We start from the raw sequence: 55,945 nt of genomic DNA, 5'->3' as shown, positions 1-55,945 counted from the left end.
TTCCTCGATGAGCGCGCTCGCCTCCTGCTCCCAGAGTCCAAAGACCTCGCCATCGCGCAGCGGTGGCAGGTTCTCCATTGCCGCGCGCACCGCGTCTGCGGCCTTGAGCGCTTCCGGTTGCGGGGTTAGTGCAGGGAAGGAGGCCTCCGTAACAGAACGCTCTTCGTCTTCCACGGGGTTCTCGGGGACCTCCCAGTGGACGACGAGCTCTGGGTGCTTATCCGCCAGCAGTTGCAGGTAGGAATACGGGCCCTTCTTGCTCTTGCCCTTCGCCTTATTGGTTCCGGAGCCAGTCACCGTCAGGGTGGACTCGGTGCGGGTCATTGCCACGTAGAACAGGCGGGCTGCTTCCTCTGCTTGGAACTCGCGGTTTTGTTCCTTGAAAGCCTCACACGCCTTGTCGAAGTCGGAGCGTGTCACCGCGTCCTCGGGGACATCGATGACATCCTCATCACCCGGTGCTTTTTCGATCTTGGTCAGGAAAGTCTCCGCCTGCGCCTTATAGCTTGTGGAATCCGCGTGTGCCACGCAGAGGTGTTCCCATTCCAAGCCCTTAGCCTTGTGCACCGTCATGATGTGGACGCGGTTGCGCACGAGCGGGACCTCTCCCAACTCAAGGCCGTCTTCCTTCTCCTTAGCCAGCTCAAGATAGTCCAGGAGCCCGGCTAGGCCCTCCCCGTGGAAACCAGCGACGACGTCGGCGAAGGCGTCGAGGTGTGTTGCCCCGCCTGGCTTCCCGGAGGCTAAGACCTCGGTACGCAGACCAAAGAGCAACTCAATATCGGCGACAATGTCGTTGAGCGACTTTCCCAGGGAATAGGTGCGGAGGTAGCGCAGCTTGGAGGAAACCTCTTCCATGCGCTCTAGGCCTTCGGCACTGTAGCGCTCGCGTTCGCCGAGGTCTGCGAGGGCGTCGGCAAGCCCCAGCACCTGGTCAGGCCCCTCTGCGGTGATGTCCTCGATTTGGGTAGCCAGGTGCTCCAGGGGATCACCGCCCTCCCAGCGTGTGCGCCCCTCCGCAGCACCGGCAAGGTTGCGCTGACGCGAATGCAGCGCCTGGATGTCGGCGATACCTAGGCCGCACATCGGCCCGGTCAGCACGCGCAGCGCCGCCGCGGTGTCCTGCGGACGCACCAGCAAGGTGGCCACCGCTACGAGGTCTTGGATCTCCGGCTGCCAGAGCAGCCCGCCGAGACCAAAGATTTCGTTGGGGACCCCGGCCTTGTCCAGGGCCGCGGCGATCAACGGCGACTGTTTATTGGTGCGCACGAGTACTGCGGCGCTGAAGTCCTCACCCTCCGGCGTGGACTCATAGAGCTGACGCAGGTGCTCTGCGATGAAGTCTCGTTCCTCATCTTCGGAGGCGAAATAGCCCAGCTCCACCGTGCCTGCCGGCGCGGTGGGCTTCGGCGATAGCTCATCCACCGGCCGCTCACCCGGGCTTTCGGAGAAGAGCTTCGAGGCCACGTCATTGGCCATTCCCAGCACCGTCGAGGGGTTGCGCCAGGAGGTGGTCAGCTGGTCTTTGGGCGCCGGGGTGCCGTCAGCCTGCGGGAAGTCCGTGACGAAGGCCTCGAGGTTTTCCGCCGTCGCCCCGCGCCAGCCATAGATGGACTGCATGGGGTCACCGACCGCGGTAACCGAGAGCCCCTCGCGCTTACCACCGAAGAGGGAACGCAGCAGGATGCGCTGCGCGTGGGAAGTGTCCTGGTACTCATCCAGCATGACCACGCGATACCGCGCGCTTTGTTGCTCGCCCAAGAGGGGGAAGTTTTTGGCCAGGGTGGCAGCGATGGACATCTGCTCGCCGAAGGTGATGACGCCCCGCTCCGCCTGTTCCTTCTTCAGTGCTTCCACCAAGGGCAGGTACTCCAGGCGCAGGCGTTGGGTATCCAGGTATCCCTGCAGCTTTTGGCTGTACTCACTGCTGGTCCTCTTGCTCTTCTCTAGGTCCTCAGCGGTCTTGCGGAAGATGTCCTCGTGCTCATACAGATCATGGGGATCCTTGAGCTCCCCGTCCATGGTCTCTGCCAGTTTGAGCAAGGTGGCGGTGACCGTGGCCACGGCATTATCAGTGCTCAGCGAGCCCGTGTAGTTGCTGACGACCTCGTGGGCGATGGCATAGCGCTCCGCCTCAGTGATAATGCGGGCATTCGGCTCCACCGGCATGAGCAAGCCATACTCGCGGACCAGATCACCCGCGTAGGAGTCATAGGTGGAGACGTTAGGCGCGATATTCTCCACTGCCTCTGCCGCTGGGCTGCCCGGAGCAAGGATTCCTGAGGAACGCAGGGTCAGCAACTGGCGGCGGATGCGCTGCTCCAGCTGCTGGGCTGCCTTGCGGGTAAAGGTCAGGCCCAGGACTTGCTCGGGCCGCACCAACCCGTTTGCGACCAGCGACACCACGCGCGAGGCCATCGTCTCCGTCTTACCAGCGCCCGCGCCGGCCACGACCAGTTTCGGCCCGAGTGGACCGTCGATGACTGCGGCTTGCTCTGCGGTGGGAGGAAAAGGCTTCCCCAGCGCGCTGGCCAGCTCTTCAGGACCGAAGTGTTGGGTGGGGTTCTTAGGCATCGGTCACCAGAGCTCCTTCATTCATCACAGGGCAAATAGGGCGGATCGGGCACCGATCACAATCGGCGTTTTCACGCGCGGTCAGCCCCGGTCCGCGCAGCTCGGCCACGAGTGCAGGTAGCGCCTGCGCAAATTCCTCGAGTTCCTCCGGGGGCTTGGTCGCTTGTTCCCGGGTGGACACGGAGGCAGCGCTGGATCGCGGGTACACCAGCACGCCGCCGCCACGCGGCAGGCCGGCACCGGTCCGGATGGATACAGACTGAGGCTCGCCGTCAGAGTCCGCTGGTGCCGTGACGAGTTCACCGTGTGCCAGGGCCAGCTGATACGTCATGAGCTGGGTATTGTCCTGGGCGCTGGCCTTCGAGGGAACCGTTGTTCCGGTCTTGAGATCCACTACCACATAGTCCTCACCGGCCTTCGCCAGCCGGTCGATGAACCCACGAATGGTGACATCGAGGCCGATGTCCACGGTGACGGGAACCTCAACGCCGACGGGTTCGAGTGACGTCGAGCTCGAGAGCACCCAGCTGTGGGTGCGGTCGATAAGGCGCTCAAAGTCCGCGCGCTCAGCCTCGCGGCGCCACGCGGGGCCATCAAGCAGCGCGGCGAAGGCATCAACCACGAGCTGCTTCGCAGGCTCAGCGGCAGCTCCCCGGCCCAGCGCCTCCAGGAAAGCATGCGCCAAATTTCCCCGCAGAAGGTTGATATCCGCTGAGTCATCCTCGACGAGCTGCCCGAGCACCGCATTGAGCGGACACGTGAGCAGGGCATCGACCCGGGACGGCGACACGGTACTGGAACCATGCAGAGGCAGCTCCGAGGCGATGCCGCGGGCGGCCCACCACTGATCCGGGTGCGCCCCCGGAACCCCAGCCTCGGCCAGACGGGCCAACTGCCGCACCGCTTGGGAGCGCTCGGCCTCACCCGTCTCCGGATCGGTAGCGCAACGCCGCAGCTGCGCCACGAAGGCGGGAACCGAGAGCACGGAGACGTCAAGGGGATCGAGCTCTTCCTCCCCACTAGCCGCACTGGGCAACGTCACTGGATTCGGTTCCGGAACCTCGAGGCCCAGCTCGCGTGGCCAGGCCTGGCGCGCCAGCCACTTACCCGCTTCCCGGCGCGCTTGTGCTCCTGGGACATCGACACCGCGGGCGGACAGGAACTCATCGATGAAGCGCGACGGCTCCTCAGCCACATCGCTCTCCGGCGAATCCACCGCGAGGACGAGCAGGCGGCATCGGTGACGCGTGGTGGCCACGTGGAAGAGCCGGCGCTCCTCCGCCAAGCGCCCCGACACGTGGCTGACTGGGGTGCCGGGTGTGATGCCGCGATCTAGGAGATCGATGAGGTCCTCTTGCCCGAAGAGAGAGCCGGTCTCCCCTACCGACGGCCACGTTCCTTCCTGAACGCCCGCCACGATGACGGTGTCCCACTCGCGGCCCACCGCGCCGTGCGCGGTGAGGATCTCTACCGCATCAGGAAACGCCGAGCGACGATCCCGCACGCCGGTGGGCAATTCTTGCTCCGTGATGTGCAGGATGAAGGACTCTAGGGAGGCCGCCGGGCGGCGCTCGGCATAGTCACCGGCGGCATCGAACAGCGCCATCATGGCATCCAGGTCTCGGTCCGCCTGCGAACCCGCGGCACCGCCGCGCAAGGCTGCCGCCTGCAGGCGCGTGTCCAAACCGGTGGCCTGCCACACCTCCCAGAGAACCTCCTCGACTGCGGCGCCTGCGTGCAGGGCCGCGCGCCCGGCGGATAGCACCCTGCGAATACGGGCCAGGATCGCTTCTTCGCGCTCTGTCAGGAGGTTGTTGAAGTCCGGCAACTCACCATCCAGCAGCTCTCGCAGCGTGTCCATACCGCGCTGCTCCGGCTTCCAACGGCGCAGACCGCGAATGAGCCTCCGCAGCGTCACCGGATCAGCACCGCCGACGGGACCAGTAATCAGGTCCTCGAGCTCCACGGGCTCAAGCTCATTCTCCAAGGAACGCAGAGCCAGAAGCACCGCCTTGACCAAGCGCTGTTCCGCCAGCACCACGTCCGTGGGGTTGATGTGCACTGGCACGCCAGCAGACAGCAGCGTGCGCCGGGTGGGGCCGATATCCCCGGTGGAGCGCACGATGACAGCGATATCACGCCAGTCCACACCATCCTCGAGGTGCCGGCGGCGAACCGTGTTGGCCAGGACATCGCGCAAGGTGCCGCGGGACTCCACGACGCTCACGCAGGCCGGGGAGGGAGTGCGGTGCGTCGAGTCTAAGCGCAGCTCGTTCTCCGCCTCCCACGTGGTGAGGAATTCCGAATTAGCACCACGGAAAGCAAAGACCGCTTGGTCGGGGTCACCACCAATCACGGTGAGGCGGGCGGTCTTCGCCAACTCCGCGATCAGCTGGCCGGAGGTCGGGTCGAGCAACTGGGCGTCATCGACCACGATGGTGTGCCACGGGTGCTCGCGCAGCAGCTCTGGGCGCAAAAGCACCTGGCTGACCAGTTCTGCCGCGGAATAGGAATGCGAACCCGCCAGCGCCTGAGTCCGCTCATATTCGCGCAGGAACTCGCCGGCAGCAGTCCACATGGGCCGAGCATGGCGCTCCCCGAGCTCCTCGAGCTCTGTCGGGCCCAGCCCCCGTTCGATGGCACGCAACAACAAGTCACGCAACTGGCGCGCAAAACCCACGTACTCCAGGGCCGGCCGCATCTCCTCCGGCCACGCACCCCTGCCATCCGCAGCATGGCCTTGGAGCAGCTCGCGGATGACCGCATCCTGCTCTGCGCCGGTAATCAGGCGCAGCTCCTCCTCGCTGCTCTGGCGCAGCAGGGCAAAGGCCAAAGAGTGCACCGAGCGCACCATCGATGTTTGCGCCGCATAATCATCGAGGTTTTCTGCTAATTCCCGGCGCAGCAGCGAACCGGATTCCTTGGACGGGGCGACGACGAGGATGCCGGAGGCATCGGCCCCGGCGTTGAGCTGGCCCAAGACCACGTCGATCAGCAGGCTCGATACTCCGGCCCCGGCCGCGCCGAGCACCCGCCACGTGCCCTCCGTGGGCACCGGTACATCCCAGGTGCGCGACGTGGCCCGGCGGTTCCGGGGAACAAGGCGGACATCCGGCGAGGGAGGAAGCGTGACGCCGGAACGTGTGGGGGATTCGCTGCTGTACTTCACGCCCTACAGTCTGTCAGATGCCGCGGACACGAGGGCCTCTTCCACCCTTTCTATGTTCGAACGCACGGTCGCCTTGGAGCGCGGGTGCAGGATATTGACGTAACGGCGATACGCCACCGCACGCAGCAAGAGCTGCTGTATTCCGGGCACCGACGCAAAGCGGGTGCAAATATCACCATCCACCGCCCCCGCGATCAGACCATCCACCATGACTATCGCTGCAGTCCAGCCCGCGGGACGCGGAGCGGCAGAAGGCACGATGTCAATCAGCGCCGGCGGATTGGCCCCGGAAAAAATGGTGGTTCCCAGAAGATCCATGTGAGCGGTGACCAACGGGAGGTGCGCAAGCTCAGCATCAGAATAGGCCTCGCCGCTCTCCTCCCACGCGGCCCGCTCCGCCCGCGCAAACACGTCCTCGCGCCGGTCCATGGTGGGCAGCGGGGCCACATCGAGGGCGTCATCAAGGCGAAGCGCCAACTGCACGGTTTCATCGATGCGCCCTCGCAACTGACCGTCCACGAATTGCGTGGCCTTCCACCCAGCGGCTGTGTAGCGCCCATCGGCGGTCAGAACCGGGCGGGCGATACGCGCTCCCGGCACGCTGAGTTTCTCGCGTACCTTAGCGGACCAACCAGTCCACGGCCGCGCCTCGGCAAAGACGATATCCCCGACGCGAATCCCGTTATCCCAGGCAGACCCCACGAGCTCTCCCTGCGTTCGGCGCGGGTGAAACTCGGCGTTGAAGGCGGCAAGAACGGGCTCAGGTGGCAGTGGCATGGGGGAAATAGTCCTTAAATTTCGAGCGGCTTACTCGGGCTTGGCGTGATCAGAATTAGCCGGATTCGGGTAGGGCCACGGGTTCGGCTCGCAGGTGACGTCCTCGTCCGGATACACCTCGTTTGGTTCCTTCTCAAAGAGCTTCCCGTTGTTGAGGCTCAGCGTCTGCTGCATCATGACGGGCGCGAGCTTACCCTCGCCACCACAGGGCTGGTGGGCCGCGTAACCAATGGCGTGGCCGAACTCATGGTTGATCAGGTACTGGCGGTAGTTGCCCAAATCCCCCTCAAACGGTGCAGCGCCCCGCACCCAGCGAGACTCGTTGAGGTTGACCGCGGATTCACCGGTAATCGTCGTGTGACACGAGGTTTCCGATTCCAGCTGTGCACCGCACAGCTTTGCGGTGGTCCCCAGCGAGGTCAGACGGATGTGCGTATCTGGGTTGTCATCGGCCTTGACGTGGATGAATTCGAAGTCTCCGTTGGCGGTCCACCCGCGGGGGTCGGACAGGGTGGCGTCGACCAGAGCGACCACCGCAGCATCCCCACCGTAGGCGGAGGTGTCCACGCCATTTTCGATCTCCACGGAAAAACGGATGGTCTGTTTTCCACCCTTGCCCGCGTGCATGGTGGAAGGGCCGGCATCGCGGTAGGTTTCATCACCTTGCTCCGTGAAGGCACCGCCGGCGGGCAAGCCATCCTTGGCAGCAGCGACCGCACTGGCGTTGGCAGGATCGGGCCCCTTGGGCAGGGACGGGGTTGCGGTAGCGCTGCTTGTCGACGTCTCCCCTGCCGCCGTCACGTCCGCCTCCTGAGCTGGGGAGCGGAAAACGTCAACGAGCACCCACACGGTGATGACGACCATGACGGGGATCGCCACCACGCGCCACCAGCCATACTCGCGAGCGAAACGCTCCACCGCTGAAAGGCGCTGTGGGTGCTGTCCAAGATCCGCGGGATTCTCCATGGCCATTTAGGCTACCCGCTGAGACGGCGCGCGCGTACTTAGCCCGCGAAACCGACGGTGTGGGCGCGTGCAGTGCCGATTTCTACGTAGACGACTCGCTCGGTGCGCACAATGTAGGAGCGGCCCTTGGTGTCCTTCAATTCGAGGGTGGAGTTCTCCGCCAAGGCATTGTTAATGGTCTGGGTCAGTTCTTCGCGCTCGCCTTCGGCATGAATAACCAGTTCGCGGGCGGTATCGGCAAAACCAAACTTGATGTCCATGTGGTGTGTCTCCCTTAGATCGTTGTCATTAATCGGTGCCGTGAGGCCTGCGCCCCCGGCGCTCTAATGGCCCCACTATAGCCACGTCCTCTACTATCAAGGTGTGCTTGCCCCGAAATCTTCCCGCGAATCCCGCGAATCCCCTACCTTTGCCGAGCTCGGCGTCGCCGTAGAGATCTGCGATGCCCTCGCTGACAACGGGATTACGCACACCTTCGCCATCCAGGAGCTCACGCTCCCCATCGCGCTCAATGGCCAGGACCTCATTGGTCAAGCTCGCACCGGCATGGGAAAGACCTACGGCTTCGGTGTACCGCTTCTCGATCGCGTCTTCGATGACGCCGACATCCCAGAGCTTGACGGAACCCCCCGCGCGCTGGTCATTGCGCCAACGCGCGAGCTAGCCATCCAGGTCAGCGGGGACTTGCAGGTCGCTGCCGCGAATTTGCCGCTCAGCGTCATCACCTTGTGCGGCGGCCGCCCCTATGAGGAGCAGATCAAACAGATCAACGCAGGCGCGGACGTCGTCGTGGGCACCCCGGGCCGCCTCCTCGATCTCTGCCAGAAGAAGCACTTATCCTTCGATCAGGTCAGCGTTCTTGTATTGGATGAGGCCGACGAGATGCTGGACTTGGGCTTCCTTCCGGACATCGAGAAGATTCTCTCCCTGCTGCACGGCAACCCGCACCAGACCATGCTCTTTTCCGCCACTATGCCTGGCCCCATCGTGACGCTGGCTCGCACATTCCTGGACCAGCCGGTGCATATCCGTGCCGAATCTGCCGACGCCCAGCAGACCCATGCCTCCACCCGCAAGGTCACCTTCCAAGCGCACCGCATGGACAAGATTGCGGTACTGGGAAAGGTCCTGCAGGCCCACGGCCGCGGGCGCACCATCATTTTCACGCGCACGAAGCGCTCGGCGGCCGCCGTCGCGGAGGAGCTGGCGCAGCGCGGGTTCGCGGTGGGCGCGGTTCATGGCGACATGGATCAAAAAGCACGCGAGCGCTCGCTCGATGCCTTCCGCGACGGCACCGTGGAGATTCTAGTGGCCACGGATGTCGCTGCCCGCGGCATCGACATCGATGATGTCACCCACGTCATCAACTATCAGGTTCCGGACGATCCAATGACGTTTGTTCACCGCATCGGCCGTACCGGCCGCGCCGGCCATACGGGCACGGCGGTGACCCTCGTCGGTTACGACGAGCTGGGCAAGTGGCAGGTCATCAACGATGAGCTCGACTTGGGCCAGGCGGAGCCACCGCAGTGGTTCAGCACTTCTCCGGAGCTTATGGAAGCACTTGATGTTCCGGAAGGGGTTGCCGATACGGTCGGCCCACCCACCAAGGTGTTGGGTGGACCCCGGCGCTCGGGCTCCCCGCGTGGAAGCTCCCCGCGTGGCGAATCCACGCGCTCAGCCCGCGCTTCGCGCCGCACTCGTTCCCGTAAACGCAATCCCCGCCAAGGAGGACGCCGATGAGCACCGAGCACGCCCAAGAATCCCCGGTCGACAACGCCGCTGCGAAGAAGGCACCCATTTTGCGTTCCACGAAGGCGGACTGGATTGCCGTGGGCGCGATCAGCGCGGTATGCGCCATCGCCATCGGCGGTGCGGTCATCACCGCACCGATCCACAAAGCTGAGCTCACCCCGGCAGTCGATGCTGCTGCCAACGCCGAGCCAGCGCTTTTCACCGCCGTCCCGAACTCCCTCACCGAATCCTTCAGCCTGCCCAACGCCTTAGTCCCGGGCCAAGCCCGGGCTGTGTCGTCGAAGGGTCTGCTGGTGACCCATGACGGCGACACCCTGAGCGCCACGAATGCTGCCGGCGATGAGGTGTGGACCTATGAGCGCCGCGATGCCGACCTGTGTTCGCTCGGCACGGCGTGGAACAAGATTGTCGCTTCCTATGATTCGGGCAACGGCTGCGGTGATGTGGTGGCGATCGATGCTGCCTCCGGCCAGTATTCCGATACCCGCAGCGCCCGCAATTCCGACGAGGTGGTCCCCATCGTCTCGAACGACCGCGTGGGAACGGTCTCCGCCGAGCGGGTAGAGCTGTGGCGCTCCGACCTCGTGCGCACGGTGGAGTACGGCGATGTCGATGCCAAGCAGGAACCCAACATGCAGCCCCACGAGGACTGCGCCATCACATCAGCGCTGACCCGTACCGAGACGATGGCAGTGACCGAATCCTGCCCGGATTCCCCGGATGCCACGTGGTTGCGTATCCAGACCGCCACACCGGAGGATTCCCGCTCCCCGGAGATTTCCAAAGACATCAAGATCGAGGATCCGGGCGCGCGCCTCGTCGCCTACGGTCAGGAGGCGGCCGCAGTCTTCTTGCCGGGCGATACGCCTCGCATTGTGTCCTATAACTTTGAGGGTGAAGCGCTGTCGTCCACGGACGTGGAACCTTCGACGTCCATCACCAACTCCGCCTCCCCCTTTGCTCCTGCCGTAGCCGATCTGCCCCACCACATGACGTGGTTTGATGGCGAGCGCCTCTACCTCTTTACGCCAACTCAGCTCAAGGTTGACCACGTTTTAGAGCAAGCGCTGGGCACCGGCGTAGCCGTTGACGAACGCGTTCTCGTGCCCACTGAAGAAGGGATCGACGTGGTGGATTGGTCGACCGGTAAGACGGAGCGCACCATCCCCGTCGACCGTGATGGCTATTCAGGCCCGATTTCGCTGACCTTGTCTGGCACGGTCATCGTTGAACAGCGCGGGGACACGGCCGTGGCGCTCAAGGCATCCTAGAAGTGGCTTTCAGCCCATTGCGCTGCCTCGGGTCGCACCATGAGCAGGTACAGCACCAACCCGGCGCTCGCTAGGGTTAGCGCACCGAGCAGGGCCGAGCCCCCACTAAACATCTGGAAGGCGATGGCGCCCAGGATGAATTCCACGAGCACGATGGCCCCGCGCCCCCAGCGTTTGCCTTTCACGAAGGCCCAGGAGCCGACGATGACAAAGCCGAAGACGATAAAAATGAAGATGGCCGTGCCCAGGCCGACGAAGCCTGTCGCGCCTGAGTCCGAAACCATCGAGTCGTTTTCAGCACCAGATACCTCACGGACGATGAGGAAAATGCCAAAGATGATTACGGCGATGGACTGAACCACCGCGATTCCCGCAGCCGCGATGACTGAAGCCGGCGCGCCATTCCCACTGGTACGAGGTGACGTAGTCGAGGACTGTTTCTTCTTCTTGTTCACGGCCGCTTAGTCTACTTCTTACCCCTTCGGTTTAGGCCATCTCCACACCGCAGACTCCCCCGCCCCGCAGACACAGTCCTCGGCATTCAGCTAGGCCTTCCCTCACACAGGGTTTTCGGGGGCAGAGGACTGAATATGGATTTGACGCGATCCAGGTCACCACACTCACAGTTTTACCCACATCAACGCTGGTAGACGAATTATTGACAGCCTTCTTACAGCCTTCAACCCATTAGTAAATCCTAAACCGACGACATTTCTTTAGTGACTTTGGACACTTTTTACCCTTTACCCCTAGCGGACTTTGAGTAAACGTGTCATTATTCTCAGGTAGCAAAAACAACGAGCTGTTAAATCAGTTCATAACTCGGAGCAAACTTCGAGTTAACAGAAAGTGAACCACGGCGGCGTCGACGCTGGCCCCAACTCGAGACAGGGCCCCACTGACCGCAGACCAGTCCACTTCACCCCGTAGCACTCGGAACAGTTCACAGCTGTGAACTGTCCTAGGTGCGCCTACTTTCACCCACTGCTGTCAAAAATTTGTTAGGAGATTTCAATCATGGATTGGCGCCACGAAGCTGTTTGCCGCGACGAAGACCCGGAGCTCTTCTTCCCTGTCGGTAACTCCGGCCCTGCTCTCACCCAGATCGCTAAGGCCAAGCTGGTCTGCAACCGCTGCCCAGTTGCCTCTTCCTGCCTCAAGTGGGCCCTGGAATCCGGCCAGGACGCTGGTGTCTGGGGCGGTCTCTCCGAGGAGGAGCGCCGCGCCATCAAGCGCCGCAACCGCAGCCGCGCCCGCGCTCGCGTTTCCGCCTAAAGACCCCTCAGAAGGCACACCCCCGATTAACACTCCGGCATACCCTGCCGCTACAGTTAAATAAGTTCATTTACCCTTAACAGAAGGAGTACGCGATGAGCAAGCGTGGCCGTAAGCGCAAGGATCGCCGTAAGAAGTCCGCTAACCACGGCAAGCGTCCTAACGCATAACGTCAGCATTCAGGGCTCGTTTCCTTCCTCATTCCGAGGACGGGAACGAGCCCTTTGCTTATACGCCGAGGCCTAGCCCCAGGTGATTTCAGTCCGCGTAATCTCCACGCAAATGCGCTGGCGCAGTGACTGCGGTGCAGCCTGTCCCCCGCAACATTTGCGCACAAGTGCTCGGACTACTTCTTCACTCTCTACGCGTTGCTGACAGGCATCGCACTGCGCGAGGTGCTCGCGGATTTCCAGTGCTCGCGCATAGCTCGTTGATTCATCGAACAGCTCCCGAAAGAGCGCTTCAACCTCGGGAGAGTTACACGCACCGCAATTGCGTCCTGTTGCGCGTTCCATTACTTCTCCTCCATCTCTGGGTGGTTGCGACCAATGCCTTTTTCTCGTGCTACGTCCTTCAACGCCGCGCGGAGTAGTTTTCTTCCGCGGTGGAGGCGGCTCATGACCGTCCCCAACGGGGTGCCCATCACTTCTGCGATTTCCTTATAAGCCAAACCCACCACATCCGAGTAGTACACCACCATTCGGTAATCCTCCGGTAGGTCATTCATGGCCTCGGAAATCTCCGAGTCCGGCATCTGCTTGAGCGCTTCGACCTCCGCTGATTCCAGGCCCGTGGAGTCATGCCCGGACGTGGTATACAGCTGAAAGTCACTAAGCTCATCCGCGGAGGATTCCACCGGGCGGCGCTTGGCCTTCCGGTAGGAGTTGATATAGGTATTCGTCATAATGCGGTACAGCCACGCCTTCAAGTTCGTGCCCTGTTTAAAGGAATCGAAGTTGCTAAAGGCCTTGAGGTAGGTCTCCTGGATCAAATCCTCCGCGTCTTGCGGGTTCCGCGTCAGACGCATCGCTCCGCCGTAGAGCTGGTCCAGCAAGGGCAAGGCTTGCTCCTCAAACAACCGCTGTTTCTGAAGCGTCTCGCTCGTCGTTTCTGTGGCCATACCGACCATCCTAGCGCTCCGGACTAGGGTGGTTTATATGTCCAAGAAGACCCCGCGTGCCGCTACCCCCGCCCTCAAACTCCTCGAAGAGGCAGGTATTGACCACCACGTCTCCACCTTTGAGGGCGGTCGCGAAAACTTCGGCGAGGCAGCCGCTGCGGCCCTCGATGTTGCTCCTGAGCGCATCTTCAAAACCCTCGTCATTGATCTGAGCGCCGGCAAAGGCCCCAAGCGCCAACTCGCCGTCTGCGTCCTTCCGGTCACCCACCAGCTCAGCCTCAAGAAGGCCGCCGCCGCTTTCGGTGCGTCCAAGGCCACAATGGCCGCGCCTGCCGACGCCTCCAAGTCCTCCGGCTACATCCCCGGCGGCATCTCCCCGTTAGGGCACAAGCATGTCCTGCCCACCGTTGTTGACGAGACGGCGCTACTCTTCGACACCATTTTTTTCTCCGGCGGCAAGCGTGGCCTCGACATCGAGATGAACCCGGAAGATCTCCCCCGCGTCCTGGAGCTCTCCTTCGCCGACGTGCTCGCCGACTAGTTCTGCCGACTAGAGCTCGCGTACTAGAAGAGGGTGGCGGCCGGTGGTTCGTCGATAAGCTCCGCGTAGTCGTTGCGCACATTGCCCACCGCCGGGTCCGCGGGGCGTGCCTGAAAGCCCCGCACGGCACTCGGCTCCAGAAGCGCCTCCCCCGCCAGCCAAGGTGCGATCTCATCTGTAGTCAGAAACTTGGGCAGGCGGTGATGCAGCCACGCCATCTCCTCCGTGGCGTCCGTAGTCACCATCGTGGCCGAGAGCCTCTCCATCCCCGTGGCCCACAAACCAGCCGCCCACAGCAGGCCATCGGGTCCGGTCACATAGTAGGGCTGTTTCTTGGCCTTCTTATCTTCCCCGGCTTTCCACTCATAGTAGCCATCCAGCGGGATGACGCAGCGCTGTGCTTTGAAGGCATCACGGAAGGAAGGTTTCTGCGCCACAGTCTCCGCGCGGGCATTAAACAGGGGCGGGCCGTCGAGGTCTTTCTTCCAATGCGGGATAAGTCCCCAGCGCGCTGGCTCCACACGGGCGGTCTCCTCCGCAACCCGCACGATGGCGATGGGCTGGGTCGGAGCAATGTTATAGCGTGCTGGCGGCAGGCCTTCCGGCGCATAAACTTCCGTAATGGACTCCCACGCTCCGACTTCCTCCAGTAGGGACTCGGTGAACAGAACAAATCTTCCGCACATGCCCTTTATTATGGACTACATGTCTGCTTACTGGAGTGCTCCCCAACCCACCGGCCCGCTGTCCTGGACTCAAGAAGTCCCCGGATCGAAGTCGATGACCAACCGCGCCCTCATCCTCGCCGCGCTGGCTGACTCCCCCTCTATCATCTACAACCCACTGATCTCCCGCGATACTGACCTGATGAAAGAAGCTCTGATGGCCATGGGCGTAGGTATCTCCGACTGGGGCCCGCACCTGCGTGTGACCCCGGGCCAGCTGCATGGGGCGACCGTCGATTGCGGCCTGGCCGGCACGATTATGCGCTTCTTGCCACCGGTAGCCGCGTTGGCGGATGGCCCCGTCATCATCGATGGCGACCCGTATGCGCGCAAGCGCCCCATGTCCACCATGACGAAGGCCCTGCGTGAGCTGGGCGTTGACGTCAAGGGCGATAGCCTGCCGCTGACCATCACGCCCCATGGTGTCCCAGAGGGCGCCGAGGTCACCATTGACGCTTCCGCTTCCTCACAGTTCGTCTCTGGCCTGCTCCTGGCCGGTGCGCGCTACCGCTACGGGCTCAGCGTGCGCCACGAAGGCGGCACCGTACCTTCCCAGCCCCACATCCTGTTGACCATCGGCATGCTGCGTGATGCCGGCGTGCATGTGGTCGCGGGCGAAGATAATTGGGTCGTGCGCCCTGGAAAGATTGAAGGCCGCGAGTGGTATATCGAGCCGGACCTCTCCAACGCCACTCCTTTCCTTGCCGCTGCTGCCACCTGTGGCGGAAGCGTGAGCATCCCGAACTGGCCGGAGGAAACGGACCAGCCGGGTGATGCTTTCCGCGGCATCCTGGAACAGATGGGAGCTCAGGTTGAGTACGTCCCGCAGGCACCTCACCAGGATCCCTACTTGAAGGTCACCGGCCCAGAGGAGGGTCTAGCAGGCCTGCGCGGTATCGATCTCGACATGGGCGATATCGGTGAACTCACCCCGACCGTGGCTGCGCTGTGCGCGCTGGCCTCCACGCCTTCGACGTTGACCGGCATCGCGCACCTGCGCGGTCACGAGACGGACCGTCTGGCGGCCCTCGCTACCGAGATCAACGGCTTGGGAGGCAACGTCACCGAGCTTGACGACGGCCTCCGCATCACCCCTGCCCCACTCCACGGCGGGGTATGGCACTCCTACGCCGACCACCGCATGGCCACCGCCGGCGCCATCATCGGCCTGGCAGTCGAAGGGGTCGAGGTCGAGGACATCGATACCACGTCCAAGACTCTGCCCGGCTTCGCCGGGATGTGGGAGGCCATGATCCGTGGCTAGGCGCGCAAGCAGCTATGACGAATCCGATGTCCGCATCCGGCCCGGCAAAGGCTCGCGCCCGCGCACGAAGGACCGCCCAAAGCACAAGGATGCCAAGTTCGGCATGGTCATCACCAAGGATCGCGGCCGTTGGGGAGTCGCTCTAGATAACGATGGCCCGGTCGTCACGGCCATGCGTGCCCGCGAGATGGGCCGCACACCCGTCGAAGTCGGTGATCGGGTCGGCGTCGTGGGCGATACCTCGGGTAAGAAAGACACCCTCGCGCGCATCGTGAAGCTCGAGGAACGCCGCTCCGTCCTCCGACGCACCGCGGATGACACGGATCCTTATGAGCGCATCGTGGTGGCGAATGCGGACCGCCTGCTCATCGTCAGCGCCGTGGCGGATCCCCCGCCGCGTTCTGGATTCGTGGAGCGTGCCCTCATCGCGGCCTTTGCCGGCAATATCCAGCCGGTCCTATGTCTAACGAAGACCGACCTCACCGACCCCACTCCGTTTGCCCAAGAGTTTGCGGACTTGGATGTCACGGTGGTGGAGGCCGGCGTCGACGATGGGCTGGAGCAGGTCTGTGCCGCAATTGATGGACATGTCACGGCCCTCATAGGCCACTCGGGCGTGGGAAAGTCCACCCTGGTGAACCGGCTTGTCCCGGACGCCAACCGAGAGACCGGCGAGGTTTCCGCCGTGGGCAAGGGCCGCCACACCTCGACGCAGTCGGTGGCATTGCGCCTGCCGGCGGAAGGAAGCACGCCGAATGGCGGGTGGATCATTGATACCCCCGGCATCCGCTCCTTTGGCTTAGCCCACATTGACGCGGAGAACGTCATCGAGGTCTTCGATGATCTGGCCGAAGCCATCGAGGACTGCCCGCGCGGCTGCACGCATGCTGGGCCGCCCGCGGACCCTGAGTGCGGCCTGGACTTAAACATCGAGGAAGGCACTGCTTCTGCGCGCCGTCGCGACGCAGTGCGGGGCCTTTTGGCCTCCCTGCGCACCAACGTCGATTGGGCTTAGGCCTTAAGCCCTCAAGCTTAGGCCGGAAGCATAGCCGCCAGCTGCGGCGGCAGGACGGTCTTCAGGAAGGGGCTGGCAGCGCGGAGAGCCATAAAGAACACCGTCAGGGCGCCGGATACACCGAGGATGATGGCGCCACCCTTGTCGATGTTGGAGGAGGTGTTATCACCGCTCGGTGCCTTCTTGTTGAACTCTTCCTTCTTGGCACACGCATCGAGAGCCTTGACGTACTCCGGCGCGATGTCGCGGAAAGTCTCGGCTACCTTGATGTTGTTCTTAGCGCGCTTGACGGCGTCCTCGTCACCGAGCTCGACCTCTGCCTCATAGCCAGCCAGAGCACGGTAGAGCTCGTCCGATTGGTTCTCTACGTCGCGAGCACGCTTCTCCGCGTCCTTGGGCGAAATCTTAAGGCCATCCTTCAGCAGGCTGCTGTCGACGTCGTTGTCCTTGGACTCCGCGTTCTTGAGGTCGCTGGCTTCGTCCTCGCTCAACGTGATGGTGCACTTGTCATTCTTGATGGAGGTGGTCACCGCACCCGCAGTGGGGGCAGCGATTCCGCCAGCAACAAGTGCGACGGACAAGGTGGAGGTAGCAACTACGCGGCGAAGACGAGAGGAAGTCATGCTGAGGGGACCTTTCGATCGAGCTGAGTTTTACTCCAGCAGACTATCAGCATTTAGCCCAACTTGGGCAGGTAATCACCGAACTCCTTGTACACAGCGAAGCCGATGCTGATAATTCCGAAGAGAATGGCGACGATAACCCCCATCGGTCCTTGCGAGGAGCCCTCAACGATGCGCAGCCACGGAGTCTTAGGCATCACGGCCATGTTGGGGTCCGGATTGTTGGGGTCAGGTTCGCTGGGAGCCGCTTCCTGAGCAGAGCTCCCCTGCGCGGTCTGATTTTTCTGCGCTGCCGGCGCTACTGCTTCCTCTGCCCCGGCAATTGGTGCTGAAACGAGGGTTGTGACGCTCAGGGCTGCAGCGGTGATAAGGCTAGCAAGGCGAGTTGCCTTCATGATGGTGCTCCTTTTCTCAAGCAATGGCAATAAGGGCTTAGAGTAGCACCACCATTCGCGTTAGGGCTGTTAACGCTGGTGAATTCTAGAGCAGCTCTACGAGGATGGGCAGCTCGGTGGGATCATAGAAAGCCATGAAGTTATCTAGGGCATCACCGACGGCGAGTTCGGCGTCTTCGTCGCCGAGGTCAGCATTGTCGATGGCGGCGATAGCCTTGGCGGTGGCAGCCTCGGATTCCTCGATGTCCACGTGGATAGCTTGCAGATTGTCCTTCGTGATAGTGGCCGGGTTGAGCGCCACGACTGGTTCACCCATGTCCGGCTTCGGGGTCACTACGGACTCGTCCACGTCGACGGAAATGACGACTCGGCGGTGCGGGAACTTGTCCTCATCGCCGATGGCCAAGAGCCGCAGGGAGGCCATGGAAGCCTCGAGGAAGGCAGAGTATTCGATCTCTTCTTCGTCGCCCTCCGTGTAAAACTCGCGCAGCGCCGGGGTTACTGTAAATCCCCAGCCGCTGCGGGCGGCAAGCTGGCCGGTTTCTTCCAGCTCTGTCAGCATGGCAAAAGTGGCTGGCAGGAAGACGCGCACATCCTTCGACACTTAGAACTCACCTTCAATGTCGAAGACTGCCTGGACTTCCACGCTGGTGCGGTCAAAGACCGTGTAGAGCATGCCCACCATGCCATTTTCCACCGCGGCGCGGACGTTGACGATGGAATCATCTACCATGACGCAGTCATTAATCGGCAGGTCGATAGCGTCCGCTGCAGCCTGGAAGGCGGCACGATCCGGCTTCTCCGCACCGACCTCGCCGGAAAGCACGACGGCATCAACGATGCCGCGGTATTCCCACTCGCGAATGTGCTCCGCGCCTGGGCCGCCCGGATCGTTAGAGAGAATAGCGGTGGCGACTCCGTTGGATTTCGCGGCGGCGAACAGCTCCCGCCAGCGCTTGACGTCTTCTTCGGTGCCGTCAAGCACGCCTACAAAATCGACGATGAGTCCACGCATATTATCTACCCTTCGCATTGAGCTGTGTTTATCGTCCGAAAGTATAGCGAACATACCGCTCGCCTGCTCCCACAGGCCAAGGCGCAGCGCCTTCTAGCCGAGGATGCCGCCAGCGTGGCACAATGAACGTGCGTCCAGCTTCCTTTCCTCCGCTCGCCTTCTCCTGCCCGAACGCCTTTCTCCGCGCTGCTCGTCGCGGATAAGGACCGGATTCCACATGTACACCCCCATCCCCGGCATGAGCCATCTGCAGCTCTATGTTGCTCCACAGCGTATCCGCTATGAGCGCGAGCCCACTGCTGGTGACCTCGCCACACGTGACGAGATCCACGGACTCGTCGTCATTGTTTTAGAAGTTGCCGCCGCTTTGCGGCCGATGAGCCATCTCAACAACCCGCGCTTTGCTCCAGAAATCATCACCCATGTACGCGCGTGGCGGAAGGCCCATGCAGCGGCAGAGCTCCGCGGGGGCATGGCGCTCACCAGCTTGCATGCGCGCGCAAACGGCGAGTTCTTCGGTTCAGTGCTGATAGGTTCGCACCAGCGTGCTTTCACCGGCTCCGCAGCCGGGCGGCACATACGTTCCTTCCGGTTACTCTCAGTCGGCCCCAGCCCCAGTATCGCTGGAGGCGACCGGCAGGCTACGGGAGGCTAAACAAGAAGCCAAGGGACAACCTTGGCTGGAAACTGCGGGAGATTAAAAAAGCGAACCGAGCTTGATCAAGATGGGCGTCCAATCGATGCCGGCGAACGCCGCGGACGCACTCACCAGAGCCAAGCTGATACCGCCAAACATGGTGGCTCCGACCACAGGCAGGTTCTTTGCAGCTTCCTCGGAGGTTTCCGGAGCAGACGCAGCGCCGCACTGAGTGGCCACGGTGTCCTGGGAGCTGAGCACGGCGTCCTTGGAGGACTCATCGTCCTGCGAGCTCAAGACGGAAGAGAGCTGGCACTGCTCCTCGGGAGCAAGCTCGATAGCTGACGCAGCTGCGCCGCCGCCCAACAGGGTGGCAGATGCGAACACGGAGAGACCTACTCGCAGAGACAAGCGGCGCATACTAACTCAACCTTCCGAAGCAGAACAATTAATAATTTGACAGTATATACCTAACTGCTTCCAATAAAAAGGCGCCGTGGGGAGTTCTTCCCACACGGCGCCTCATCACTTTCCGCGCTTTCTAGCGCCCGCGCGTCAGCGCAGTTTCAAGCCGCGGCAGATTAAGCTTCCGCTTCCGCGTTTGCTTCACCCGCTGCGCTCGCCTCTTCTTGGGCCTTGAACTGCTTGCGCAACATGAACAGCTGGCGGACGGTTTCTTCCTTCACTGCGTCATTCATGGCGTTAAACATGTCGCCGCCCTCCTTCTGGTATTCCACCAGGGGATCGCGCTGCGCCATAGCACGCAGGCCAATACCTTCCTTGAGGTAATCCATTTCATAAAGGTGCTCGCGCCACTTCTGGTCGATGATCGGCAGAATGATCATGCGCTCGGTATTGCGCATCTGGTTCTCACCGCCGATGGCAGTCACAGCATCTTCGAGCTTGTCGTACTCGGAGTTGGCATCAGCCAGGAGGGCATCCCGCAGCTGCTCCGCAGATAGTTCGCCGGCGGCGCCGTATTCGGTGCCGTCAACGAGCTCCTCATGCGTCATGGTCGGCCCGTACAGGGACTCCAGCGCATTCCACAGCTCATCGAGATTCCAGTCCTCCACGTAACCGGTAGCAGTAGCCCCTGCCACGTAGGCGGACACGGTGTCATTGATCATCGTCCGGATGTTGTCCTTGATGTCGTTGGCCTCAAGGATGTCGTGGCGGGTGGCGTACACCACCTTGCGCTGCTCGTTAAGAACCTCGTCGTACTTGAGCACGTTCTTACGCATCTCGAAGTTCTGGTTCTCCACCTGTGCCTGCGCACCCTTGATAGAGTTCGACACCATCTTGGCCTCAATCGGCACGTCATCCGGCACGTTGAGGCGGTTCATCATGTTCTCCATGGACTGGCCCACGAAGCGCACCATGAGCTCATCGCGCATGGACAGGTAGAAGCGGGTCTCTCCCGGGTCACCCTGACGTCCGGAACGGCCACGCAGCTGGTTATCAATACGGCGCGACTCGTGGCGCTCGGTGCCCAGCACGTACAGGCCGCCGGCCTCACGGACCTCATCGCCCTTCTTCTTGGAGCGTTCCCTCTCCTGCTCGATCTCAGCGTCCCAGGCTTCCTGGTACTTCTCCTCGTCCTCGAAGGGATCGAGGCCGCGGTCCCGCAGCTTCTCATCCAGGATGACCTCGGGGTTGCCACCGAGCACGATATCGGTACCACGGCCGGCCATGTTGGTGGCCACGGTGACGGTGCCAGGGCGGCCAGCACGGGCGACGATCTGGCCCTCTTCCTCGTGGTGCTTGGCGTTGAGCACCGAGTGCTTGACGCCGCGCTTGCTCAGCAGCTGGGAGAGGTACTCGGAGCGTTCCACGGAGGTGGTACCAACGAGCACCGGCTGACCGGCAGCCACGTGCTCCTCGATGTCATCGACCACCGCAGCGAACTTCGCTTCCTGGGTCTTGTAGATGCGGTCGGAGTGGTCGGTACGCTGGTTCGGCTTGTTGGTCGGAATCGGCACCACGTCGAGACCGTAAATGGAGTGCAGCTCGGCCGCCTCAGTTTCTGCGGTACCGGTCATGCCAGAAATCTTGTCGTAAAGGCGGAAGTAGTTCTGGAGGGTAACGGTCGCCAGCGTCTGGTTCTCGTTCTTGATCTCCACCTCTTCCTTCGCCTCAATGGCCTGGTGCATACCTTCGTTGTAACGGCGACCAGCCAGCACGCGGCCGGTGAATCCATCCACGATGAGGACCTCGCCGTTGCGGACGATGTAGTCCTTATCGCGGGTGAAGAGCTCCTTCGCCTTCAGCGCGTTATTGAGGTAGGACACCAGCTGGGAGTGCTCAGGTGCGTAGAGGTTTTCAATGCCCAGCTGGTCTTCGACGAATTCCACGCCTTCCTCAAGCACACCAATGGTGCGCTTCTTGTGGTCCACCTCGTAGTGGATGCCCTCGCGCATCTTCGGGGCCAGCTTGGAAAAGACTCCGTAGAATTGAGAGGACCCATCGACCGGGCCGGAAATGATGAGCGGGGTACGCGCCTCATCGATCAGAATGGAGTCAACCTCATCCACGATGCAGTAGTTGTGGCCGCGCTGGACGGTTTCATCGAGTGAGCGGACCATGTTGTCGCGCAGGTAGTCAAAGCCCAGCTCGTTGTTCGTGCCATACGTGACGTCGCAGGCATAGGCTTCCTTGCGCTCTGCAGGGCGCATCTCGGAGAGGATGACGCCGACGGACAGTCCCAGCCAGCGGTGCACACGGCCCATCATCTCGGCGTCACGCTTAGCCAGGTAGTCGTTGACGGTCACGATGTGGACGCCCTTGCCTTCGAGGGCGTTGAGGTAGGCCGGCAGCAGTGAGGTCAGGGTTTTACCCTCACCAGTGCGCATCTCGGCAACGTTGCCAAAGTGCAGGGCGGCACCGCCCATGATCTGCACCTTGTAGTGCTTCTGGTCGAGCACGCGCCAGGCGGCTTCACGCACGGTGGCGAATGCTTCGAGAAGCATGTCATTCATCTTTTCGCCATCCGCCAGACGCTTCTTAAACTCGTCTGTCTTAGCCTTAAGCTCGTCGTCCGACAGCGCCGCGAATTTATCTTCTAGGGCAATAACATCATCAGCAATTTTAGCCAGGCGCTTGACGGTGCGCCCCTCACCGGCACGGAGCAGCTTGGAAAGTCCAAACACGTCTAGATAGTCCTTCTGGTCGCGACAATAAAGTTAACTCGTCGCCATTGTACTCACTAGCTTTTCCGTATCGATTCGCCACCCAACCCAAAACGCAAAATCCGATACTTAACCCGCGCCCACTCGTGCACCCATCCTGTGTTTTCTCAGAACCAAAGAGCTAGTCGTCCAAAGAGCTGTGCGCCGCAGCCAACTGCTAACAGTTACGCGCCTCACAACGAAGGTTTATATAAGGGAACAACAAGAGCGCCCACGTCCCCAACCCGCAGTCCCCTACTCACCCGGACGCAGAACGAGACAGAACAGGAATGACTATGCAGTTCTCCAAGATTGCCGTAGCTACCGCTACCTCCGCAGCCCTAGCGTTGAGCACCATAGCCGCACCCGCCGCCGTGGCTGATGACTCCGAAGCACCGCGCGGTGGTAGCGCCATGTGGACCTATGACGCGATCATGACCGGAACCATGGATGCCATCGCCACTTCGCACCGCCCAGGGTCGCATCCCACCGAAAACTTCGGACTGGATCTGATTCTGTTCGCCCCAGTGGCCTTGCTCATGCTGCCACTGCAAAAGCTAGCTGAGGCCGAAGTGCACCTGTCCAGCCAATTCGGAATATAGCCGCGTCGCGATAAACGAAAACACGTTTCCCCGCGCTGCATGTGCAGCGCGGGGAAACGTGTTGTAGCCGGGATAATTTTCCCGAAGGGCTTAATACTTAGCCCTTAGGACGCTTAGCCCTTAAGCGTCCGTCAGGGAGATAAGGCCGTAGTCGAAGGCGTGGCGGCGGTAGACCACGGACGGCTTGTTGTTCTCCTCGTTGATGAAGAGGTAGAAGTCGTGGCCGACCAGCTCCATCTCGCTGAGTGCATCATCCACGGACATCGGGGTAGCCGGGTGCTCCTTGAAGCGCACAACCTGGCCCGGGCGAACGTCCTCGACCGTCTCTGCGTACGGATCGATGTAGCGTTCTTCCTTACCCGGCTTAGCCGCTTCAGCCTCGGCGACCAGCTCGGCAGCAATCTGACCGGTACCCTTCTGAGCGCGGTGGCCGGACTTCACGTTCTCGCGGCGCACCTTTACCTTGCGCAGGGAGCGCTCCATCTTGCCCAGAGCGGTCTCGAGTGCCGCGTAGAACGAATCTTCCTTAGCCTCAGCGCGGGCGATGTGCCCCTTGCCGGTAGCGGTAATCTGCAGGCGCTCTGCCTCAGACTCGCGGCGCGGGTTCGGCTCGTGCTGCAGCTCCACGTGGAAGAAGGTCAGGGTCGGATCGAGGCGCTCGATCTTGGCTAGCTTTTCAGTGACACGTTCCTGGAAGTGCTCCGGAACCTCCACGTTACGACCGGTGATGGTGACCTGAGCGTTGGTCTGCTGGGACATGTAATGCCTCCCTTTACTCGTGGGGACTGAATGACTGCACATTCTGCGGACCTCATTCAAGCCTGTGATTCGGGGCTTAGTGTCCGCTTCCCTGTGACACCCCTCATGCTACCACTGGTCATAACCAACGGGTTTACTGGCCCCCTCTACAGACGCTTGATGTCGCTCCACCCTACGCGTCTGCCAGGGCAATCGCCCCCGCCACGTCACCCCCGACGGCCCACACGCGAGCTGCGCTGGCGCGGAGTGTCGCGCCGGTCGTGATGACGTCGTCGACAAGCAGCACGCTGCGCCCCGCCAACCTACGGGCGGCCGGCAGCAACCGCACGGCACTGCGCATATTGTCTGTGCGCTCCGCGGCGTTGAGCTGCGACTGATCCGCACTGCCTTCGGCCGTCATCAAGGCATTAACCACGTCCCAACCAGGAAGCCGAGCAGACGCCGCCTGGCACAGCGCGGTCACCGGATCACCACCACGCTTGCGGGCCGACGACGCCCGTGTCGGGGCGGGCACCAACAGCGCGGTCTCCGGAATGTCGCCGCGGGCGCGCAGGTAGTCGATGCCAGCGGCAAGCACCGCGCCCAAGTGCGCGCGCACCGCCTGGTGTCCGCGTTCCTTCATCGCGATGATGACCCCGCGGCGGGTATCGGAATACGGTCCGAGCGCCCACGCCGGAAACCCTAATGGCTGCGGACGTTCCACGCGGCGCGGAATCTGGCGCAGGTGGTGCTGGCAGGCAGCGCACAGCACGCCACCCGCAGAGGTCTCACCCCCGCACCCAGCGCACGGGCGCGGCAGGAACAGCTCCATGAGCGCGGCGGTGGCCTCACCTATCCCCCGATGTTTCGGCATGCGCCCAACTCTAGCCTGACTCCTGAGCTGTCCTCTAGCGCGCGATAATCGGAGAGGAACGCACTCCCTGCAGGCCCTCCACCTCGCGCCAATAAGAACGCTCGGATCCGCCCGCGGGAAGTTGCAGCAGCGCATGCGCATCGGTGACATAAAGCGTCGACGGCGAAGAGGCCACCGCGACCACGGGTGCGGTGATATTTCCGGTGGGCAGTGTGGTGGCCGACGATCCGTCTTGCTCGATGCGCCACACCGGCGAGCTCGACGCCGAGGTACCCACAAGCAGGGCCCCGTCTGTCTGCCACTCCACCGACAAAGCAGAGCCGGCCAGCTCTGGGCCCACCTGGTGAACGTTGACGATGCGCCGTTCTCCCGACGTCGCACGGGCAACCACACCGGTATAAATGCTGCCATCGATAATCATGGCGATACGCGCTCCCGTCAGGGACAGCCGGATGACGGAGATTTCGCCCTCCACGTTCTCTAATGCTGAGGTGTCTACCTCCGCGGTGCTCAGCTCGCCCGTGGCTGGCGAGCGTGTCACGCGGACCACGTGCTTGCCGTCGACGACGGTCCACGCCACCTGGCCTCCCACCTCGAAGGTGGGGCGGGCTAAAGTTTCGCCCTTGACCGAATCTTTGAGCTCGTGGCCGAGCTCGCCCATCGCCAGCTGTGACTCCTTCTCAGAGCGCTTGCGTACTGCGGCGACCATGCCCTCATCGGAGACGTCCGCGGACTGGATATCGTGAATCTGCCCGGCCATTCCCTGCACCTCTGTGCTGCCTTCACCTTTAACCTCGAGGAGAGAGCCGTCATTGACCGCGTAGAGCTTAGGCACGGCCTGTGCAGCCACCTCTGGGTTGAACTCGGCAAAGTCATCGATGGTCATCTCCTCCATGCCGTCGACAAGCGGACTGCCATCGATCGTGGCGCGCACTGAGTTCGTGATCTCAGCATTGTTGAGGGTCCAGACCAACTGGGCGGCGAACTTGAGGCGCTCTTCCTGGGTCATTCCTGCCATCCCGCTGAACTCGTAGACGCCATCGTTAATTCCCAAGAAGGTAGCATCCTTGGGGATCAGGGTGGACGTCGCCGGCGCGATATCGGAGGACGGCCCCTGCAGCAAGAGGGTCACCAGCTCCGAGGCGATGGACTCCTTACCCGAATAAAGCCAACGACGGTCCGCCACCAGCAGGCGTTGGGTTGTATCGAAAAAGTACAGCGACTGCGGCCGGTAGCGGTTGCGCAGTTCGGTGCGCTCAATCACAGCACCAGTGGGCAAATCCGTGATGCGCCATTGCCCATTGAACTGGCGCAGTCGGACGGTTGCTTCGATGCGCGAATTATCGGGGACATAAGCCCCGCCATTGGCCAAACGGCCAATAATATTGCCGCGGACCGAGTATTCCAGGTCGCCGTCTTCCATATTGGACGTCACGAGATCGATGGAATCCACCACCAGAACGGTATCCGTGGGGTCCCAGGAATTAGCTATATTCGTCGAAAGGAAGGTGCGGGCGGCGGCGTAGTTACCGGTGGGAATCGCCACCGCCGAATAGAAGTCACGCACGAGGAGATCAGGCTCGCTATCTGTACGCGGTTCGACGACAGCATCGTCTGCCCGGTCATGCGGTTCGAAAGTCCCGATCACTTGCGGATCCGTGTTGTTCGGCAAGGTCGAGCACCCGACGAGGGCTATGAGCGCAACGCAGCTGAACACTGCGAGTGGGCGGCGGGCCGGCATCATCGCTGGGCCTCCTCCTCGAAATCAGGAACGGTGTTGTGATTGAAAGGCGTGTCCACGCCACGGGATTCGCGCTCTGAAGGCCACACGATTCCTGTGTCCGACTCACCTTTAAACACAGGCATGCCCGGCTCCGAGGTCACCTCGAGCGCGGATTGTTCTTCTGCCTCGACCTGCTCCGGGGCGCCCGGCACCTCCAGAGCGATGGGCTCAGACTCAACCGTCTGGCCTGGTGTGCGCGGCAGGATCAGCCGGAAGCGCGAGCCCACGCCGAAGTAGCCAATAGCGTCCAACGTACCGCCGTGCAGCACCGCATCCTCGCGGGCGATGGCAAGGCCCAGACCGGTTCCGCCAGAATGGCGTTTACGGGAAGAATCCGCGCGCCAGAAGCGGTTGAACACCAACTCCTCCTGGCCCTCCTTGAGGCCGACACCGGAGTCGGTGACAGCGATGCCGACGGCGTCCTCCGTCGCCCCGATATCCACGGTGACGGGTTTGCCTTCAGAGTGATCAATGGCGTTCGCGAGCAGGTTGCGCAGGATGCGCTCGACACGCCGTGAATCGCATTCGACGGCCACGGGTTCCTCCGGAACATGCACGATGACCTCCACACCGAGCTCGGCGGCGAGGTGTTCAACCTGGCTCAGTGCGGAGTCTACGCAGGAGCGAATATCGATGGAGGCCGTGGACAGATCCGCCACGCCCGCATCGTGGCGAGAGATCTCCAGCAGATCCGCGAGCAAGTCCTCGAAGCGATCCAGTTCCTTGATAAGCAGCTCCGCCGAGCGCTTGGTATAAGGGTTGAACTCATCCGCGTCCGCCGCGATGACATCCGCCGCCATGCGCACCGTGGTCAGTGGCGTGCGCAACTCGTGGGACACGTCGGAGGTGAACTGCCGTTGGAGATCGCCATACTCCTCCAGTTGGGTGATTTGCTTGGAGAGCTTATCCGCCATGTCGTTGAAGGAAGAGGCAAGGCGGCCCATCTCATCATCCGAGTTGACCACCATGCGCTCACGCAGGTGGCCGGCGGCAAAGCGCTGCGCGATGCGGGAAGCAGAGCGAATCGGCACGATCACCTGCTGGGTAGCCAGCCACGCGATGCCCACGAGGAGGACCACGACGACCACTCCAGCAGCGGAGAGCAGACCGCGCATGAGCGCCATCGTCGATTCCTCAGACTCCATGGAGAGCACGAGGTAGACCTGGGTATTCGGGATATCACTTTCAATGGGGGTGCCCACCATCAGCGCGTTGTAGGCAGCCCCCGATTGCTGATCCACCGTGGCGTACTGCTGCACGACTTGGCCCTGACCGACGAGCTCGCGCATGCCATCGGGGATGCGGTAGCCCTCCGGCGAGGTGGTGGCCGTGCCGTCGGAGTTTTCCACGAGGATAACCGGTTCGTACACGGCCTGGGCATCGGGTTGCTGTGCCGACATCTGCCCCAGTGCGGCGCGTGCGGAGTTGATGCGCACCTGCGTTGAGTTAGCCGTTCCTGTCGCATCAATCTGTTGCTCCACGGCTACGCGGGCGCGGTCAAGCTCTTGCAGCGCGGTGTCCTCTTTCTGGCTCACCAGCTGCTGCGTGAGCACCGACACCAGAGCGTAGGCCAGGATGATCATGACCACCGTGGAGGCCACCAGCATCATGCCCAGCACGCGTGTCTGCAGGGACGTACGCCAGCGCTCGACGATGCCATCCCGGGCTCGCCCTAACCAACCAAAAATAGCGGCAGTCCTTTACTCGGCGGATTTTCCAGTCTTGTACCCCACACCGCGCACGGTGAGGACGATGTGGGGATCCTCCGGATCGTGCTCAATCTTGGCGCGCAAGCGCTGAACGTGCACGTTGACGAGGCGAGTATCCGAGGCATGGCGGTAACCCCAAACGGATTCGAGCAACGCCTCACGGGTGTGGACCTGCCCGGGCTTGCGGGCCATTTCCAAAAGGAGGTCGAACTCCAGCGGGGTCAACGAGATTTCTTCGCCGCCCTTGCGGGTGACGGTGTGCTCGGGAACGTCGATCAGCAGGTCCCCTACCTCGATGACCTCTCCCGAGCCCCCGTCGATCCGGCGCAGGCGCGCACGGATGCGGGCAATGAGTTCCTTGGGCTTGAAGGGCTTGGTGATGTAGTCATCCGCCCCCGATTCGAGGCCGAGGACCACGTCGACGGTGTCCGTCTTCGCCGTGAGCATGACGATGGGCACGGAGGACTCGGTGCGGATGGCACGGCAAATATCGACGCCGTTCATGCCCGGCAGCATGAGATCCAACAGGATCAGATCTGGGTCGTGCTCACGGAAGGCTGGGATGGCCTCGTTACCATCGTTGACGGCAATTGGTTCCAGCCCCTCTGCCTCGAGCACGATGGTGAGCATTTCGGCGATTGCCGGGTCATCATCCACGACCAAGATTTTTGGTGCCACGTTATTGTTCTCCTACAAGCTCCTTGACAGCTTGGATAATCATATCGGCATCCGCGGTGGCGATCCACTGCCCAGCCCACTGCTGCTGCGCTAGACGACGGTAAGCAGCGGCCGTGCGGGCCTGCAGCCCCGCATCCCGCTCATAGCGATCGCGATGGCGCCCCTCATCCTCCGCCGCGCGGGCCACGGCGCGTTGGCCGGCGACTTCGACGTCGGTGTCCAAGAAGATCTGCAACTGTGGAACGGGAAGGCCAAAACGCTCGAATTCGAGCTCGTAGACCCAGTCAACGATGAGCTCCCCGCCCACCCTTGCGGCGGAGTAGGCCGCGTTCGACGCCACGTAGCGATCCAGGATGAGCAAGGAGTCTGCGGATTCGGCGGCAGCGAGCAGCTGTTCCTTAGCACCCCACCGATCTAGGGCAAAGAGCGTGGCCATCCCGTAGGCCGAATCGGTGAGATCTCCCATGTGCCCGTAGAGCGCTTCCTGCGCGAGCTGCGCGTGCACGGAGTCTTCGTAGCGCGGGAAGCTTAAGACCGAGACCTCGCAGTCGAGCTCTTCCCGCAGACGCTGGGTGATGGTGTTCTTTCCCGCACCATCGATTCCTTCAATACTGATCAGCATGCTGGCGTACTAGGAAAGCGCCTCGATGAAGGGCTCGAGGTCGTAGTCCTCCTCGACGCCTTCGAGCAGCTCGAGGGCGTGCTCGTTGAGGTTCTCGCTCCCGGAACCGGCCAGATCACGAATGAATGGGTAGTCCTCAACCACCTCCCCGGCGCTGAACGGGGCGCCCGCCCAAATCGCGGCGATCGTGGCCGCCGCCAGCGCGTTGCGTTGCTCGTCCTCGGTCTGATCCTCACCGGAGACCGCCAGGGCGCAGGCATCATCGACCGCGGCAACGATCTCTTCGTCCTCAAGGTCTGCCAGTTCATCCAAGAAGTCGACGTTGACTTCGTCGGCGAAGATGTCCTCATCCCATGAGCTCATTGTTTCTCCTTCATCTTTACGCGAATAGGGGGTTTATGTTGGGGTCTATTTTCTTGTGTCCACGGTGGGTCAGTGTGGCGTCGTGGGGCGCGCCCACCGCCAAGCCGCTATCTAATCCAATTTCTACCATTCTTTAGGCGCCCTTATGCAAGGCTTCGGCCAATGAGCCCGTTTATTACAGCTGCGCCACAGTTCTCCGTAACGCCGACCTGCCTGCATCGTAGAAAGAATTATGAACAGGGATTATTGCCCAGGCCATTTACTATCCCTATATTCGTGCTATCGTTGTTACCGACTTGTGACCTTTGTGCAGTTAGGAGAGCGCCCCGCATGACGAGCAGTTCACGCCGCATCCTCGCCTTCGTGGCGGCCGGCCTCCTGTGTGCCGTCGCCGTGGGCGTCGCGGTGTGGCGCATGAGCGCACCCGAATCCGTCGTGGCTAAGCCCTCGGCCGCCACCGCGGTGTCCAGCACAGCCACCACGTCCTCATCAGCGACGCACTCCTACACCACCACGGCTTCTCCGACGACCACCCAGTCGAAGGACTCGCACACGCCGGTTGCTGCGCCGGCAGAGGATCCGTACTTAGCGCCGAACGCCGTTGTCAACAACACGGAGCCCGCTGGCCCCACGGCCGTCTACCGCCCGGATAACGTCTCCTCGCTGCAGAACCAGCAACCGCAGGCGACACAGAACGCACAGAACCCGCAGAACCCGCCGGCACCGGTTGCTACCACCCCAGCGACGGCTCCCTCGACTGACCCGTCCACGGCCTCCGAATCCGTGGCACCTGGCTCTACCCCGCAGCACACCGAGCCAACGCCACCGCCGGCCACCCTGGAGCCGCAGACTGCCGCACCGCAGGATTCGGCCCCACAGGAATCCCGCGGGGAACGCGAGCACAACCCCCAGTTGACCGAGCAGCAACCCACCGAGGCCCCTATATCCCCGCAGGGCGAGGACTCCCCTAAGGCTTCTGATTCCTTCATCCCGCAGCCGGCCGGGCTCGCCCAAGAAGCCCCGAAGCCTGAGGCCGAGCCTGACTCCGTTACGGAACACCGTGAGCCGACCGAAGCCGAGCAAAAGCAGTGGGACGAGTCTGCTCAGCACGGCAACGAGGCGCTAGAGGAGCTGGCGCGCGAGTCCGAGGCGCACCGAACCAATGCGGCCCCCACCCCGGCAGCCCCAACGGATGACGTCCCCGCCGCAGAGGAACCGTCCGCAGAAACCCCCACCGCCGTTAAGCCGGGCGAGAAACCCATGGAACCCGCCGCCGAACCGGCAGCGGTGCATCCTTAAAGGTGCACCTCTAAAGGTGCACCTTAAGCTCTAGACGCGAGCGACAAATACCTCCGCGCCTTCGGCCTTCGCGGCACGGATCGTGACGGCTGGGTCGCTGGCTGGAATCCATGCTGCGTGGCCAGCGCTAAAGTCCACGCTCTCCCCCTCGTCGTTGCTCACCGTGGCCGCGCCAGCGGTGCACAGCAGGATCATCGGGCCATCGCTGTCTACCTCGGCGGAGTCCGCACCCGAAAGCTCCACGCGGTCCAGCAAGAATTCCCCAATCGGCACCGGGTAGGCCCACGCCGTGGCGCCCGTAATGCTGCCTGTTGCTTCCTTTTCAGCTGCATCTGCGTGCGCTACTTGCTCCACTCGCGGATCCTCTGCCGCCTGATACGTCAGGACCTTGACCAGTTCAGGGACGTCAACGAACTTCGGGGTCAGGCCGCCGCGCAGCACGTTGTCCGAGTTGGCCATGATCTCCACGCCCAGACCAGACACATAGGCGTGCAGCTGTCCGGCGTCGAGGTAGATCGCCTCACCCGGCTGCAAGACGATGTGGTTCAGCAGCAGCGCGCCCAGCACGCCGATGTCCCCCGGGTACTGCTCGTTGATCTTCGACACGGTCCCCATCACGGTAGACATCCACGGCTCACCGGCTTGGCTTTCGCGCAGGCGCTCGCCCGCGGCTACCACTGCGCTGATAAGCTCCTTGCGCTTAGCGCTGGGGATAGTGATCCACGTGGTAAACAGCGCGCGGAGGCTGTCGCCTTCAGCAGCGGGGTCCGGATCGAGCATGCCTTCGTAGTGCGCGAGCTCCTCGCAGTCCAAAGCCGCGAAGAGGCTGCGGGTCTGCGAGAGGGGGCGGAAGCCCGCCATGGCGTAAAACTCTGTGAGTGCCACGATGAGCTCCGGCTTGTGGTTGTCATCCTTGTAGTTGCGGTTGGCCGCCGTGAGTTCGATACCCTCCGCGTTCTCGCGGGCAAAGCCTTCCTCGGCCTGTTGCTTGGACGGGTGCGCCTGCAGCGACAGCGGCTCGGCGGCAGCCAGGATCTTCAACAGGAAGGGCAGTCCGGCTCCGTACGTTTCCGCTACCCGCTTGCCCAGTTGTCCTTGCGGATCCGCGGCGATGATCTCATCCAGCTTCTCGCCATCCACCGTCGAGGGATCAGCCGGGTGCGCGCCGAACCACAGTTCGGCCACCGGGCTAGGAGCTTCCGGCTCGCCGAGTAGCGTGGGGATCAGCGTGCGCGAACCCCACGAGTAGTTGCGGGCAGCGCTGGTGAGCAACTTCATTGACTTCCTCTGTTTCTATTTCACGTCGTAGGCGGTCGCGGCATAACTGCGCGTAATCAGCTGCAGCGCGCGGGCCAATTCCCCACAGGAGGTATCGGCGCTCGCTGCTGCGAAAGAGTGGGGAAGGTTCGCCTCTTCCTGTCCCCATAAAACAACTCTCAAGGGTACCAAAGGCTCTTCCGCTTCAAACGGGTCATAGAAGATGTCAGTCTGGTCTGTCTGCAGAATCGGCCCTAAGCCTTCCGCGTCAACAACGGTCCCTCCCAGCCCGTGGGCTGCCCACAGCTCACCGGCCATGCGGGCAACAAGCGCGTCGAGGTGCACGCGCGTGCGCTCTTCTGACAGCGCATAGGGATCAGGCCCGCTGCTGTGGATGACCCGGCCGCCCTCTACGAACTCACGCAACGCGCGCCCAGGATTCGTCGTGGAGTCACGTTGCGGGGATAGTGCTTCCAGCTCACGGTCCACGGCATCGGCGACGTCCTCCACGCGACGAGAAACGAGAACTGGGTCTTCGCTCAGCACCGCGTACACCGCATGCACAGCTGTAATCACGCGCACCGGGGAAATCCCTTCGGCGGTGGGCAAAGTGTCTATGACGATGGCGTCTTCGGGTGCGTCCTCGATCTCGTTGAGGAGAATGGTCGTGGAACCCCGGCGCGCAGCGGTATGCAGCGCGCGCTCCGCCCATGGGCTATCTCCCGCCACCACCACGACGTCGAGGGCACCAGTAAAGCGCGGCAGCGATTCGCTAACCATGATGGGGACTTCAGCGGGCTCAGCTAGGCCCACAGCAACGTGAGCGGCAGCGCGGGAAACTTGGTCGGCGGCAAGGATGACGAGGCTTCGCGGACGGAGTCCGCCCAGCACGCGAGCAAGCTCCGGCACGGATGCAGCCACCACGCGCGCTTGGGCGCCTTCGTGGGCGATGTCAAAGAAGCCCACGGTTTCGGGGTCATAGGAAGTCATAGGCCCGAGCATAGCTAGGATGAGTGGCCATGAGCATTCATCCGGTAGTCCTTGTTGGCGGCGGCCCTGGCGCGTGGGATCTCATCACCGTGCGCGGCATGCGAGCACTGCAGGAAGCCGATGTCGTCGTGGCCGATCACCTCGGCCCCACCGCCCAGCTAGATAAGCTGTGCGATATTAATGCCAAGGAGCTTATCGACGTCTCCAAGATCCCCTACCGCGCCCAAGTGGCCCAGGAGCGTATCAACGAGATTCTGGTTGAGAACGCCCGCCAGGGGCGCCGCGTGGTCCGCCTCAAAGGCGGGGACCCGTATGTGTTTGGGCGTGGCTTCGAGGAGCTCACGGCGCTTACCGAAGCGGGTATCCCGGTGGAGGTCGTCCCCGGGGTGACCTCGGCGGTCGCGGTGCCCGCCCTGGCGGGCACTCCGGTGACGCACCGCGGCGTCGTTCATGCCTTCACTGTGGTCTCCGGGCACCTGCCGCCCGGCCACCCCAAGTCCTTGGTGGATTGGGCAGCACTGGCGCAGTCCGGGGCTACCTTGTCCGTCATCATGGGCGTCAAAAACGCGGCCGCCATCGCCGCTGCGCTGATCGACGCCTCCCTCTCCCCCCACACCCCCGTGCGCATCATCCAGGAAGGCTCCCTCGATGGCGAGCGGGCCTTCAGCTGCGAGCTCGCGGAGCTGGGGGCCACCATGGAGGAGCACTCGGTGGCTCCCCCGGCGGTCATCGTCATCGGTGAGGTTGCTGGGCTCTAGCCCCGAGTTCTACTCAACTCCGACGCGCTCTTCCTCCGATTCCGCGGAGCTGCCTGCATGGGCGCCCTCGCGGCCAGTTGGCTCCGTCGTTTCAACGACACGACTGCCACCGCGTTGCTGCGAAGCAGCATCCCCCTCCGAGCTCTGTGCAGACCGGGCCCGGCGCTGGTTCGCCCAGACCGTGAGAGCAACACCGAGGACCAGCGCAGCGACCTGCAGAAGAAGGATCTGCTGATGCGCCAGCGCCCACCCTAGGGCCTTCGGAATGTTGAGCGTCACGATAGCCGTGCCCACGAAGCCTCCAAGGAGCGTGGGGTTGATGCGGGAGATGAGCCAGGCTGCAATCGGTGCGGTGATCATCCCGCCGATAAGCAACGCTACAACCGCGGCGGCGTTAGCTACGATCTCCTCCCAGAGGCCAACGATGAAGCCCGCCGTGGCGCCAAAAGTGACGAGGAATTCTGCGGTGTTGACGGTGCCGACGATGCGCCGCGGCTGCTCGCGGCCGACCGCCATGAGCGTCGAGGTGGAAATCGGGCCCCAGCCACCGCCGCCCGAAGCATCGACGAAGCCTCCCACCACGCCGAGCCCCGCGAGAAAAGGAGTGGAGTGCTGTCGGGTCTCCTGCGATGTACTGATCCGTGGGCGTGAGAAGCGCCAGACTAGGTTGATGCCGAGGACCACGAGAATAGCGGAGGTCACGGGCGCGGCAGCCTCGAGCGAGAGGTTAGACAGAACCGTCGCTCCAATGAAGGCCGACAAACCTCCCGGCACGCCGAGCTTGAGCACCGTGGGCCAATGCACGTTGCCAAAACGCCAGTGGCTGATTCCCGAGACCAAGGTGGTGCCTAGCTCCGAGGTATGCACCACGGCGGAGGCCGTCGCCGGTCCCAAACCCGCCAGCAGCAGGATGGTGGTGGAAGTGACGCCGAAGCCCATGCCGATGCCGCCGTCGACAAGCTGCGCGGCGGCACCCGCAATCGCGATGAGGATGAGGCTACGCATGGGCCACCTCCGCATAACGGTGGGAAACAATGCCGGCGAGTGCCTCACCCAGCGGAGGGAGAACCTGCCGGGACTCCCCGCCCCTGTGCCCTGCATCCTCGTCGAGGCGATCTAAGAGCAGTCCCGGGCTCACAAAGAGTGGCACGACGACCTCCTGATTGCCATCTGAACCAACGGGCTCGCGCTCACCACGCGTGGCATAGGCAACCTTCGCTGTGCAGCCGGTGAGCTCACCGACGCGTCGTGCTAGATCCGCGACGTCAGCGTTGGCACGCTCATCGGAGGAGCCGACAGAATAGAGCACAACGGTATCTGTCCCCTCGGGAACGCGCTTAGCCAACAGACGCGCCATGTCCTCGCCGGTACCGAGGCCACGGGCTTGATGAAGGCGCACTCCGGACGCCGCAGAGGCCTGAGCCAAAGCGGCAGGAACGTCGATGCGTTGGTGGTAGCCCTCGGTAAAGAGCAAAGGCACAACGACCGCCTCGCGTACCCCTTGCGCTGCTAGGCTGCGCGCCGCCTCATCGAGCGGCGGGTCATTGAATTCCAAGTGTGCGGCGGTAGCCGGCGCACCGGCTAGCTCGCCAGCGGCGTGGGTCAGAGCCATAACGTTCGCTGCGGCCTCGGGGTGGCGTGAGCCGTGTGACAGGGTTAGTAAAGCAGTGGTAGCGGTCGGGGCGGTCATGGTGTGTTTCCTTAAGTGTGAGCTTTCGCGGTGGAGTGGCCGCGGCGAGCGAGAGAGCGCTGCAGCGCCTCCGCGGAGGAGACCGCCGGCGCGGGCGCTACTGGGGCATCGTCCTGGCCGTGGAAGCGTACGGAAAAGATGCGGAGGCACTCCTCGCACTTCCAGGCAAAATCATCTTCCTCATCGGGAAATAGGTTTGTCCCGGCACAGTAGGGGCAGTACGCCGGATGGTTGCGGTTGGGGTTGGGCTTGCGGCGGAAATTCATTGCAAGTCCTCCTCGTCCGCGCGCAGCACCCAGTGGCGGAACTGCTCGCCGTCCTCGCGCTGCTCCTTGTATTTATTGACCAAGCGGATGACATAGTCGGGGACTTCATCGGCCACCACCTTGTGCCCGCGCAGCTTGCGCCCCCAGTCCGGGGACAGGCCGAGAGCACCGCCTAGGTGGACCTGGAAACCTTCGACGCGATTGCCGTCGGCATCGGTCACGATCTGTCCTTTAAGTCCGATGTCCGATACCTGCGAGCGCGCGCAGGCATTGGGGCAGCCGTTGAGGGCGATGGACAGCGGCACGTCGAGGTCACCGAGGGTATCTTCCAGGATGTCGACGAGCTCGATGGCGCGGGCCTTGGTGGTCACGTGGGCGAGCTTACAAAATTCCAGGCCGGTGCAGGAGATGACGCCGCGGCGGAACTCCGAGGGCTGGGAGTACAGGCCCGTCTCATCCAAGGCGCGGGACAAGGCGGGGATGTCCTCTTCCTCGACGTCGAGGAAGAGAAGCTCCTTCATCGGGGTCGTGCGGATGCGGTTGATTCCGAATTTCTCGGCCACGTCGGCGATGGCGATGAGCTGCTCACCGGTGGCATGCCCCACGGTGGGCTTGACGCCCACGTAGAACTTGCCGTCCCGCTGGCGGTGCACGCCGAGGTGGTCGCGGTCGCCAGGGGCGATGGGGAGCGGGAGGCCGTCGAAAAGCGGCGCGTCCAGATACTCCTCTTCTAGGACCCTGCGGAACTTCTCAATGCCCCACTGCGCCACGAGGAACTTCAGGCGCGCGCGGTTGCGGTTGCGGCGGAAGCCATAATCGCGGAAGATGCGCGCGACACCGGCCCACACCTCCGGGACACGCTCAAGCGGAATCCATGCCCCGAGGGATTGCGAGAGCATCGGGTTGGTGGACAGGCCTCCGCCCACGAAGCAGTCGAAGCCCGGCCCGTACTCAAGGTGCTCGGTGCCAACAAAAGCGATGTCCTGGATTTCGTGCGTCACGTCCTGCCGGGAGTTGCCAGAAATAGCGGTCTTAAACTTGCGTGGGAGGTTGTGGAACTCCTCGCGCGGGAGGTAGTCATTCTTGATCTCCTCGATGGCCGGGGTGGCGTCGATAATTTCGTCAGCAGCCACTCCCGCTACCGGTGAGCCCAGGATGACACGGGGGACGTCGCCGCAGCCCAGCAAGGTATCCAAACCAACAGAGCGCAGTTTCTCCCAAATGGCGGGGACATCCTCAATCTGGATCCAGTGCAGCTGGATGTTCTGGCGGTCCGTAAAGTCCGCGGTGGAGCGCGCATAGTCGCGCGAAATCTCTCCTACGGCGCGCAACTTGGCGGGATCGGCGCGGCCGCCGTCGAAGCGCACGCGCATCATGAAGTATTCATCCTGCAGCTCGGTGTTGCTGAGCTTGGAGGTCATCTCCCCGCCCAGGTTCTGGTTGCGCTGGGTGTACAGGCCCAACCACTTGAAACGGGGAGCGAGATCCTCGGCGGGGATGGAAGAAAACCCCTGCTTGGAATAGATATCGATAACGCGCTGGCGCACGGCGAGGGCGTCGTCAGCCTGCTTGATCTCCTCGTCGGAGTTCAGCGGGGCGGTGCCATCGATCTTCCACTGGCCTTCCGGCTTCTTCGCGCGGGGTGGTCGCTTCGTCGCGGTGGTCATGTTTGCTGCCTTTCGTCGGATAGTGAAAACCTACCGGTCTAGACAAAACAGACAAAGCGGTCTTTTTTATTTTCTTCCGAATATGCAAAGCACGCTGGGTTTATGCCACAATGTTCTCCGAATGTAATTAGGCCTAGTTGCCCTACAGCAGACAAGCCGGTTCAATGAAACCCACGCTTGTTTTAAACCTAAGCTTTCGTTAGTTACCACAACATTCCGAAAGGCCATCATGACCCAGCAGCCCCTGAAAGTAGCCGTCATCGGCGCCGGCCCAGCCGGCATCTACGCCTCCGACATCCTGGTGAAGAAGACCGGCGGCAACGTTCAGATCGATCTCATCGAGCAGATGCCCGCCCCCTTCGGGCTCATCCGCTACGGCGTGGCTCCGGACCACCCGCGCATTAAGGGAATCATCAACTCCCTGCACCGCGTGCTCGACACCGAGCAGATTCGCCTCCTTTCTAACATCAACGTGGGCCGCGATGTCACCGTGTCCGAGCTCGAGGAGTACTACGACGCCATCGTCTTCGCCACCGGCGCAGTCGGCGACTTGGGTATGAACATCCCGGGCTCCGATCTAGAAGGCATCCACGGTGCGGGCGAGTTCGTCGGCTTCTACGACGGCAACCCGCGCTTTGAGCGCTCCTGGGATCTCTCCGCCACTGACGTCGCGGTGATCGGCGTGGGCAACGTCGGGCTCGACGTTGCCCGCATCCTGGCCAAGACCGGCGATGAACTCAAGGAATCCACCGAGATTCCCGACAACGTCTACGAGTCCCTGGCCAAGAACCAGGCCACCACCGTCCGCGTCTTCGGCCGCCGCGGCCCGGCTCAGGCCAAGTTCACCCCGCTGGAGCTCAAGGAGCTCGACCACTCCCCGACCATCAACGTGGTGGTGGACCCGGAGGATATCGACTACGACGAAGCCTCCCTCAAGGCCCGCGAAGAGGCCAAGTCCTGCGACCTGGTGTGCCAGACCCTGGAAGGCTACGCCATCCGCGAGCCGAAGGACGCCCCGCACACCCTGCAGATCCACCTCTTCGAGCAGCCGGTGGAGTTCATCGGCGAAAACGGCAAGGTGACTGCCGTGAAGACCGAGCGCACCGCCCTCAACGGCGATGGTTCCGTCTCCGGCACCGGCAAGTTCACCGAGTGGCCGGCTCAGGCCGTCTACCTGGCTGTGGGCTACCGCTCCGATGCCATTGAGGGTGTTCCCTTCAACGAGCAGAAGAACGTCATCAACAACGACGGCGGCCACGTGGTTGACCTCGACGGTGAGGTCGTTCCGGGCCTGTACACCACCGGCTGGATCAAGCGCGGCCCGGTGGGGCTTATCGGCAACACCAAGTCCGATGCCACCGAGACCATCGGCATGCTGCTTGCCGACGCCGAAGCAGGCAACCTCTCCCACTCCCGTGACGAGGACATCGTCGAGCTCTTCGAGTCCAAGGGGCTGGAGCACCTGACCTGGGAGGGCTGGAAGAAGCTCGACGCCGCCGAGCGCGCCCTGGGTGAGGCCGAGGGCCGCGAGCGCAAGAAGTTCGTCGAGTGGGAAGAGATGGTCAACCACTCGCGCGGCTAGTCCGGCTCGACCCAAATTAAAACTGCCCTATCTGACGAAGTTATCGCTCCCGCCGCAATGAACGCGGGGAAAATCGTCAGATAGGGCAGTTTTTCTTCAAGGATTTAGTGTGAAGGCACGTGCCTTCACACTAGGCGCGGATGATGGCGAGCACCTCGTCGACGATGGTCTGCACCTCGTCAGCGGTCTTGGCCTCAACGTTGAGGCGCAGCAGCGGCTCGGTGTTGGAGGCGCGGACGTTGAACCAGGCGTCAGTGCCCTTCAGCTGTACGGTCACGCCATCGAGCTCGTCGACGGACTCAATCTTGTCCGCCAGCTCATCCAGCACGCGCTGGGTCGTAGCCTTCTGATCCTCCACGGTGGAGTTAATCTCACCCGAGGCCTCGTAACGCGAGTACTGCGCCATCAGTTCGCTCAACGGCTTGTCCTGCTCACCCAGGGCCGCCAATACGTGCATGGCCGCGAGCATGCCGGAGTCCGCATTCCAGAACTCCTGGAAGTAGTAGTGAGCGGAGTGCTCGCCACCAAAGACCGCCTTTTCCTTGGCCATCTGGGCCTTGATGAAGGAGTGGCCCACGCGGGTGCGCACGGCCTTGCCGCCCTTCTCAGCGATGAGCTCCGGAACCGTCTTCGAAGTAATCAGGTTATGGATGACGGTGGCACCGGGGAACTTGTCCAGGTAGCGCTCCGCCACCAGCGCACAGATGGCAGAAGGCGGCACCGGCTGGCCCTTCTCATCCACCACGAAGCAGCGGTCGGCATCACCGTCGAAAGCAAGGCCGATGTCCGCCTTCTGCTCAACGGTGAACTTCTGCAGGTCCACCAGATTCTTCGGATCCAGCGGGTTCGCCTCGTGGTTGGGGAAGGTGCCGTCCAGCTCAAAGTAGAGGTCACGCACGTCGAAAGGCAGGCCTTCAAAGACCGCCGGGACGGTGTGGCCGCCCATGCCGTTCGCGGCATCCACTGCGACGACGAGCGGGCGAGAATTCTCCAACGGCACCAAGCCGCGCAGGAAGGCGGCATAATCACCGAGCACCTCGCGCTCAGTCACGGTGCCTGGCTCGCCGTCGAAGGCCGGGGTGCCGTCGATCAGCATGTCCTTAATCTGCTCCAGGCCGGTCTCCTGGCCCACCGGAACAGCACCCGCGCGACACAGCTTGATGCCGTTGTACTTAGCTGGGTTGTGGGAGGCGGTGAACATTGCGCCCGCGCAATTGAGGTGGCCGGCGGCGAAGTACAGCTCATCAGTCGATGTCAGGCCGAGCTGGATGACATTGAGGCCCTGCGCGGCAGCGCCCTCCGCAAAAGCGGCGGCCAGCTGCGGGGAGGACGGACGCATATCGTGGCCCACCGCCACGGTGGTCTCCCCTTCCCCGCGGAGAATGGCGGCAAAGGCCGCACCAGTATCACGCACGAGGCTGTCATCGATGTCCTCGCCCACGACGCCACGGACGTCATAGGCCTTGATCACTGCATTGAGCTGTTCACGAGTTCGCATAGCCCACAAGCATACCCCGGTCGGACGCGGTGATCCGCGTCCGACGGGCTACTCGGCGTCCGGCACCACCGTCAGGTGTGCGCGGCGGCGCTGGCGGGCGTCGTGGACGCGGCGTGTACGGAACACAGGGTGATTCGAGTTCCGCGGATCGGCGCCGTCGAAGGTAGCGGAGTAGTCAATGGGATCGGCACCGGAGCCGGCTGTGGAATCATCCACCAAGCCAGTGGTCACTCGCCCGGCCTCCCGGACGGCTTCGGCGAGCGCTGTGAGGTCATCATCCTCATCAAGCTCGATGCGATCAACACGCACCATCTCCCAACCTTGCGGGGCGGTGATGCGGGCGCTGTGCTTTTCGCACAGGTCCCAAGCGTGGGGATCGGTTTCTTCGGAGAGCGGACCCACGACGGCGGTTTGCTGCGCGTAGGCATAGGTCAACGTCGCCACGGCGGGACGGCCGCAGCCGGGGCGGGAGCAATGGCGAGAGCTAGTCACGCGCCCAAGTCTAAACCCTAACTTGAGATTTAGATAGTCCAACGCGGCGCGCCTCGCCACAACCCTCCTTCAGCCCGGCCTAAACTAAGCCGCATGAGCACGCCCCGCCCGCATATCCGCCCGGCCCGCCACCGCCACGGCCGCGGTGCACGAGGGCCGCTGCTGCCACACAACACGCCGCGCTATCGCAGCAGCGCCGAGCGCTTCGATATGGCGGTGCTCGAGGCCTACGCCCCCATCCATAACGCTTTTGCTGAACAGCTCACCGGACTCGACCTTGCCGTTGATACCGTGCCCCGGATGCGCCTGTCGGTAGACATGACGGTCATGCCGGATGAGATCATCGCCGACGGCCCCGTTCCACTAGGGCGCATCGTGCCTGCGGGCGTGGATTCCGCCGGTCAGCCTACGCGCGCCCGCCTGGTCATTTTCCGCATGCCCATTGAGGAGCGCGTGCAGTCGGCACAGGAGCGCGAGGAACTGCTATCGACCGTGCTTACCGCACTAGTGGCCAATTACCTGAACGTCGATCCCGGAGACATCGATCCGCGCTTTACCTGGTAAACCACTCCTGAAAACCCGTCGCTCCCCCTCACCGCTGGGTCTGAGGGCCCAAACGATAAGGGGGAGCGATGACGCTGCACTACTAGATCCGCTGCGCTTAACCGATCTCACGCTTTAATCGGCGGCGCTCACGGTCTGACAAGCCGCCCCAAATTCCAAAACGCTCATCGTGCTCCAAGGCATATTCGAGGCATTCATCCCGCACTGCACAGGCCTGGCAAATACGCTTAGCCTCGCGCGTCGATCCTCCCTTTTCCGGGAAGAAGGCTTCCGGGTCCGTCTGGGCGCACAGCGCCTGGTCTTGCCACTCCTGCTCGACGGCACCAAAGAGTTCATCGAGCGACATCTCTGCAGCAGCACCGCCACGGAGAATAGCGCTGTTATTCGTTGTATTGTCCACGCCGCTTCCTTTCTCCGAGGTCGTTTCTCTCTTGATTCAGTGGCACCGACCCTACACCGAAACAATTTCTCGGTGCCGCGCCCGCCGTGCCGTTGATTACACTGATGTCATTTCACACCGGATCACTAAATATCGTCAACCTGTCGCGGAAGATTTTTGTTGGGCTCCAGCGAAAACGCTGTACAGCATCCCCAACTTTCACATCAGTCACAGATCTCCTAGTTAAGGGGTGATCATCGGGGGTACTACATGTAGTGGCCACCCCCGACCCTGTGAACAATTCCAAGGTTTCTTCGGCGTGTCGCCACCCAGTCGGGCAAAACACATGGATCTCATTCGCACCATAAAAACCATGCGTCACGGCATGAAAAGAGGCGCCGGGAAGATAACTTCCCAGCGCCAAGACCTGTGCCTATCCCCTGGCTATGCCTCAGCTAGCTACGCCTCAGCACTGTGTGCTGAGGCGCCGAGCAGCTTAAGCATCCGAACTAAATCGCACGCCGGCGTCCGGAATGCTCACACCTGGGAAGACGCGCATGCCGCCCTGCAGCTCGCAACGCGCGCCGATGGTGGCACCTTCGCCGATGACACAGTTGTCGATGTGCGCGTTGGCGCCAATGTGCGCGCCCGAGGCAATGATGGAGTTGTTAATGATGGCGCCCGGCTCGATAGTGACGCCATCGAAGACCACTGTGCCGTCCAAGCGGCAGCCCGCCCCAATCACGGAACCGCGGCCCACGGCCGTTCCGGACAGCAGCAGTACGCCACCGGCGATACCCGCGGACTCATCCACGACAGACTCACCCGTGCGCCCCACCAGCAACGGCGAATGCGCGATACCGCGCACCAAGTCGGAGGAGCCACGGACGAAATCATCCGGGCGGCCCATATCGCGCCAGTAGGAGTTATCCACGTGGCCTACCACCAGGCGGCCGGACTCCAGCAGCTGCGGGAAGGTCTCGCGCTCCACGGAGACCACGCGGCCCGCCGGAATCGTCTCGATGATGTCCTTCTTGAACACGTAGCAACCGGCGTTGATCTGATTCGTCGGCGGATCCTCGGTCTTTTCCAAGAAGGCCGTTACTCGGCCCTCGGAATCGGTAGGAACGCAGCCAAAGGCACGGGGATCAGCGACGTTGAGCAGGTGCATCGTCACGTCGGCGTCCTTGGAATGATGCGTATCGAGGATGCCGTTGAGATCCATGCCGGACAAAACGTCGCCGTTGAACACCATGACCGTGTCCTGGCGCAGCTTGTCATAGACGTTTCGGATACCGCCGCCGGTACCCAGCGCGGTCTCCTCAACCACGTACTCAATTTCCAGGCCCAGATCGGAGCCATCCCCGAAGTACTCCTCAAAGACCTCCGCCTTATAAGAAGTGGAGAGCACCACGTGCTCAATCCCGGCTTCCTTGATACGGGCGAGCAGGTGCTGGAGGAATGGGTAGTTGGCCGTGGGCAACATCGGCTTCGGCGTGCCAATCGTCAGCGGGCGCAGGCGGGTGCCGCGACCTCCCACCAGAATGACGGCATCGGCCGTCGATCCCCACTGGGGCGCTGATTCAGTCATATCGTTCCTTAATCTCTTTCAGATAAGTCACCGTTAGTGTATAGGCGCGCCTGACTCAGGAGCCGTCGCGGCACGCGCTTAAAATCAGCCCGCGCACCCGCAGCCCCAACCACAAGGCTGCGCGCAGCGGCGCCTGGTACCAGTGCGGGTGCCTATCCGCTTGGAAGCGGTAAGCCGAATCGTGGTGGGCGCGCAGCATCGCGCCACGATGCGCTTTCGTCGAGTGACCCTTAGCGTGGGTAATCACCGCCGTCGGGCACAGGATGTTGCGCCAGCCGGCGCGAGTGAAGCGGTCCCCTAAGTCCACGTCCTCCAAATACATGAAGTAGCGCTCATCAAAGCCACCAATCTGCTCGAAGGCCTCCCACCGCACCAGAAGGCAGGATCCGGAGAGCCAACCTGCCGGGCGCTCGCTGTCCATATCGGCGTCATCGCGATAGGCGCGCGACCACGGATTGGACGGCCAAATAGTTCCGAACAGCGCGTGGCCGATACCCGTGAGCAGCGTCGGTACGGCGCGCGCCGAGGGGTAGTTGCTACCATCCGGCTCCACGATGCGCGGGCCTACCGCCGCGGCATCCGGGTGGCGGCGCGCGCACGCAATCAGCTCATCGAGGGAACCCTCGCTGAAGGTCACATCCGGGTTGGCGATGAGGAAGAACTCGTCATCGACGCCGTGCGCACGGGCGAAGCGTGCGCCGGCATTCATTCCAGCGCCGTAGCCGATGTTTCCTCCAGTATCGAGGAATTCCACGTCCTCATGCTCCCGCGCGGCGGCTTCCGGCACCCCATCGGTTGAGCCATTGTCGGCGAGGACGGTGAGGGTAGGAAGGGACGTCGCCAAGCGCAGCGACTCCAGGAAGTCGCTGAGGTAGCGGCCAGGCGAAAAAGTCACCGTGACCACGGCCAGGGGTTTCTGTAAATTCTTCACGATGCTCTTGAGAGTACCCAACGCCGGTGTGCGCACGCGCCCGCGACACTGCTTCACGGTTTTGCAGCGTGCTCACTTAAACTAGTCCCGTGACTTCCCCGAATTCCCCGCGCGCCGCCCGCCATATTCAGGCCGCGCCCTCGCAGTCCGCGCCCACCGCCCAACGAGGTTCGACGCCGCTCAAGGCCGTCGTCGCTTTCCTGTCCGCCGTGGTCCTCGTGCTCTCCGGCGTGGGTTACTTCACCGTGGGCAAGCTGGGAAATGACATCTCCTCCGCCTCCAATCTGGCACTCGGCAATCAGGGCGGTTTTAAGGACAACGGCATCGACGGCGCGGTCGATATCTTGCTCGTGGGCAAGGACTCGCGCACCGATGCCAAGGGGAATCCGCTTTCCGAGCAGGAGCTGGCGGACCTGCATGCCGGTGTGGATGAGGGCGAGGAAAACACCGACACCATCATGGTGATCCGCATCCCCAACGATGGCTCGCGAGCTACTGCAGTATCCATCCCGCGCGACACCTACGTCCACGACGAGGACTTCGGAAACACCAAAATCAACGCCATCTTTGCCCTGCACAAAGCAGACAAGATGGAACAGCTGCAACAGGAAAACGCGGAAGCCGAAGCAGCTGGTGAGAAGCCGCCCCACACCGAAAAGGAAATGGAGAAGGAGAGCACCGAGGCCGGCCGCGCTGGTCTCATTTCGATGGTGCACAAGCTCACTGATGTCAACGTCGACCACTACGCTGAGGTGGGTCTCTTGGGCTTCGTGCTGCTTACCGACGCCGTCGGGGGCGTCGACGTCTGCCTCAACGACGCCGTCGATGATCCGATGTCGGGCGCTAAATTCCCGGCTGGGCGCCAAACCTTGCAGGGCTCCGAGGGTCTGTCCTTCGTGCGCCAGCGCTATGAGCTACCGCGCGGTGACCTTGACCGCATCGTGCGCCAGCAGGCCTACATGGCATCGCTGACGTCAAAGGTGCTGGATTCGGGCACGTTGACCTCTCCGGGCAAGCTCAACAAGATTGCTGATGCCGTGGAGCGCTCCGTAGTCATCGATGACGGTTGGGACATCATGGGCTTTGTGACCCAGCTGGCCGGGCTAGCCGGCGGCAACGTGACGTTTACAACGATCCCGGTGACCTCCATTACCGGCGTGGGTGACTACGGCGAATCGGTGGTGACCATCGATACCGCGGAGGTACATCGCTTCATGGATGATTTGGCCAAGTCCCAGGAGAAGGCTGAGGAAGAAAAGAAGTCTGAGGATGCCCCAGCCGATCAGGAAGGTGAAGACGGCGAAAAGCCCGTGGCCGAGGACCTCAACCTCCACGTCCTCAACGCCGGCACCGTCGACGGCATGGCCGGTGGAATCGGCGCCTGGTTGAAGAACGTGGGCTACACCGTTGAGCGCACCGCCAACGCGCAGTCGGGTCTATACACCGAATCGCAGATTGTTGCCGCAGATGCCAACGACGAGCGCGCTCTAGCCCTAGCCGAGCAGCTCGGTGGCCTGCCGGTCACGGCCAACGAGGAGCTCGAGCCGGACACCTTCATCGTGGTGGCTACGGATGACTACTCCGGTCCGAAGGACGACTCCGCGCAGGAAGAAGAGGCTGCTGCGGAGCCCGACCAAGGCGGCGATACTCAGCAGGTAGGTACCCCAGGCGATGACTTCGGTACCGCGGAGGTTTCGCCTGAGATCGACGCGGGCGGCGATGGCCCGCGCTGCGTGAACTAAAGACACCGTGGCGGGCTTGGCGCCCGCCACCTACGATGGGCGGACATGGAACTCCTTCAGCATCTCCTGTCCGCCGATGCCTCCGCTCCCCGCCTCAGTGTTTATAACGAATCTGACGGCACCCGCATGGACTTCTCGGCGCAAACACTGGAGAACTGGACCTCCAAGATCGCCAACATGCTGCTGGAAGAGCTCGACCTCGAACCAGACACGGATTCCCGCATCCTCATCGACCTTCCGGTGTCCTGGCAGGCGGCCGTCATTGCACTTGGGGCTCTAGCCACGGGCATCTCCTTCGACATAACCGACGGTGCGGCCGCTACAGAGCCGCACGCCGACGATATCGCCGTGGTGTTCACCTCTCCGGAGGCCTACCTCAAGGCTGCGGCGGACGCGGGCACCGGCTCTGCATCGGCCCCACTGGTCGACACGGTTCTCGTCACGCAGGATCCTTTTGGCCGCGGCGTTGTCGAAAGCGGCGGCGAGCTGCCGCTGGGCACCATCGACTTCGGCCCCACCGTGCGCTTCTATGGCGATCACTTCTATGGCACCACTACCCCACTACCGGAGCTTTTCCCCACCGAGTTGGGCGCTGAGCGCGTGCTTTCACAGGGTTGGACGGACAGCGCTTCCTTCCAGCGGGCCGTCCTCGAACCACTGGCTGCGGGCGGCTCCGCCGTCATTGTGGCGGGCCTGTGCTCGGCCGACCGCTTGGAGGACATCGCTGCCAACGAGAAGGTCACCGTCCGCTCCTAAAGCTTGTCGTGAGATAGTAGAGCAATGTTCAGCTGGCTCTACGTCTTCATCGGCCTGCTCATCCTCGTGGGCACAATCTGCCAAGGAACCATCGGATTCGGCCTAGGCACCATCGCCACCCCGATCTTGGCGCTGATTAAGCCGGAGCTTGTTCCCACGCTCATCCTCCTGCTGGCCTTCGTCATCTCAACGACCACGATGCTCAAGTCACGCTCGGCAGTGTCGTGGGACATTGTGGCCATTTCCTCCATCGCGCGCATTCCCGGCTCGCTCGCGGGTGCGTGGGCGATTGCTTCCCTCTCCCACCGCGGGCTCTCCCTTTTCATCGGCTGCGCCGTCATCTTTGCCATGACCTTGTCCAGCCTCGGCTGGTCTCCCAAGCGCACCACCGCCAACATTGCTGTCGCGGGTGCTGCTTCCGGGTTTCTGGGCACGTCGACGTCCATCGGTGGACCGCCCATGGCGCTGGTGCTTAAAGGCTACGACCCAGCCCGCATACGCGGCACGCTGTCGGGCACCTTCATCATCGGTTGCACCATCTCGCTGGCAATCTTGGGCTTGAGAGGGCAAATCACTAGCGTACAGCTCACCGCCGCCGCGGCCTACCTGCCGGTAGCCATCGTGGGCCTCATCGCCGCCGGCTACCTCAACCGTTTCATCAACGCCAAGGTGCTCAACCGCATCGTCCTCGTCGTGGCGATCAGCGCGGCCTTGGCGCTCATTGTTGAGGGGCTGGTTGCTGCCTAACGACCGCGTCCTACTGCCAGGACCACGCTCCACACTGCCCGTTCTGCCAAAGTTATCGCCGCTGATTCAAGATCTGGCAATAACTTCGTCATCTAGGGCAGTTGGGTGGCTGCGGGAAGCCGGGTGGTTCCGGGTAATCGGGCGGCTCAGGCAAGTCGGGCGGTAAATACCCCAAGTGCTCGCTGTATTCCCATGGCTTTGGCTTTGGCGGCAAGACTCCCTCATGCCAGAAGCCGATGAATTTGAAGTAGCGCTTCTCAAAGTCAGGATTCCTAGCATTAGCTATCTGGTCGATGACATAGTCCAGATGATGTGCCACGCAGTGACCTGTATAGCGCAACGTGAGCCACCCAATCAGCGCGCCCTCATTATTCTTCCAGTGGTCCCGCAACCATGACTCTTGCTGGGAATGGAATTTCATCCCGTTGATTTCTACCGCAACCTTGAGCTCTGGGAGCACGATGTCCCAGGTGTAGTGGCCGATTACAACGTTGCACTCGACTTTGAGCCCACGCCTTTTCAATCCCTTGGCCACCTTGACCTCCGCACCGGAATCCGTAAACAATGCGGCTTGCTCCAGCATCCGTTGGCTAGCAACAGGGGTGACATTGAGTGCTTCGCGGTGACTATCCAAGCGAGCACGCCCCGCCTTCGAGGAATAAATGGATTCGAAGACGCGAATCCCCAGCTCAGGACTCACTGTCTTCATGGCGACAAGTGGATTAAGAATCCGGATCCCCGACAAAGTGACAAAACTAGTGACGCTCACCCGCGAGTGCACATAGAAGGTTGATTTCGGCATTCTCTCCACGCTGGCAAGCCGCAGTGGAAAAGCAACAGGCGCGCCAAGGAGTACCTGGGCAGCCGTTGTACCTGTCGCCTTGAGGAATGGCCGGTGATCCTGCAGCAGCTTCAAAAGCTCTAATGGCTCGGGCCGGCCCCAGACGTAGAGCCCCTTGGCGATCCTAGTAATCTCCCCTCGGCGCACACGAGTTGCAAGCGCACCTTTTGATAGGCCACGCACAATGCCATGGTTCATGTCATTTCCCCCCGGAAAGTAGACCTCCACGCTAACATGGCGCCCCGCCATATGCCGAGCAACTGCCCGTTCTGCCAAAGTTATAGCCTCTGATTCGGGCGGTTTCAAGTGGTGGATGCATCACTTGAATAGTTCTTGGATTTTCTCTTCTGGTGTGTACCAGTTGAGGACTTTTCTGGGGCGCCCGTTGAGTAGGTCTTGAATCTGCTGGACGCCCTTGTCGGTCAGGGTACTAAAGTCGCTTCCTTTGGGTAGGAAGTCTCGGACTAGCCCGTTGGTGTTTTCATTGGTAGGCCGCTGCCAGGGTGAGTGCGGATCACAGAAGTAGACTGCTAGTCCACGTTCGATGCTCAGCCTGTCTACTTGGGCTAGTTCCACACCCTGGTCCCAGGTCAGTGTTTTGGTGATGTTGCGTATTTTGCCGGTAAACATCTCGATTAACTTATCGACAGTCGTGGCGGAATCATGCACATCAAGTTTGCGGATCATGGTGTAGCGAGTACTGCGTTCCACGCAGGTCACAAGGGCCGTTGTGCCTCCTTGGCCGATGATGAGATCGCCTTCCCAATGCCCTGGAATAGCGCGGTCTTCAACGCTGGCAGGGCGCTTGCTGATGCGGTAGTCCTCACCAATCCAGCTTCGATTACCGCGGGCTGGCAGGCGCGATTGCGGCCTTCGGCCGGTACGCCCAGAACGCAGGGCTTTTTCTACCTTCAACTCCTGGCGCAAGGCACCTTTAGCTTGGATGTAGAGAGCTTGGTAGATGGTTTCATGACTAATCGACATATCCCCACCTTTACCGAAGCAGCGGGCAAGAAAGTTTGAAATCTGCTCTGGTGACCACTTCGTGTTCAACCCCTCGATGACAAAGGCCCGCAACTGCGGGTTGGTATCGAGTTTACGGGGTTTAGGCCTGGCTAAACGGTCTACAGCCCGCTTTTGCGCCACGAGGGCATCGTAGCCATGCTCAGTCATCCCACGGGCGATTTCTCTACTAATCGTCGACTGATTCCGGCCAAGCTGGGCTGCAATCTCACGATGAGTATGGCCCTGTTTCAGCAGGTAGGCTATCGCTATCCGGTCATGGCGGATAAGACGCTTTCCGCGTCCTACCTTCGATTCGGATTCAGTGGGATGATCATTGAGTACCAAACGCCCAGACATGCGATTATGGTGCCACGTTCTCACCGTGTCAGCGCAACGATCAACTACCTGGCCGACTTCCTTATAGCTTTTGCCAGCATCAACAAGTTTCAAAGCTTTAGCAATGCGATCCCGCTCAATTTGTATGGCTCCACCGCGACTGTTGTTGGCGAGTTCAATACCGTCTTGCGCAAGGTATCGGTAAGCCGTCTGTGGGAAACCTGTCTCTTTCAGTGCGCTATACGCAGACTGGCCGCTTTCTACAAGAGCAACGAGCTTTTGGTATTGATCTTTGTACTTATCCTCATTCAGGCTCCGATGGCGCTTGCCGCGGCTAAGTCCCTCAGCCTGACGCCACACCCTCGCCTGAGCCTTCGAGACCCCCAACTCCTTGAGGATCACCGACATCGGACGCGCATCATGCAGATACGCCTGCACATACCGCTCACGTAGCTTCTCATCACCTGACATCTACACAACCTCCCAGCTGTATAGATGCATTCACCACCTGAACTCGCCTCAAGATCTGGCCAGATCTTTGGCAACAACGGCAGTTATGCCCACTGCAAACTAAGCAGGCCCTAGCGAAGCGACCCCTCAATAAAACTGCGGAACTGCCGAGCAATCTGCGCAATTTCCTGCCCCGCGAAGTGCCCCGGGGACCACGCCGCCACCAGCGGCACCCCACCAAGCGCACGCTCGCCATCAACGACATCGAAGCCCACCAGCCGCGCCGGTTGCAGCTCCGTCATTAAAGCTACGGCCCGCCCGGCACGGGCCAAGGCGCATAACGTCGCCGTATCATCACACTCCACGTGCGGGCCCAGGGCATAGCCAGCCGTGCCCACGAAGGAATCCACCACGCCGCGGGACACGCTTCGCCGCGAGGGCAGCGCCACATTTTCCTGCAGCAAGCGCTCGACCTCCACGCTGGTAGAACCCGCACACTCCAGTGCCATTGGGTGCGCCGGCGGCACCCAGGCGCGCACCGGAATCGTGCCCAAAGCCAGTGAAGCCACGTCATTGCCCGGCGGGATGGTAGCAATCACCACGTCGGCGGAACCTTCCAGCGCGTCGAAGACGTCGTAGTGTGTAACCGGGGTCGTGGTGAACAGAGGGATAGTCGAACCAGCGGCCTCAATAAAGGGAGCGAGAAGCGTCGAAATCGTCGTCGGCGTAGCAGCCACGCGCAGCGCCGGGATACTGCCCGCGCGGAGTGCCTCCACCGCCTGCCCGGCGCGCGCGGATTCGGCGAGGAGGCGGCGGCACGTCGGAATGAGGGCGTGTGCGGCATCGCTGAGCGCCAGTGCGGAACCAGCCCGCACGAAAAGCTCCAGGTCCAGCTCTTTTTCAAAGCGCCGCAGCTGCCGGCTCAGCGCCGGCTGGGTAATGCCCAGGCGCGCCGCGGCAGCGGTCACCGTGCCAGCTTCGGCGACCGCAAGGAAATATTTGGCCTTCACCATGTCCATTCCCTTACTTCTACCACTACCAATACCTTGAGGGTATGGCTTTCCAGCTTTTTCGACATTAGACAACATGGCATCACCAAAGAATAATGAGACCACTACCACAACAACACCAGGGAGGTTTCCATGTCACACGTCGGCGCCGCCATTGCCGAATCCCTCGCCGCGCACAACGTCACCCGCGCTTTCCTCGTGCCCGGCGAAAGCTTCCTGCCCGTGCTCGACGGCCTCTACGATTCCCCCGTGAAGGCCATCGTCACCCGCCACGAAGGCGGTGCCACCTACATGGCCGAAGCCCACGGCAAAGCCACCGGACAGCCCGGCGTCGCCATGGTGACGCGCGGCCCCGGCGCAGCCAACGCCTACGTGGGCATCCACACCGCCTGGCAGGATGCCACCCCGCTCGTTCTCTTCGTTGGCCTTATCCCCATCTCGGATCGTGACCGCGAGTCCTTCCAGGAGTTCGATCCCAAGGCGTGGTTCGGCACCCAGGCCAAGCAGGTCTTTGTCCTCGACGATCCGTCGCGCGCCTCCCGCGTCGTGGCCGAAGCTTTCTTCCAAGCCCAGCAGGGCCGCCCCGGCCCCGTCATCGTGGGCCTGCCGGAGGATATTCTCCACCAGGAGTTCACCGGCAGCATCCACCCACCCATCCCGGTGTCGGAAGGCGCGCTTTCCGACGATCACCTGGACCTCCTCTCCCGCGAGCTGAGCCGCGCAGAGCGACCACTCATTTTTGCCGGCGGTCCGCGCTGGACCCCGGAGGCCGCTGAAAAGATCACTCGCTTCGCCGAAGAGCACCGCATCCCGATCATTCAAGACTTCCGCGCCGCTGACCGTGTACCTTTCGACTCCCCCGCCAACGCCGGCTGGCTCGGCTATGGGCGCGACCCACGCGCGGCGCAACTTTTGGAAGCAGCCTCCCTCGTCATCGAAATCGGTGCCGTTCTCGGTGATGTTCCTACCGACGGTTACACCTTGCGCCAGTCACCGCAGGCACGCAACATCGCCATCAACCCCGATACCAGCCTGCGCGGCCACTCGGTGGCGCTGGTAGAGCACATCGTGGCGAGCCCTGTGGCCTTCGCTCACACCCTGGACCGCTTAAGCGTCGAGGGCAAGGACACACGCGGCGAGTGGTTTGATACCGCGCACGCGAACCACCTCGACTTCGCCACCCTCCCCGAGCCCGCGGACTACCGTCCCGGTAAAGAAGGCACCGCCCACATGGAGGCCGTCTTCGCAGCACTCCACGAGCAGCTGCCAACGGATTCCATCTATACCTTCGGCGCCGGCAACCACTGCATCTGGGCCCAGCAGTTCCTGCGCTCGCAGGTCTACCCCTCCCAGTTCAGCGTGCGCAACGGCTCGATGGGCTATTCCATCCCGGCCGCAGTAGCCACCAAGCTGCAGTTCCCGGAGCGCACCGTTGTCACCGTTGCCGGGGACGGCGAATACCTCATGAACGGCCAAGAGCTGGCCACCGCGCTGCAATACGGTGCGCCTTTTCTCATCATCGTCATGTCCAATGGCGAGTTCGGAACCATCCGCGATCACCAGAAGAAGCACTTCCCCGACCGCGTTTCCGGCACGCAGCTTGTCAACCCGGATTTCGCGGCGGTTGCCCGCAGCTTCGGCGCCCACGGCGAACTCATCACAGATGACGCTCAGGTGCCGGAGGCCGTGGCCCGCGCCCTGCGCGCCATCGCCGAGGACGGCGTACCAGCGCTTCTCAACGTCATCACCGACCAGGCCCATTCCCTGCCTATCCCGCCCTCCCCGGTTTTACACACCGACGAAACGCCCACCAGCTAAAGGAGGCTCACCATGAGCACGACACATACTCCTCCAACTTCGAATGCCGTACCCGCTAGCCAGCTGAAGGAAGGCGAGCACATTGTGGGCGATGGGGTCGTCGCCAAGCAGCGCCCCGCTGCCTCCACTGCATCGTGGATCATTACGCTCTTCGGCACCGCCGTGGGTGCTGGCATCCTCTTCCTACCGCTGAATGCCGGCGGTTTCGGGTTCTGGCCGCTGGTCTTTGCCACGGTCTTCATCTTCCCCTTGGTGTACTTTTCGCACCGCACCTACGCGCGGATTGTTGCGGGCGCGCCCACAAAGGACCACGGCAAGGACATCCTCGAGTTGGTCTCCCAGTATCTGGGCAAGGGCCAAGGAATCGTCTTCGCGGTGCTGTACTGGATCACGGTCTTTTCCACCGTCCTCATCTACGGTGTCTCCATCACCAACGCGGTGGATAGCTTCATTGTCAACCAGCTGGGCGGGCCGTCGCTCGACCGGTGGCTGCTGGCCATGCTCTGCGTGGGCGTGATGACCGGTGCCTTCGCCATCGGCCGCAAGCCGATGATCTGGCTGGCCCAGGTGTTGGTCTACCCGCTGATTATCGCCCTGGCCGTCACCTCCATCTACCTCATCCCGCGCTGGGACCTCCAGAGCTTCATCCATTTCGATGACGGCTCGAATGGCTACGGCGGCATCATCAAGGGCATCTTCCTCATCCTGCCGGTGCTGGTCTTCTCCTTCTCCCACATGGCGGCGCTGTCGCAGTTCGCCATCGACATGCAGCCGCAGTATGGCGAGAAGACCGAAAAGCGCGTTTCCCGCACGGAGTTCTACACCGCTATCCTGCTCGTCGTGTTCACCATGTTCTTCGTGTGGTCCTGCGTCCTCGCACTCGGCGCCGACGGCATGAATGAGGCCCTCGAGCAAAACATCCCGGTGCTCTCCTATTTCGCCAACGTCACTGGCACTCCGTTCATGGCTTACATGGCCCCCATCGTGGTCATCTGCGCCATCGTCTCCTCCTACTTCGGCCACATGCTCGGTACAGAAGAAGGCACGGAGTACCTGCTGAAGAACGCCGCGCCGAAGCTGGCGGAGAAGGTCTCGCACCGCACGCTGCTCAACATCATTTATCTCATCGCCTTCGTGTGCACCACGCTCGTGGCAATCTTCAACCCCTCCATCATTTCCATGATTTCGGTTGTCTCCGGTGTCTTCGTGGCGTTCATCGTCTACCTGGTTCCGGTGTATATGTTCAAGAAACTGGACGTGTACAAGCAATTCCGCAATGACCCGTGGAACTACTTCGTCTTCGGCATGGGCCTGCTGATTATGGCCGTGACCATCTGGGACATGATTTAGAAAGGACGTGAAAATGCTTCGTAATGATCTCTCAAGCTTCCCCGAGTACAAGGTGGGCAAGGACTTCCCCAACGCGCTCAAGCTCTCATCCAATGAGGTCCCCTTCCCACCCGCTGAGGACATCATCGCCGCGGTTGCCGACGCCGCCCGCACCACCAACCGCTACCAGCAGCCCGGCAGCCTGGAGCTCACCAACGCCTTGTGCAATTACCTAGGCGTTCCGGCGGATCACATCTTCGTCTCAGCGGGCTCCACGCCCATCCTGCAGGCCACCATCTTGGCGTCCTGCCACACCGGCGATGAGGTCATCGTGCCCTGGCGCAGCTTTGAGGCTTACCCCCTCTACGTGCGCATGGCCGGCGCGGAACCGATTCTGGTCCCGCTCACGGAGGATTACCGCGTCGATTTGGAGGCAGTCCTTGCCGCCCTGACGGAGAAGACCAAGCTCATCATCCTGTGCAACCCCAACAACCCGACGGGCACCGTCATCACGCGCGGTGAATTCCGCGCCTTCATGGACCGGGTGCCCGAGGATGTCGTGGTCCTGCTGGATGAGGCCTACTGGGAGTACAACGACGCCCCCGATACCCCAGATTCAGTCGAGGAATACCAGCGCTACCCCAATCTGCTTGGCGTGCGCACCTTCTCCAAGGCATGGGGTCTGGCTGGTATGCGTGTGGGCTACGCGGTGGCAGGACCAGAAATCATCAACGCGCTGCAGCTGCTCTCCTTGCCTTTGACGGTGACCGCCATGGCAGAAACTGCCGCTGTGGAGGTGCTCAAGCGCCACGACGAGCTTGACGACGCCGTCGAGATCACCAAAGCACAACGCGACCGCGTCTGCGCGGAGCTGGGAGCCGAGAAATCCTACGGCAACTTCGTCTGGCTGCCGCGCGCGGATGCCGCGGAGGTGGAGACGAAGATGCTTGATGAAGGCGTGGTCATCCGCCGCTACCTCGATGAGGGCGTGCGCGTGTCCATCACGGACGAAGCCGAGACCACCCAGTTCTTGGAAGCCTGGCGCCGCGCAGGCATTGAGCCTTGGCGGGGCTAGGTGGCCTCCTCCTTTCACCCCCTCAGCCCAAGTGCCCCATAAGCCCATACTGAGACAAATGACATAAAACGCAAGGCCCTTGCAATAAGTCACATTCAACCCCATAATGGGGCGCAACCCATACACACTTCAATCATTGGAGGATGAAGCAATGTCCGGATTTCGCGTAGAAAACCCCGCTACCGGTGAGGTTCTCGAGACCTTTGATCACGCCACT

At 62.2% G+C, this 55,945-nt stretch carries 55 protein-coding genes (2 of these 55 only partly in view); 19 read left to right on the top strand and 36 right to left on the bottom strand.

What is annotated here, in order from left to right; all coding sequences use genetic code 11:
* The 5 genes in view from QKE52_RS09690 to QKE52_RS09670 are tightly spaced (at most 32 nt apart) and all read right to left on the bottom strand, a layout consistent with a single transcriptional unit that may run on beyond the window.
* On the bottom strand, nucleotides 1-2,574 hold the 5' portion of the coding sequence (locus QKE52_RS09690) for a UvrD-helicase domain-containing protein (protein ID WP_347948683.1). The gene continues 639 nt to the left of window position 1, outside the view; the window shows 2,574 of its 3,213 coding nt (coding positions 1-2,574); its start codon is at nucleotides 2,572-2,574; the stop codon falls past the left edge of the window.
* Complete coding sequence (locus tag QKE52_RS09685) at nucleotides 2,567-5,743, bottom strand: ATP-dependent DNA helicase (RefSeq protein ID WP_347948682.1); 3,177 nt, start codon at nucleotides 5,741-5,743, stop codon at nucleotides 2,567-2,569. Before QKE52_RS09685 ends, QKE52_RS09690 begins: the two co-directional genes overlap by 8 nt.
* A 3-nt stretch (nucleotides 5,744-5,746) precedes the next feature.
* A complete protein-coding gene (locus tag QKE52_RS09680; RefSeq protein ID WP_049156097.1) occupies nucleotides 5,747-6,520 on the bottom strand; it encodes a hypothetical protein in 774 nt (257 codons plus the stop codon).
* A 30-nt stretch (nucleotides 6,521-6,550) separates the two neighbouring features.
* Complete coding sequence (locus QKE52_RS09675) at nucleotides 6,551-7,492, bottom strand: DUF3152 domain-containing protein (RefSeq protein WP_049156095.1); 942 nt, start codon at nucleotides 7,490-7,492, stop codon at nucleotides 6,551-6,553.
* A gap of 32 nt (nucleotides 7,493-7,524) precedes the next feature.
* Nucleotides 7,525-7,746 (bottom strand): DUF3107 domain-containing protein, encoded by a 222-nt coding sequence (locus tag QKE52_RS09670; protein WP_046647465.1) that lies wholly within the window; start codon nucleotides 7,744-7,746, stop codon nucleotides 7,525-7,527.
* A gap of 103 nt (nucleotides 7,747-7,849) precedes the next feature.
* Between QKE52_RS09670 and QKE52_RS09665 the strand changes: the two genes are divergently transcribed.
* Both QKE52_RS09665 and QKE52_RS09660 read left to right on the top strand, forming a co-directional pair.
* Nucleotides 7,850-9,229 (top strand): DEAD/DEAH box helicase, encoded by a 1,380-nt coding sequence (locus QKE52_RS09665; protein WP_046647464.1) that lies wholly within the window; start codon nucleotides 7,850-7,852, stop codon nucleotides 9,227-9,229.
* Nucleotides 9,226-10,512: a hypothetical protein gene (locus tag QKE52_RS09660; protein ID WP_046647463.1), complete on the top strand. Its 1,287-nt coding sequence runs from the start codon at nucleotides 9,226-9,228 to the stop codon at nucleotides 10,510-10,512. Before QKE52_RS09665 ends, QKE52_RS09660 begins: the two co-directional genes overlap by 4 nt.
* Here QKE52_RS09660 and QKE52_RS09655 read toward each other — a convergent pair.
* On the bottom strand, nucleotides 10,509-10,967 hold the full coding sequence (locus QKE52_RS09655) for a hypothetical protein (protein WP_046647461.1): 459 nt from the start codon (nucleotides 10,965-10,967) through the stop codon (nucleotides 10,509-10,511). The two genes, QKE52_RS09660 and QKE52_RS09655, sit on opposite strands and share 4 nt — an antisense overlap.
* Nucleotides 10,968-11,529: 562 nt before the next feature.
* Between QKE52_RS09655 and QKE52_RS09650 the strand changes: the two genes are divergently transcribed.
* Nucleotides 11,530-11,787, top strand: coding sequence for a WhiB family transcriptional regulator (locus tag QKE52_RS09650; RefSeq protein WP_042529827.1), 258 nt, complete (start codon nucleotides 11,530-11,532; stop codon nucleotides 11,785-11,787).
* Between the two features lie 242 nt (nucleotides 11,788-12,029).
* Here the strand turns inward: QKE52_RS09650 and rsrA are convergent, their stop codons facing one another.
* On the bottom strand, nucleotides 12,030-12,302 hold the full coding sequence (gene rsrA, locus QKE52_RS09645; RefSeq protein ID WP_080975102.1) for a mycothiol system anti-sigma-R factor: 273 nt from the start codon (nucleotides 12,300-12,302) through the stop codon (nucleotides 12,030-12,032).
* Entirely contained in the window at nucleotides 12,302-12,907 is a 606-nt protein-coding gene (locus QKE52_RS09640; protein ID WP_049156090.1) for a sigma-70 family RNA polymerase sigma factor, read from the bottom strand. Before QKE52_RS09640 ends, rsrA begins: the two co-directional genes overlap by 1 nt.
* Before the next feature lie 37 nt (nucleotides 12,908-12,944).
* On the opposite strand from QKE52_RS09640, the gene ybaK reads away from it, so the two are divergent.
* Nucleotides 12,945-13,448 carry a Cys-tRNA(Pro) deacylase gene (ybaK, locus tag QKE52_RS09635; protein ID WP_010189173.1) on the top strand — a complete coding sequence of 168 codons (504 nt, stop codon included), beginning with the start codon at nucleotides 12,945-12,947 and terminating at the stop codon, nucleotides 13,446-13,448.
* Between the two features lie 23 nt (nucleotides 13,449-13,471).
* Here ybaK and QKE52_RS09630 read toward each other — a convergent pair whose 3' ends face one another.
* Entirely contained in the window at nucleotides 13,472-14,134 is a 663-nt protein-coding gene (locus tag QKE52_RS09630; RefSeq protein ID WP_347948681.1) for an SOS response-associated peptidase, read from the bottom strand.
* Between QKE52_RS09630 and aroA the strand changes: the two genes are divergently transcribed.
* Together aroA and rsgA are read left to right on the top strand one after the other, a co-directional pair.
* On the top strand, nucleotides 14,133-15,437 hold the full coding sequence (aroA, locus tag QKE52_RS09625; protein WP_175974272.1) for a 3-phosphoshikimate 1-carboxyvinyltransferase: 1,305 nt from the start codon (nucleotides 14,133-14,135) through the stop codon (nucleotides 15,435-15,437). The two genes, QKE52_RS09630 and aroA, sit on opposite strands and share 2 nt — an antisense overlap.
* Nucleotides 15,430-16,452, top strand: coding sequence for a ribosome small subunit-dependent GTPase A (gene rsgA / locus QKE52_RS09620; RefSeq protein WP_070512182.1), 1,023 nt, complete (start codon nucleotides 15,430-15,432; stop codon nucleotides 16,450-16,452). The genes aroA and rsgA overlap by 8 nt, the downstream gene beginning before the upstream one ends.
* 17 nt (nucleotides 16,453-16,469) lie before the next feature.
* Here rsgA and QKE52_RS09615 read toward each other — a convergent pair whose 3' ends face one another.
* The 4 genes from QKE52_RS09615 to QKE52_RS09600 form a co-directional block, all read right to left on the bottom strand.
* Nucleotides 16,470-17,075, bottom strand: a complete 606-nt coding sequence (locus QKE52_RS09615) for a hypothetical protein (protein WP_070512186.1) — start codon at nucleotides 17,073-17,075, stop codon at nucleotides 16,470-16,472.
* A gap of 53 nt (nucleotides 17,076-17,128) precedes the next feature.
* Complete coding sequence (locus QKE52_RS09610; protein ID WP_070517843.1) at nucleotides 17,129-17,470, bottom strand: hypothetical protein; 342 nt, start codon at nucleotides 17,468-17,470, stop codon at nucleotides 17,129-17,131.
* 85 nt (nucleotides 17,471-17,555) lie between these two features.
* The gene (locus tag QKE52_RS09605) at nucleotides 17,556-18,062 is read right to left on the bottom strand and encodes a hypothetical protein (protein WP_175974375.1); all 507 of its coding nucleotides are present in this window, start codon (nucleotides 18,060-18,062) and stop codon (nucleotides 17,556-17,558) included.
* 12 nt (nucleotides 18,063-18,074) lie between these two features.
* Nucleotides 18,075-18,485: an HAD-IA family hydrolase gene (locus QKE52_RS09600; RefSeq protein ID WP_010189184.1), complete on the bottom strand. Its 411-nt coding sequence runs from the start codon at nucleotides 18,483-18,485 to the stop codon at nucleotides 18,075-18,077.
* A 217-nt stretch (nucleotides 18,486-18,702) separates the two neighbouring features.
* Between QKE52_RS09600 and QKE52_RS09595 the strand changes: the two genes are divergently transcribed.
* Entirely contained in the window at nucleotides 18,703-19,140 is a 438-nt protein-coding gene (locus tag QKE52_RS09595; protein WP_070512198.1) for a hypothetical protein, read from the top strand.
* A gap of 42 nt (nucleotides 19,141-19,182) precedes the next feature.
* On the opposite strand, the gene QKE52_RS09590 is transcribed toward QKE52_RS09595, so the two are convergent.
* Together QKE52_RS09590 and secA are read right to left on the bottom strand one after the other, a co-directional pair.
* On the bottom strand, nucleotides 19,183-19,542 hold the full coding sequence (locus tag QKE52_RS09590) for a hypothetical protein (protein ID WP_070512202.1): 360 nt from the start codon (nucleotides 19,540-19,542) through the stop codon (nucleotides 19,183-19,185).
* A 161-nt stretch (nucleotides 19,543-19,703) separates the two neighbouring features.
* Nucleotides 19,704-22,268 carry a preprotein translocase subunit SecA gene (gene secA / locus QKE52_RS09585; protein ID WP_347948679.1) on the bottom strand — a complete coding sequence of 855 codons (2,565 nt, stop codon included), beginning with the start codon at nucleotides 22,266-22,268 and terminating at the stop codon, nucleotides 19,704-19,706.
* A 308-nt stretch (nucleotides 22,269-22,576) separates the two neighbouring features.
* On the opposite strand from secA, the gene QKE52_RS09580 reads away from it, so the two are divergent.
* A complete protein-coding gene (locus tag QKE52_RS09580) occupies nucleotides 22,577-22,888 on the top strand; it encodes a hypothetical protein (RefSeq protein ID WP_347948678.1) in 312 nt (103 codons plus the stop codon).
* Nucleotides 22,889-23,008: 120 nt separating this feature from the next.
* Here the strand turns inward: QKE52_RS09580 and raiA are convergent, their stop codons facing one another.
* The 7 genes from raiA to QKE52_RS09545 form a co-directional block, all read right to left on the bottom strand.
* Nucleotides 23,009-23,647 (bottom strand): ribosome-associated translation inhibitor RaiA, encoded by a 639-nt coding sequence (gene raiA / locus QKE52_RS09575; RefSeq protein ID WP_046647448.1) that lies wholly within the window; start codon nucleotides 23,645-23,647, stop codon nucleotides 23,009-23,011.
* A 172-nt stretch (nucleotides 23,648-23,819) separates the two neighbouring features.
* The gene (locus QKE52_RS09570) at nucleotides 23,820-24,500 is read right to left on the bottom strand and encodes a phosphoribosyltransferase family protein (RefSeq protein WP_347948677.1); all 681 of its coding nucleotides are present in this window, start codon (nucleotides 24,498-24,500) and stop codon (nucleotides 23,820-23,822) included.
* Between the two features lie 34 nt (nucleotides 24,501-24,534).
* Nucleotides 24,535-26,244 (bottom strand): MtrAB system accessory lipoprotein LpqB, encoded by a 1,710-nt coding sequence (lpqB, locus tag QKE52_RS09565; RefSeq protein WP_347948676.1) that lies wholly within the window; start codon nucleotides 26,242-26,244, stop codon nucleotides 24,535-24,537.
* A complete protein-coding gene (gene mtrB / locus QKE52_RS09560; protein WP_347948697.1) occupies nucleotides 26,241-27,914 on the bottom strand; it encodes an MtrAB system histidine kinase MtrB in 1,674 nt (557 codons plus the stop codon). The genes lpqB and mtrB overlap by 4 nt, the downstream gene beginning before the upstream one ends.
* A 69-nt stretch (nucleotides 27,915-27,983) precedes the next feature.
* Nucleotides 27,984-28,670, bottom strand: coding sequence for an MtrAB system response regulator MtrA (gene mtrA / locus QKE52_RS09555; protein WP_049156075.1), 687 nt, complete (start codon nucleotides 28,668-28,670; stop codon nucleotides 27,984-27,986).
* Nucleotide 28,671: 1 nt separating this feature from the next.
* A complete protein-coding gene (locus QKE52_RS09550) occupies nucleotides 28,672-29,292 on the bottom strand; it encodes a dTMP kinase (protein WP_347948675.1) in 621 nt (206 codons plus the stop codon).
* A gap of 9 nt (nucleotides 29,293-29,301) precedes the next feature.
* Nucleotides 29,302-29,655 carry a DUF4259 domain-containing protein gene (locus QKE52_RS09545; protein WP_046647442.1) on the bottom strand — a complete coding sequence of 118 codons (354 nt, stop codon included), beginning with the start codon at nucleotides 29,653-29,655 and terminating at the stop codon, nucleotides 29,302-29,304.
* A 330-nt stretch (nucleotides 29,656-29,985) separates the two neighbouring features.
* Between QKE52_RS09545 and QKE52_RS09540 the strand changes: the two genes are divergently transcribed.
* Nucleotides 29,986-30,954 carry a DNA-directed RNA polymerase II gene (locus QKE52_RS09540; protein ID WP_347948674.1) on the top strand — a complete coding sequence of 323 codons (969 nt, stop codon included), beginning with the start codon at nucleotides 29,986-29,988 and terminating at the stop codon, nucleotides 30,952-30,954.
* A gap of 30 nt (nucleotides 30,955-30,984) precedes the next feature.
* On the opposite strand, the gene manA is transcribed toward QKE52_RS09540, so the two are convergent.
* A complete protein-coding gene (gene manA / locus QKE52_RS09535) occupies nucleotides 30,985-32,232 on the bottom strand; it encodes a mannose-6-phosphate isomerase, class I (RefSeq protein WP_347948673.1) in 1,248 nt (415 codons plus the stop codon).
* Between the two features lie 15 nt (nucleotides 32,233-32,247).
* Entirely contained in the window at nucleotides 32,248-33,201 is a 954-nt protein-coding gene (locus tag QKE52_RS09530; protein ID WP_246818603.1) for an exopolyphosphatase, read from the bottom strand.
* A 29-nt stretch (nucleotides 33,202-33,230) separates the two neighbouring features.
* On the opposite strand from QKE52_RS09530, the gene cobA reads away from it, so the two are divergent.
* Nucleotides 33,231-33,959, top strand: coding sequence for a uroporphyrinogen-III C-methyltransferase (gene cobA / locus QKE52_RS09525; protein WP_070512234.1), 729 nt, complete (start codon nucleotides 33,231-33,233; stop codon nucleotides 33,957-33,959).
* 9 nt (nucleotides 33,960-33,968) lie between these two features.
* On the opposite strand, the gene QKE52_RS09520 is transcribed toward cobA, so the two are convergent.
* Genes QKE52_RS09520 through QKE52_RS09505 form a run of 4 tightly spaced genes read right to left on the bottom strand, consistent with a single transcriptional unit; the run spans nucleotide 33,969 to nucleotide 37,582 of the window.
* Entirely contained in the window at nucleotides 33,969-34,964 is a 996-nt protein-coding gene (locus QKE52_RS09520) for a sulfite exporter TauE/SafE family protein (RefSeq protein ID WP_070512237.1), read from the bottom strand.
* Nucleotides 34,957-35,649, bottom strand: a complete 693-nt coding sequence (locus tag QKE52_RS09515; protein ID WP_347948672.1) for a sirohydrochlorin chelatase — start codon at nucleotides 35,647-35,649, stop codon at nucleotides 34,957-34,959. The genes QKE52_RS09520 and QKE52_RS09515 overlap by 8 nt, the downstream gene beginning before the upstream one ends.
* An 11-nt stretch (nucleotides 35,650-35,660) precedes the next feature.
* Nucleotides 35,661-35,915, bottom strand: coding sequence for a hypothetical protein (locus QKE52_RS09510; protein ID WP_347948671.1), 255 nt, complete (start codon nucleotides 35,913-35,915; stop codon nucleotides 35,661-35,663).
* Entirely contained in the window at nucleotides 35,912-37,582 is a 1,671-nt protein-coding gene (locus QKE52_RS09505) for a nitrite/sulfite reductase (protein WP_347948670.1), read from the bottom strand. The genes QKE52_RS09510 and QKE52_RS09505 overlap by 4 nt, the downstream gene beginning before the upstream one ends.
* Before the next feature lie 229 nt (nucleotides 37,583-37,811).
* Between QKE52_RS09505 and QKE52_RS09500 the strand changes: the two genes are divergently transcribed.
* Nucleotides 37,812-39,164: an FAD-dependent oxidoreductase gene (locus QKE52_RS09500; RefSeq protein ID WP_144013122.1), complete on the top strand. Its 1,353-nt coding sequence runs from the start codon at nucleotides 37,812-37,814 to the stop codon at nucleotides 39,162-39,164.
* Nucleotides 39,165-39,294: 130 nt separating this feature from the next.
* Here QKE52_RS09500 and QKE52_RS09495 read toward each other — a convergent pair whose 3' ends face one another.
* The gene (locus QKE52_RS09495; protein ID WP_347948669.1) at nucleotides 39,295-40,662 is read right to left on the bottom strand and encodes a phosphomannomutase/phosphoglucomutase; all 1,368 of its coding nucleotides are present in this window, start codon (nucleotides 40,660-40,662) and stop codon (nucleotides 39,295-39,297) included.
* Nucleotides 40,663-40,710: 48 nt separating this feature from the next.
* Nucleotides 40,711-41,154, bottom strand: a complete 444-nt coding sequence (locus tag QKE52_RS09490; RefSeq protein ID WP_080975101.1) for a DUF3499 domain-containing protein — start codon at nucleotides 41,152-41,154, stop codon at nucleotides 40,711-40,713.
* A gap of 93 nt (nucleotides 41,155-41,247) precedes the next feature.
* Between QKE52_RS09490 and QKE52_RS09485 the strand changes: the two genes are divergently transcribed.
* Nucleotides 41,248-41,718: a metallopeptidase family protein gene (locus tag QKE52_RS09485; protein WP_070512251.1), complete on the top strand. Its 471-nt coding sequence runs from the start codon at nucleotides 41,248-41,250 to the stop codon at nucleotides 41,716-41,718.
* Between the two features lie 97 nt (nucleotides 41,719-41,815).
* Here QKE52_RS09485 and QKE52_RS09480 read toward each other — a convergent pair whose 3' ends face one another.
* The 3 genes from QKE52_RS09480 to QKE52_RS09470 all read right to left on the bottom strand — a co-directional run bounded on the left by QKE52_RS09480 (nucleotide 41,816) and on the right by QKE52_RS09470 (nucleotide 44,655).
* Nucleotides 41,816-42,064: a WhiB family transcriptional regulator gene (locus tag QKE52_RS09480; RefSeq protein ID WP_005528147.1), complete on the bottom strand. Its 249-nt coding sequence runs from the start codon at nucleotides 42,062-42,064 to the stop codon at nucleotides 41,816-41,818.
* Nucleotides 42,065-42,593: 529 nt separating this feature from the next.
* Nucleotides 42,594-43,688: an NDP-sugar synthase gene (locus tag QKE52_RS09475; protein ID WP_158381362.1), complete on the bottom strand. Its 1,095-nt coding sequence runs from the start codon at nucleotides 43,686-43,688 to the stop codon at nucleotides 42,594-42,596.
* A gap of 55 nt (nucleotides 43,689-43,743) precedes the next feature.
* Nucleotides 43,744-44,655, bottom strand: coding sequence for a glycosyltransferase family 2 protein (locus tag QKE52_RS09470; protein ID WP_187357547.1), 912 nt, complete (start codon nucleotides 44,653-44,655; stop codon nucleotides 43,744-43,746).
* A 53-nt stretch (nucleotides 44,656-44,708) separates the two neighbouring features.
* Between QKE52_RS09470 and QKE52_RS09465 the strand changes: the two genes are divergently transcribed.
* The 3 genes from QKE52_RS09465 to QKE52_RS09455 are packed head-to-tail and all read left to right on the top strand — an operon-like array spanning nucleotide 44,709 to nucleotide 47,864.
* Entirely contained in the window at nucleotides 44,709-46,361 is a 1,653-nt protein-coding gene (locus tag QKE52_RS09465) for an LCP family protein (protein WP_246822341.1), read from the top strand.
* 45 nt (nucleotides 46,362-46,406) lie between these two features.
* Nucleotides 46,407-47,117, top strand: coding sequence for a TIGR03089 family protein (locus QKE52_RS09460; protein ID WP_347948668.1), 711 nt, complete (start codon nucleotides 46,407-46,409; stop codon nucleotides 47,115-47,117).
* 24 nt (nucleotides 47,118-47,141) lie between these two features.
* Entirely contained in the window at nucleotides 47,142-47,864 is a 723-nt protein-coding gene (locus QKE52_RS09455; protein WP_347948667.1) for a sulfite exporter TauE/SafE family protein, read from the top strand.
* Nucleotides 47,865-47,952: 88 nt separating this feature from the next.
* Here the strand turns inward: QKE52_RS09455 and QKE52_RS09450 are convergent, their stop codons facing one another.
* The 3 genes from QKE52_RS09450 to QKE52_RS09440 form a co-directional block, all read right to left on the bottom strand.
* Nucleotides 47,953-48,903 carry a type IV toxin-antitoxin system AbiEi family antitoxin domain-containing protein gene (locus QKE52_RS09450; protein WP_347948666.1) on the bottom strand — a complete coding sequence of 317 codons (951 nt, stop codon included), beginning with the start codon at nucleotides 48,901-48,903 and terminating at the stop codon, nucleotides 47,953-47,955.
* A gap of 120 nt (nucleotides 48,904-49,023) precedes the next feature.
* Nucleotides 49,024-50,517, bottom strand: a complete 1,494-nt coding sequence (locus QKE52_RS09445; RefSeq protein ID WP_102233649.1) for an IS30 family transposase — start codon at nucleotides 50,515-50,517, stop codon at nucleotides 49,024-49,026.
* A gap of 110 nt (nucleotides 50,518-50,627) precedes the next feature.
* The gene (locus QKE52_RS09440) at nucleotides 50,628-51,509 is read right to left on the bottom strand and encodes a LysR family transcriptional regulator (protein ID WP_347948665.1); all 882 of its coding nucleotides are present in this window, start codon (nucleotides 51,507-51,509) and stop codon (nucleotides 50,628-50,630) included.
* Between the two features lie 129 nt (nucleotides 51,510-51,638).
* Here QKE52_RS09440 and QKE52_RS09435 point away from each other — a divergent pair, with 129 nt between their 5' ends.
* From QKE52_RS09435 to QKE52_RS09420, 4 genes are all read left to right on the top strand, one after another.
* Nucleotides 51,639-53,324 (top strand): thiamine pyrophosphate-dependent enzyme, encoded by a 1,686-nt coding sequence (locus QKE52_RS09435; protein WP_347948664.1) that lies wholly within the window; start codon nucleotides 51,639-51,641, stop codon nucleotides 53,322-53,324.
* Nucleotides 53,325-53,336: 12 nt separating this feature from the next.
* Nucleotides 53,337-54,674, top strand: coding sequence for an aromatic amino acid transport family protein (locus tag QKE52_RS09430; protein WP_158381366.1), 1,338 nt, complete (start codon nucleotides 53,337-53,339; stop codon nucleotides 54,672-54,674).
* A 13-nt stretch (nucleotides 54,675-54,687) separates the two neighbouring features.
* Nucleotides 54,688-55,728, top strand: coding sequence for a histidinol-phosphate transaminase (locus QKE52_RS09425; RefSeq protein WP_347948663.1), 1,041 nt, complete (start codon nucleotides 54,688-54,690; stop codon nucleotides 55,726-55,728).
* 151 nt (nucleotides 55,729-55,879) lie between these two features.
* Nucleotides 55,880-55,945, top strand: partial view of an NAD-dependent succinate-semialdehyde dehydrogenase gene (locus QKE52_RS09420; protein WP_347948662.1) — the start only. It continues 1,311 nt past the right edge of the window; the window shows 66 of its 1,377 coding nt (coding positions 1-66); its start codon is at nucleotides 55,880-55,882; its stop codon lies off the right edge, out of view.

This window comes from Corynebacterium sp. c25Ua_47, assembly GCF_039907205.1.
GTDB lineage: Bacteria > Actinomycetota > Actinomycetes > Mycobacteriales > Mycobacteriaceae > Corynebacterium > Corynebacterium hiratae.
The sequence above is the reverse complement of the archived record's forward strand: the minus strand, read 5'-3'. Positions and strand labels throughout refer to the sequence as shown.

Bases quoted from the DNA above. Each gene is read 5' to 3' on its own strand.
- QKE52_RS09680 (WP_049156097.1), bottom strand. From the start codon at position 6,520: ATGCCACTGCCACCTGAGCCCGTTCTTGCCGCCTTCAACGCCGAGTTT.
- QKE52_RS09675 (WP_049156095.1), bottom strand. From the start codon at position 7,492: ATGGCCATGGAGAATCCCGCGGATCTTGGACAGCACCCACAGCGCCTT.
- QKE52_RS09670 (WP_046647465.1), bottom strand. From the start codon at position 7,746: ATGGACATCAAGTTTGGTTTTGCCGATACCGCCCGCGAACTGGTTATT.
- QKE52_RS09660 (WP_046647463.1), top strand. From the start codon at position 9,226: ATGAGCACCGAGCACGCCCAAGAATCCCCGGTCGACAACGCCGCTGCG.
- QKE52_RS09650 (WP_042529827.1), top strand. From the start codon at position 11,530: ATGGATTGGCGCCACGAAGCTGTTTGCCGCGACGAAGACCCGGAGCTC.
- rsrA (WP_080975102.1), bottom strand. From the start codon at position 12,302: ATGGAACGCGCAACAGGACGCAATTGCGGTGCGTGTAACTCTCCCGAG.
- QKE52_RS09640 (WP_049156090.1), bottom strand. From the start codon at position 12,907: ATGGCCACAGAAACGACGAGCGAGACGCTTCAGAAACAGCGGTTGTTT.
- ybaK (WP_010189173.1), top strand. From the start codon at position 12,945: ATGTCCAAGAAGACCCCGCGTGCCGCTACCCCCGCCCTCAAACTCCTC.
- aroA (WP_175974272.1), top strand. From the start codon at position 14,133: ATGCCCTTTATTATGGACTACATGTCTGCTTACTGGAGTGCTCCCCAA.
- QKE52_RS09630 (WP_347948681.1), bottom strand. From the start codon at position 14,134: ATGTGCGGAAGATTTGTTCTGTTCACCGAGTCCCTACTGGAGGAAGTC.
- QKE52_RS09615 (WP_070512186.1), bottom strand. From the start codon at position 17,075: ATGACTTCCTCTCGTCTTCGCCGCGTAGTTGCTACCTCCACCTTGTCC.
- QKE52_RS09610 (WP_070517843.1), bottom strand. From the start codon at position 17,470: ATGAAGGCAACTCGCCTTGCTAGCCTTATCACCGCTGCAGCCCTGAGC.
- QKE52_RS09600 (WP_010189184.1), bottom strand. From the start codon at position 18,485: ATGCGTGGACTCATCGTCGATTTTGTAGGCGTGCTTGACGGCACCGAA.
- QKE52_RS09595 (WP_070512198.1), top strand. From the start codon at position 18,703: ATGTACACCCCCATCCCCGGCATGAGCCATCTGCAGCTCTATGTTGCT.
- QKE52_RS09590 (WP_070512202.1), bottom strand. From the start codon at position 19,542: ATGCGCCGCTTGTCTCTGCGAGTAGGTCTCTCCGTGTTCGCATCTGCC.
- QKE52_RS09580 (WP_347948678.1), top strand. From the start codon at position 22,577: ATGACTATGCAGTTCTCCAAGATTGCCGTAGCTACCGCTACCTCCGCA.
- raiA (WP_046647448.1), bottom strand. From the start codon at position 23,647: ATGTCCCAGCAGACCAACGCTCAGGTCACCATCACCGGTCGTAACGTG.
- QKE52_RS09570 (WP_347948677.1), bottom strand. From the start codon at position 24,500: ATGCCGAAACATCGGGGGATAGGTGAGGCCACCGCCGCGCTCATGGAG.
- lpqB (WP_347948676.1), bottom strand. From the start codon at position 26,244: ATGATGCCGGCCCGCCGCCCACTCGCAGTGTTCAGCTGCGTTGCGCTC.
- QKE52_RS09550 (WP_347948675.1), bottom strand. From the start codon at position 29,292: ATGCTGATCAGTATTGAAGGAATCGATGGTGCGGGAAAGAACACCATC.
- QKE52_RS09545 (WP_046647442.1), bottom strand. From the start codon at position 29,655: ATGAGCTCATGGGATGAGGACATCTTCGCCGACGAAGTCAACGTCGAC.
- QKE52_RS09540 (WP_347948674.1), top strand. From the start codon at position 29,986: ATGACGAGCAGTTCACGCCGCATCCTCGCCTTCGTGGCGGCCGGCCTC.
- manA (WP_347948673.1), bottom strand. From the start codon at position 32,232: ATGAAGTTGCTCACCAGCGCTGCCCGCAACTACTCGTGGGGTTCGCGC.
- QKE52_RS09530 (WP_246818603.1), bottom strand. From the start codon at position 33,201: ATGACTTCCTATGACCCCGAAACCGTGGGCTTCTTTGACATCGCCCAC.
- cobA (WP_070512234.1), top strand. From the start codon at position 33,231: ATGAGCATTCATCCGGTAGTCCTTGTTGGCGGCGGCCCTGGCGCGTGG.
- QKE52_RS09520 (WP_070512237.1), bottom strand. From the start codon at position 34,964: ATGCGTAGCCTCATCCTCATCGCGATTGCGGGTGCCGCCGCGCAGCTT.
- QKE52_RS09515 (WP_347948672.1), bottom strand. From the start codon at position 35,649: ATGACCGCCCCGACCGCTACCACTGCTTTACTAACCCTGTCACACGGC.
- QKE52_RS09510 (WP_347948671.1), bottom strand. From the start codon at position 35,915: ATGAATTTCCGCCGCAAGCCCAACCCCAACCGCAACCATCCGGCGTAC.
- QKE52_RS09505 (WP_347948670.1), bottom strand. From the start codon at position 37,582: ATGACCACCGCGACGAAGCGACCACCCCGCGCGAAGAAGCCGGAAGGC.
- QKE52_RS09500 (WP_144013122.1), top strand. From the start codon at position 37,812: ATGACCCAGCAGCCCCTGAAAGTAGCCGTCATCGGCGCCGGCCCAGCC.
- QKE52_RS09495 (WP_347948669.1), bottom strand. From the start codon at position 40,662: ATGCGAACTCGTGAACAGCTCAATGCAGTGATCAAGGCCTATGACGTC.
- QKE52_RS09485 (WP_070512251.1), top strand. From the start codon at position 41,248: ATGAGCACGCCCCGCCCGCATATCCGCCCGGCCCGCCACCGCCACGGC.
- QKE52_RS09480 (WP_005528147.1), bottom strand. From the start codon at position 42,064: ATGTCGCTCGATGAACTCTTTGGTGCCGTCGAGCAGGAGTGGCAAGAC.
- QKE52_RS09475 (WP_158381362.1), bottom strand. From the start codon at position 43,688: ATGACTGAATCAGCGCCCCAGTGGGGATCGACGGCCGATGCCGTCATT.
- QKE52_RS09460 (WP_347948668.1), top strand. From the start codon at position 46,407: ATGGAACTCCTTCAGCATCTCCTGTCCGCCGATGCCTCCGCTCCCCGC.
- QKE52_RS09455 (WP_347948667.1), top strand. From the start codon at position 47,142: ATGTTCAGCTGGCTCTACGTCTTCATCGGCCTGCTCATCCTCGTGGGC.
- QKE52_RS09450 (WP_347948666.1), bottom strand. From the start codon at position 48,903: ATGAACCATGGCATTGTGCGTGGCCTATCAAAAGGTGCGCTTGCAACT.
- QKE52_RS09445 (WP_102233649.1), bottom strand. From the start codon at position 50,517: ATGTCAGGTGATGAGAAGCTACGTGAGCGGTATGTGCAGGCGTATCTG.
- QKE52_RS09440 (WP_347948665.1), bottom strand. From the start codon at position 51,509: ATGGTGAAGGCCAAATATTTCCTTGCGGTCGCCGAAGCTGGCACGGTG.
- QKE52_RS09435 (WP_347948664.1), top strand. From the start codon at position 51,639: ATGTCACACGTCGGCGCCGCCATTGCCGAATCCCTCGCCGCGCACAAC.
- QKE52_RS09430 (WP_158381366.1), top strand. From the start codon at position 53,337: ATGAGCACGACACATACTCCTCCAACTTCGAATGCCGTACCCGCTAGC.
- QKE52_RS09425 (WP_347948663.1), top strand. From the start codon at position 54,688: ATGCTTCGTAATGATCTCTCAAGCTTCCCCGAGTACAAGGTGGGCAAG.